Raw genomic sequence first — 57,671 nt, forward strand, 5'->3', positions numbered from 1 at the left:
ATTCCACATTTAGCATATGGTCCATTGGTCGAACTTCGTGGTATTTGTAGCGGTCTTGCATGGGCATTTAAAACTTTAATGGACGAAGCAAACATTGAATGTATTTGTGTTAGTGGATTTTTAAAAGAAGACTTGAAAACGGGGCATATGTGGAATCTTGTAAAATTAGATGGACAATATTATCATGTTGATCCGACTTGGGGAATTAAGGACGATGGTGTTTATATTAGTGGCCTGTTGCAACCAGATAGTATGATGAAGATAACTCATATTTGGGAATTATCCGATTATCCTACAGCAAGAGGAATGAGATTTGACTATGATTTTATCGAAGATTTTCTTGTTGAAAATGGTAATGATTTTCTCGATGATGGTGCAAATGAGAAATATTTTTTCCCTGAAGAAATCATAGACTAATAACTAATAGAAGGGATGTGAGTGTCCATGTGTTTTATTAGCAACATAATATGGTTTCTTTCTGGAGGTGGGGTCATGGGATTATTCTGGTATTTTGCAGGAATATTTTGGACAATAACAATTATTGGTATTCCGCTTGGAAAACAATGTTTTAAGATTGGAACACTTTGTCTGTCACCATTTGGAAAATATGTTTTAAGTCCCGTGGGAGGAACAGGGAATTTTTTGTTAAATCTATTTTGGATTTGTATTACTGGTTTACCATTAGCGATTATTGAAATAACAATTGGTATGATTTTATGTTGTACAATAGTTGGCATTCCTTTTGGTAAGCAACATTTTAAAATTGCAAGACTGTCGTTAACTCCATTTGGTTCCACGATAGCATAATACAGTGAGTGGAGGTGATTTTTCATGGTAAAAAATAAAGTGACTGTTATTGTAATGGCAATAATCAGTTTTCTGATCATGCCATATGCATGTAATAAAGGGATATCCAATCTTTATGGAATGTGGGATACAGTTGAAAGCATAAAAGGAAGTGTTATGACAATTATGCCGTTCAATTGGTCCATCTATATTGCAAATATCAGTATTGAAACCGTCCTAAAAGGATTTAATTGGTTTTTAAATGGATTACGTGGTGTAGGTTTTGCTACGATGATATATTGCGTTTCAAGACATGCTCCTGGATATGGATTTATAATTGCTGCAATGGCAGATGGAATGAATATCTTTAATCACATTATTTACGGGTATGGATGGTCATTTGATAAATATCAATTAATATATTTGGCTATACCATTTGCTATGTGGCTGATATGCATCATTGCAGGATCTGTTATCAAGGGAAAAGCTCAAATATTAGTTGTGTCAGTTATTTCAATGCTTACATATTGGGGTATTTGCTCATTATTGTATAGTGACTTATACTTTGATATCGATTTGATAATACTTGCTAGTTTAACTATCCTTAGTAGTTTAGCTATGAAACAGATGGACATGTAGAAAAATTGTGTGAATATATAATATAATTTTTTAGGTGTTCTGTCGATATGATTACAAGATAGATTGAAAAACACATTATGACTTTATAATGTGTGATTGTATCATAAATAAGTATGATAGAAGATGCAGTATCAGGAAAAGTTGATAAGATATCCATCAGTCTATAATAGAAAAAGAAGAAGTTATAAAAGCTGAATGGATTTTGAGAAAAAAACGCTTTCTTAAAAGTTTGGGGGTGTGCATAGTTGGAAGAAATAGAAAATTATTATTGTAAAATACCGGATACATTAAAAAGTTATTGTTCCTACTTTGATAATTTCGTAGTGGAGGATGTTCCAAGCTTTATATTTGAAGAAGAAAATTACAAATGTTTACATGAATATGCTGTCTTTAGAATGGGTTTTTCGGTTGTGACAAAAAGAAATTGCAGAATTCTTGCTCAGATTATTAATGGGAAAAAAGTTTTAGAAGTTATGTGTGGATTAGGAAGCTACGCATCTACGTTACGAAGCTGTGGAGTTGATGTTATTGCAACAGATGATATGTCGTGGATAAATTATGATACAAGCAAATACCAAGATTGGAAAACACATGCATGGATCCATGATATAATTAGTATGGATGCAATTGAAGCGGTAAAAAAATATGGTAAGGAAGTAGGGTTTATAATTATGAGTTGGCCTCCTCAAAATAGTGACTTAGCATATAAGGTTTTGCAAACAATGAGAAAAGTCAACCCTGAATGTATACTTATTTATATAGGCGAAAAGAAAGGTGGTTGCACCGCAGATGATCGTTTTTTTGACGATTATATTGATATAAGCAGTAATTTTGCTGAACTGCAAGATTTAAAAAAGAGTTATCATAATTGGAAAAACAATCAATATTTTGATACACAGCTTTTGTTAAAATAGAGGGAGGTGATGTGAATGAAGTATAAAAAATCGATGTATACGAGAATATTAAAAATTGACGATGATTCTTGGATGGTACATAATCTCTCTTCTGGTTCGGAATGTATACTTGACAGTCAAGAACTTAAAATTTTGAACAACTGTAGTATGCCTCAGGAAGATTCAAAAGAATTACTTTGCCAGTTATATGAAATGGGTATTATCGTAAATGACAAAGTTGATGAAATTGCATGCCTTGAATTAGAAAGAAAAATCAGCATGTATTCCTTTACATCCGATGAGGCAGGCTTTGTGATTGCACCAACGATGGATTGCAATGCGTATTGTTTTTACTGTTATGAAAATGAGACAAGAAAATCTTGCTATATGGATGAAAGAACAGAAAAAGCTCTTGTTGAATATATAAAAAATATAGCATTAGGAAAGAAACGTATGTATATTTCCTGGTTTGGAGGCGAACCGTTACTTTGTAGAGATTTAATAGTTCGAATTAGCAACGAGCTAACTCGTTTTGCTGATGAGAACAAAATTGATTATCATTGTGAAATTACGACAAATGGATATTATTTGGACAAAATAATAGATAATATACATGATTTAAGAATTTCGGATATACAGGTAACATTAGATGGATTTAAGGAAGAACATGAAAAGAGAAAGCATTTTCTTCAGAATGATTCTTGGGAAAGAATTGTGAATAATATATATGATTTTTCGAGACGGGGAATTCATATTACGTTAAGATTTAACTTTGATAAAGGCAACATACAAAGTATTAAAGAAATGGTGGAATTTCTGATAAAGCAAGAGAGATGGAATAAGAATATTACGATATATTTTTATCCATTGGAGCCTAATAGCATTCAAGAAAAACTCTATTTTAAAGAAAAAGAATACGAACAGGTTATGCATAATCTATATACATTCCTTTATAATACGGGATACTACAACGATCGTAAATATGCACTTGATTTTCGTAAATTATCTTTGCCATGCTACGGTGCAACATTAGGAACTGTTGCCATAGACTATAAAGGATTAATATACCAATGTCAGCATTTACTATGCCGCGAAGAGTATTCAATAGGCGATGTATTTGAAGGCGTAATTGTAACTGAAAAAGTAAATTCTTGGTATGATGGCACTGTGAGTGACAAATGTAAGAAGTGCGAAGTACTACCTTTATGCCAAGGTGGATGTGTAGCTAAGCCCCAATTAGGAAAAAATGAGTATGTATGCCATATGATGAAGTACAGAATAAAAACTCAAGAGCAACTTAAAGTTCAAGCCTACATGGATTCGCTATTGGAATAAACTTAAGCTTCAAATTGAAGACAGATGGAAGTCAAATAAGAAAATTAATTAAAAAAATTTTATTTATATAATTACCTGCGGTTCTTGAATTGGGAGTGATGTTTAATGTCTTTAATAGGCGTTGATCATAATTAATTATTGGAAGGAGGAAAATCATGAAGGTTGTAAAAGAAAAAAAGAATACTACAAAGTTAACGAATATCGTTAAAAATGTAGCAGAAATGTCTTGCCATGAGCATTGTCATGAACATTGCCATGAGCATTAATTTCTGGACTGTTTGAAAAGAGGCACCTATTGAGATGATAAATCTCAATAGGTGTTTCACAATAATGAAAGAGGAGTGTGTTGTGAAATTTCTATGGGTTATTCAATATTCGAATGGAAAACATTATAATTGGGTTGCGTTAGCACAAGCAATCGAAAAATTAGATTCAAGATATATAATAAAACGTAAAGAAGAACTGAGCACTATTGATATAAATGAGGCAGATTTTCCTATAGTAATAGGGGGAGATGATTTTTTGCTAGAGGCAAAAAAGAACATCAAATTAATTAATGGAATTTTTGAATCTACTTGTTTTTTTAGGGTAGATACTTATATGAGTATATGGAAGGATGATTATCTTAATTTTCATACAGCCGTGGTAACAAGAAAAAAATTAGATACGATTATTAGCGAAAAACAAGAGTTCTTTGTAAGACCTCTTTTGGATATAAAGTGCTTTGACGGTCAGGTGATGGATAAAATAAAGGTAGATGAGATTTTGTACATATGCCGGTCTTGTTCTAAGTATGGAAAGAAATGTTTATGCGTATCTCCGGTTCAAGAAATAGAAAAAGAATGGAGAAGTGTTATAGTTAACAATGAAGTGGTTTCGATATGCAGGTATTTGAAAAACGGTAAAAGAGATGTCTCTGAAACTGATGTACCGGAGAAATTGGTTGAATCTTGTACAAAAGCATGTAGTGGAATAAAGGCGCCAGTTGCCTGGGTAATGGATGTAGCTAAGGTCAAAAATCGATACTATGTATTAGAATGTAATATTTTTAATGCATCAAATTTTTATGACTGTAATAGGGAAAATATAGTTAAGTCCCTGGAAAATGTTATAAGAAAAGAAAACAAGAATTGCCTCTGAATTTTATCTAGCTTCAATTTGCAGTTAGCCACAATATGATGTTAAAGAAATAGTAGATATGTTCCCACAAACGACCAAATTGTAAAAACAGGGCAAAATCCTTATTGATATGTTTCCACATACGGTCAAATGGGCTAAAATGGCAGTTGATATGTTTCCGAACACGACAAAGTGAGATTTGACATTCTTGCTATCCACTCGAGCCATGTGGAGGTTGTGGGATTGATACAGAAAGAGTGATAGTGAAAAGATTTTTTTCAATTTTTTAAATGTTGACTTTTGTTCTTATAAATAATATAATTTAAGAACAAAAAGGTGGTGATGGAAATTAGAAAACGTGAACTTCTAATTAGAAAAATAAAAGAAAATAATGGAATTATAACTACTAAAGAAGTTATAAATCTTGGTATTCATAAAGATGTACTAAAAGAATTAACTATAAAAAAGGAACTTGAAAAAATAACAAATGGACTCTATGCACTTCCAAGTGAGAATATTGATGAGTATCTTTATTTCTCATACAGAATACCCAAAGGTATTTTTTCTCACGAAACAGTGGCGTATTTACAAGGATTATCAACACGAATGCCCCTTGTTTATGTGATGACTGTAAAGGTAGGAGATAATGTCAGCAGAGTTAAGTCGGCAAGAGATAATATTATTTTTAAGTATGTAAAAAAAGATTATTACGATATTGGGAAAATAACTATAACCAGTCCTTTTGGTAGAGAAATATCAGTATATGACAAAGAAAGAACCATACTTGATATTATCAAAGATAAGGACAGAATAGATGCACAAGTATTTAGTGAAGTGATAAAGTCTTACTTTGCGAGCAAGGAGAAAAATTTATTAAAACTATCGAAATACGCTATTATGATGAATATGGAATATGCTTTAAAACAATATTCGGAGGTGTTGCTGTGAAAACACCGGAACAAATAAAAGGAGCGATTAGGAACATATCTAAGAAAACAGGAGTTAATCCGAACTCTCTGCTTCAGATGTGCTTATTTGAAGGAATACTTGGAAAACTCTCCAAATCAAAATATAGTGAGAATTTTATATTAAAAGGTGGACTTCTTATATCCTCTCTTATCGGTGTTGATATGCGTAGTACGATGGATATGGATACCACGCTTAGAGGTATTCCAGTAAATGAAGAGTCTATATCAAATATTTTAAATGAATTATTCCTATTCAAAAATCTTAGAGGAAGGTACAATACCAATTATAACCTATACCATAGAAACTATACTCGCTGAAAAATTTGAAACCATTTCAAGCAGAAATATTACCACAACAAGAGCAAGGGATTTCTACGATTTGTATATGATATACAGCATTTATAAAGATAAAATTGATAAAGACATATTAAGAAAAGCAATAGAAAGAACGAGTAAATACAGAGGTTCTTTTGAAACAGTTTTACAGCATAAGGAAATAGTAGAGTTATTCTGGAAAAGTGAAACATCAAAAGAACTATGGAAAAAATATACACAGAATAACCCATATGTTAAAGATATTGATTTTTTAGATACTATATCAGTCTATGAAGAAATAGGTACTGTATTAAATGTGAATGATGATACTAAATAGTCTTATGGTTGGTGTGGTCTTTAGGGCAGCAGCGGATCTTTTTTATTTACATAATCAAGGAGAAAATCTCTAATCAATTATCCATTGTCATCAAAAAAAGAGGAGATAAAGATTATCTCTCCATCTTCTTACTCATATAAATTCCATAGTTCTTTCATATTCGGTAAAGCTCGTCCATAGTAGATTTTGAGGAAGAATACTCTTGCATAATAAGGGTATTCTTTTTTTCTTGTAATTTGTCAAGTTTATCTAAAATATGCCTTGAATTTGGCATCTTGAAATAGGATTTTTTAAGCTCTGAGAGAGCATTTTCGTAGAGGGTAATCTAAGCTTTGTGCTCCTCAAAAAATGCCTTATCAGATGGATTAGCCTTATATTCCTTGTAGTATTGCCTATATTTTTTTATGGCATGAACTCGTTCCATGGTGGCAGAAAGCTCCTGCATTTCCTTATCAATAGCCTTGATTTTATCTTGTAAATTTTGCCTTTCATCGGCTGCTTTTTGGATATACGCATCAAGTTGCTTAACGGATTTAATACCTTGTTCTTTAAGGAAGATAACAGACTCAGCCATTGTATTAAGGTTATGTTTGGTTGCCCAATATTCGTAGCCTTTGCTTTTCCTTACCTTTGTATTGGTGTTCATGTCAATAACATTGCCGATGCGTTTTTTGACGGCAGGTGTCTTGATATACTCTCTTTCTGTAATGCGTTCTTTTAATCTTTCTTCGGTATAATCTTCTCCGATTATTTTATACTAAACCCCGTTAAACTAACTGAATATAATGTGGTATAATGTAATAGGGTGATAAAAATGGCAAAAGCATATAAAATAACAGAAGAAATTTCAAATGAGATAAGAATGATTAGAAAAAAAATAAAAAACAAAAGTGAAGACATAAGGCTACATGCAGTAGAATTAAGAGGCTTAGGAAAAAAGAATAAGGAAATAGCTGAAATTTTAGAGGTCCACGAAAAAGTTGTCAGTAAATGGATATGCATATTTTCAAATCAGGGAACACAAGGACTAATGAACAAGCCAAAAGGTGGAAATCATAGAAATATGACATTTGAGCAGGAAGAAGAATTTTTGAAGCAGTTTGAGGAACGGGCAAAGAAAGGTGAACTGTTAAGCACAAATGAAATAAAGGAGGCGTATATTGAATCAGTTGGACATAGCATTGGGCATGAGCAGATATACAGAGTTTTAAAACGCCATGGTTACAGAAAAATAATGCCTAGGAGCAGACATCCAAAGAAAGCAAGTGATGAAGAAATTGAGCAGTCTAAAAAAAAATTGCTAATCTGGTGCAGAAAACAAAAATAGGAAATCCAGATAAGACAGTAAGATTATTGTTTGAAGACAAAGCAAGTTTTGGAAGAATTAACAAGCCTAAGTATTAGCTGGTGCAGCAATAAGTTTAGACCCTGTGTTCCCTGTCATCATATGAGGGAGTACAGGTATGTTTTTGGTGCGGTGGAGCCTTTAACGGGGGAAAGATTTTTTTTAGTTATGCCAAACTGCAATACCAATAATATGAGTATTTTTTTAAAGGAATTATCTAAAACTTATAGCGAGGATATTATGATTCTAGTCTGTGATGGGGCAGCATGGCACAAATCAAAGAATCTAGAAATTTCAGGAAACATCATAATAACACATATACCGCCATATACACCAGAAATGAACCCCATTGAACAAATCTGGAAACAAATAAGACAGATGGGGTTCGGCAATAAGATATTCAGGATATTAAAAGCTGTAGTTGACAGGCTATGCGACACTATAAATTTACTTACAGATGAACTAGTAAAAAGTATAACTCTTCGTGAATGGATTTATTCTGTTGTTTAAACGGGGTTTAGTATGAAATAAAGTTTAAAAGAGAATAATAGAAAATAGTTTTTAAGATATGCTTTTAAAGCATAACTGGTTATAAAAAATAAGTATTTGATATAATAGGATAAATATTGTAAAATAAATCATAAGAAAATAAAAAATTTAGATTTTATCTAATTTTAAGAGGTGATTTTTCATGAATAAAGTATTAGTGGCTTACTTTTCAGCGACAGGGACAACAAAAAAAGTTGCAGAAAAATTGGCGAAAGCAACTGGGGGAAATTTGTTTGAGATAAAACCGCAAGTTGAGTATACTTCTGAGGATTTGAATTGGAACGACAAAAAAAGTAGAAGTTCAGTGGAAATGAATGATGAATTTAGCCGTCCAGAAATTGAAAATGTTGTAGAGAATATTGATGATTATGATACTGTGTTTGTTGGATTTCCAGTTTGGTGGTATATTCCGCCTCGTATTATTCAGACTTTTATTGAAAAACATAATTTGAGCGGAAAAAAGATAATCACTTTTGCGACATCAGGTGGAAGCGGGATAAAAGGCTCAACAGATTTTTTGAAAAAAAATTATTCGGATTTGAATATTATTGAAGGCAAAAGATTTGGTTGGAATGAAAGCTTGGAAAGCATTGGAGCTTGGGTAGAAAAAATAAAAAAATTTTAATGAGAAAGAGAAATATTTTTTGATTAAACAGAGGTGAAAGAAAATGAGTAAAAAAATTACAGCTGATCCTGTAAGCAGCTTGTTTGGCAAAGGCGATTATAACGAGGCTTATGCAAAATATTTTAATGGGAAAACTTATCTAAAAACATTAGTTGAGCCGAATGACACTTCAAAAGTTGGTATTCATAATGTTGTTTTCGAGCCGGGAGTTATAAATAACTGGCATTCTCATTCAAATGGACAAATATTGTTGGTTACAGATGGGCATGGATGGTATCAAGAAGACGGGAAAGAAGCGATAGAATTACATCCAGGAGATGTTGTGAATATTCCTAAAAATGTTAAGCACTGACATGGAGCGGCAAAAGATAGTTGGTTTACGCATATTGCCTTGTCAGATGGCGGTTCGACTGAATGGTTTGGGATATTGTCAGAAGATGAATATGAAAAGTTGCCAAAAGCAGTGAATGCTAGATAATTAAATAATTAAAAAAAGTAAAATAAATAGTAAAAAGAAATAAAAATATAAAATTTCTTTCTAATATTAATTTGATTCGGTATAACTTAATGTTGAGAGGATTTCATTATAAATAAAATAAAAAATGAATGAGGATTTATGGAATTAAGAATTTTAAAATATTTTTTAATGGTTGCAAAAGAGGAAAATATAACAAAAGCGGCAAAATCACTTTATATCACACAACCGACATTATCACGACAATTGGCACAGCTCGAGGAAGAGCTGGGAGTTAAACTTTTTACGAGAAGTAATCATAAAATTTTATTGACTGAAGATGGGAAGTTTTTGCAGCGAAGGGCGAGGGAAATACTTTATTTAACGGAAAAAACGAAAAAAGAGCTGTCTTATGACAATGAAATTGTTGCTGGAGAAATATCTATTGGATGTGGCGAATTTTTGGGAATGAATGAAGTTGCAAAATTACTCTCGGAATTTCAGGAAAAGTATCCAAATGTTAAATTTGACATTTATAGTGGGACAGCCGAAGATATTATTTATAGAATTGAACACGGTTTTTTAGATATGGGGCTTGTGTTTGACTATATAAATAAGGAAAAGTATAAATTTATAAGATTGAAACAGATTGAAGAATGGGGACTTTTGCTTAGAAAAGACCATAAATTGGCTTCAAATAAATTTATTTATCCAGAAGAAATCAAAAAAGAATCGGTAATTATTTCTAAAAATAAATTAATTCAAAATGAATTTTCAAATTGGATGGGAATTCCTATGGAGAAATTAAATGTTGGTGCTACTTTCACACTGGTTTATAATGCTGCGATGATGGTGAAAAATGGAATGGGAATGGCAGTTTGCTTAAAATTAGAGAATAATTTTGAAGATTTGAAATTTATTCCATTTTATAAAGCAGCAATTTCTAAGACAATTTTGGCTTGGAAGCCGTGTTTGAAATATTCGGTGGCGACGGGAAAATTTATTAAATTTATTGAGGAGAAAAGAAATGCTACTAATTTTTAATATTTTTGAACTTGGTATCAAAGAAGGCGAAAAAAATGCATATGTGGCAGTTGGTAAAAATAATATTACAAAATCAGTTTTTAATGATAAAGGGACACTTGGGATGTATTTGGTTCAGGAAAAAGAAAATCCCAATATGACTTATATGTTTGAAGTTTATGAAGATGAGAAAAGTTACCAGGAACATATCAAGTCAGAACAATATAAAGAATTTTTAAGACAATCACCAATAATCTTGACTAATCATAAAAAGAAAATTCAAGTAATGCCAGAGTATATGGGAGATAAAAAGTTTGTGCAAACAAGAAATACTCGTGTAAATTATGTTACAGTTGATGTAAAAGAAGGATTTAATGATGCTTTCAGGGAAATTGTACTTGATGAAATGAAGCAGTCGATAAAAAAAGAAGAAGGTGTTTATGTGATTTATGCTGCAACAGCAATAGGAAATCCGAATAAATGGTACTTTTTTGAAATTTATGAAAATGAAAAAGCGTATCAAAAACATAGGAAAACAGCTCATTTTAAAAAATATATTGAGCAAACGGAAAATATAATTGAAAACAAAGAATTTATAAATATTGAAGGTATAAAATTATTAAATAAAGGTAATTTAAATTATGTAAAATAAAAATATTAATTTTGAACTTTGGAAAAATATATGAAAAATGGAGATGATTTTAAATGAAAAAAACAAAAATACAAGAAATAGAAATACCTAAAGTAGCATTAGGAACTTGGTCTTGGGGATTTGGAGGAATCGCTGGAGGAGATTCGATTTTTGGAAATAAATTAGGAAAAGATGAATTGAAACCTGTTTTTGATAGAGCAATGGATTTGGGACTAAAATTGTGGGATACTGCTACTGTTTATGCGAGTGGTCAATCTGAAACTATTTTGGGAGAATTTGTAAAAGATAGAAGTGATGCGATAATTTCTACAAAATTTACACCTGAACTTGCAGAAGGAAGAGGAGATAATGCAATTTTTGAATTTCTTGATGAAAGTTTAGAAAGATTAAATAAGAAAGTTATTGATATTTATTGGATACACAATACAAAAGATATGGAGAAATGGGCACCTAAATTGGTTGAGGTGTTAAGATCAGGAAAAGTGAAAAAAGTAGGAGTTTCTAACCACAATTTGGAACAAATAAAATATGTGAATAATCTTTTAAAAGAAGCTGGATTTCAGTTGCATGCTATTCAAAATCATTTTAGCTTACTTTACAAAACAATTGAAACAACTGGAATTTTAGATTATTGCAAGGAAAACAATATCGCAGTGTTTTCATACATGGTACTTGAACAAGGCGCTTTATCTGGAAAATATACAAAAGAAAATCCATTGCCAGCTGGAACAAGAAGGGGTGAAGCATTCCCGCCTGAAACTTTGGCAAAATTAGAGTCGTTATTTTATGAAATGAAAATTTTAGGTGGAAAATATTCTGCAACAATTCCTGAAATTGCAATTGCCTGGGCAATAGCAAAAGGAACTATTCCAATAATCGGAGTTACAAAACCTAATCAAGTTGACGATGCCAAAAGGGCTGCAAGTGTTGAATTAAGTGATGAAGATGTTGAGCTTATGGATAGAGTAGCTATTAGTACAGGTGTTACTGTGAAAGGTGAATGGGAAAGTTCGATGTAGTTTATTCATAGAGTAAGCTTTATATCTGGTGTTTATAGAAACGGATAGTTTGAAGGAATAAGAATAAAAGCGTTGAAATATGCTAAAAAATTGTGAAATTAGTTAAACAAATTTAAAATATATTGTTAAAAAATAATGTTATTAAACAGCACCAAAAATTTTGGATACAAACAAGATTAGAGGTGCATTTTTTTGTTAAAAAAGTAAGTTTATTTTCAAAAACTTGATTTTATTACAATATATACTCGAATCTATTTAAAATAAAACTATTAAAAATTATATAAATTTAGGGTTTGAGTAAAATAGTCATAGCTTTTGAGTTCGCTTTTGAGGCAGTTTTACTATACAATAAAAATCATTAGAAATATAGAAATTTAATAGGGTAAATTTCAAAAAAATGATATAATAAAACCAGAAATTGAAAAGAAAAAAAGATAATATGTATAACAAAAAATTACTGTATTTTAAACGAGGTTTTAGTATAAGAATTAGATATTTAAAAAGGAGTCGATATGAAAATTAGGAAAAATTTGTTAAAAATTTTAACATTGCTTATTTTATCAGGAAACATTATAAATGCGGGCTATATTAAAGAAAAAATAAAATTTATTTTACTGATGAAGCTACAGAACCTGAAAGAAAGGAAATTGTAAAAAATGTAGATTTCAGGACTTTTAAAATTTTTGAGGAAAATGATGATTTTGCAAGTGATAAAAATAATATTTATTACAAAAATAAAAAGTTAGAAAATGTAGATGCGGACTCTTTTCAAATAGAAAATTCTTTTATTGCAAAAGATAAAGATAATGTTTTTTATATTGCAAATAATGAGATTATAAAAATTAAAGGCTTTAGTCCAGAAAAAAGTAAGGTTATTGTTCAGTTTTACGTACCAGCTGTATTAATTAATAAAAATGGTATTTATACTTTTGATAAATATGAAAATGGAGAAATTACGATAAAGTCAATAAAACCTGCGGGAATAGATATGAATACTCTAGAAGTCGTGGACGGAGAAAACATGACGATGCTTTTGTACTTAAAAGATAAAAATAACGTTTATTTTATTAATTATAAAGAAAGTGAACAGAAAATTTCAGATATTGATGTCGGAAATGCAGAAGATGCGGGAAATGATAACTATAATATCGATATTGAAATAAAAAAATTAGAGAGTGCAAATAGCGGCAGTTTTAAAATAGATTCTATATACGGGAAAGATAAAAATAACTTATACTTTTTAAATAAAAAAATAACAGGTGTAAATCCTAAAACTTTTAAAGTTGTTGGCTCAAATAAACTTATTATCAAAGATGATAAAGGGGTTTATTATCTTGGAAGAGAAGAAGTGAAAAAAATCCAAAATGCTGATTTAAATACTTTTGAAGAAGTATCGAAAGAGTATTATCGAGATAAAAATAATGTTTATTATTATGATAATTATGATGGCGATGTAAAAAAAGTTAAAGGGGCAGATGCAAAAACTTTTGAAGTAATAGATGGTGGTTATGCGATAGGAAGAGATAAAAATGCTGTTTATGACAGAGGAAAACAGATAAAAGGCTTGGATCCCGTGACATTTGAAGATTTGAGCGGAAATTTTTACAAAGATAAGAATGGAGTTTACTATGAGGGAATGCTGATGAAGGGAATTGATCCAAAATCTTTTGAGCCATTTGTCAATTATACACATGTGAAAGATAAAAATGGAATACACCACTTTTATCAAAAGAGCAATAACGTTGTTGTTGAAAAAGTTGAAATTTCTCCAGAAATTGATTTGAAAACTTTACAACCTATTGAAAATTATTCTGAATATTCAAAAGATAAAAATAATGTCTATTATAATTTTAAAAAAATAGAAGATGCAGATGTAAAAACTTTTGAGCCTGAAGGATATTCCATTGGGAAAGATAAAACAGGAGTTTATTATGGAACACATAAAGTAAGTGGTGTAGATGTAAATAGTCTTGAAGTTTTGAAAAATGATTTTTTCAAGGATAAAGACAATGTTTATTATAAAAATAAAAAAATAGAAAATTTTAAGCCAAAAAACTTTGAAGTAATAGACTATTCTTTAGTAAAACAAAATGAAGATTTGTACTATTTTACTGAAGATGAAAATGATAATACAAAATTTGTCCTATTAGAAAGTAAAAATGTCGATATTGATACTTTTCAAATTCTTGATGAAGATTATACAAAAGATAAGAATAATACCTATTACAAAGGTAAAATTTTTAAGGAATCAGATGCAAAAACTCTTGATATACATTATAATGAAAATGATAAGGGGTATAAAATAAGGGATAAGAAAAAAGTGTATAAAACAAAGAAATGATATTTATTTTGCGATTGACTTTTTTTAAAATATGATATAATTAAATTGTTAAAAACCCTAAGGGGAATTTATGATATGTAATAAAATTAGGATTAAAAGCTAGATTTTTCTAGCTTATCCCAATACTTAAATTACATATCAAGAAGGTTTAGAACCGTGGATAGCAATGAACTTATTAGACTTCTAAGTTATTATGTATATTATTTACAGATTGACTAGACAGTCGAAAAATATCGAACTTCACCTCTGACTCTACCCTTAGGTGAGCAAGTTAAAATCAGCAGTTTTCTACAAGCCATACAAATCCTTTTCCCATTCGTATATCAGAATTTCTAAAATGATTTCCTTCATTCCATTCCAAAACATATTTTTCCAAATCTTCATAATTTCTCAAAATCTCAAAATATTCTCCTATATTATCACCAATCTTCGATAAAACCTGATGTTTAGTCTTTTCTTCTAAATCTCCAAGACTTAAATAAACATTTTTTACCAAAATCTTGTTATTTTTCACAAAATCTAGCCAATCCTTATACCAAACCGATGGTGAAACTCCAGCTATTCCATCAAAAATATCTGTCTGATAACCGCTCCAAAGTGAAAAAATAACCCAGCAAGAGAATATCCGCCTAAAATATACTTCACATTATTTTCTTGAATATTCACAAGTTTTACCAAATTTGGAATCAATTTTTCCTTTATAAACTCTAATGTTTTACCAGCTCCATCTCCAAAATTTCCTTTTCCACGAAGAAGTGGCATTTCCCAAGGTGTCAGCTCGCTATTCCAGTCTTCTATTTTGAAAGCTGCCAAACTAAAATTTTTATCCGTATTTTCAGAAATATATTTCACTTCATTGTCTAAAAGTTGCATATCATGCTCATCGACAGGCTGTATTAGGATATATTCTATCTTTTTATTTTCATTTGTATATAAAATACATTCTTTTTCTTCTATTTTGAAATTTAATTTTTTCATATTTGCTCCTTTTTTAATATTTTTTGAATATTGAATTTATTTTAAATAGATTTTGATTAATATAATTAATTATAGCATATGTTTTTAAAAATTTTATTCAATTTATTTATACTATTTTTATAATTTTTTTCTTTGCTTAAATATATTTAATTTTTTTTTAAATTATGGTAAAATAAACTAAAATACTTGATAAAATCTGGAATTTTTGTAAACTCTATCAACAAAAGAATATTTATAGAGAGGATAATGAAATGTTTAGAAGGAAAAAAGAAATTTTTTATGTTGGAAAAGTTAAAATTATTATTAATGAATCAACCCTTGATGTATTTAGAAATACAATCTATTATGTAGATGTGCAGAATGCCCTGTGTATTAAAGATGTTCCGTTTATTACCTGTGATATTTACGAAGATGAATTTTCTGACCATTTAATTGCTCAGGTAGGACTGGAAGATGATGAGGAAAATGATACATTACCAAGTATAGAGGAACTGAAAAATAAAAAAATTGTTTGCTTTATTCAGTTAGATGAGCATATAATAAGATAAAATTGTTGAAGTGTCCAAAATTATATACAAAATATTCAAATGGAGGTTATTTTTATGAATATAGAAATTGTACAAATTTGTGATATTACATTAGCCGTAAAATTTGCCTTAAAAACAAAAACTAAAATCGAATATTTTCCTTTTGAATATGAAAAAAATATTGAATTTCTATTCTCTAAAAACAAAGTGGATTTTTTAGAAAATAGCTACAAAGCTGAAAATATTGAAGAATGGTTTGACTATTGTTTAAATTTAGGATTAGAAGACATAAAAATTTTATTACCTGTCTTATCTAAAAATTTAAATATTCCCGACGATTTAAATTCAAATAAGATTAAACTTATTTGCTATTTTAAAAATAATTTGATTCTTTATTTTACACCAAAATGGAAGAAAATAAGTGGTGGCTGGAATATTATTTATACTGCTCGCAAATATGAGAGTTCTATCAATGGAAAACTTAAATTTTATGATAATACAGAAGGTTTTAAAAATGTATTAAATAAAATAGCAATTTTGGCTGATAAAATTAATTTTTCAAATTTTGGAAATATCTTTAGAAAAGCTTTTAGCATTTTAAATGGGGAAAGTTTTGAAAATATAAGAAATACTTTTTATGGACAAACTCTTTTTAAAATACCTAAAATAAATGCAAGACTTTTTTATTCCGCCAAAATTTCTAATGTTTTTGGTGGAATGGGTTCCTGGAATGACAGTCCTCCTTATTATGCACACGAAAAGGGGCTTGAAAGTAAATATGACAGTCTTACGGAAGAACTTTTGACACAAATTAGGCTTGCTCTTTTATATTCTGTAAATGAATGGTAAAATATAGTAAAATTATAATGAATGATTTATGGAATTACGGAATTTTTTCAAAATATACTTATTATTGTAGTTGTAGTAACAATTCTTTTTCTAATTTCTCAAAAAAAAAGAAAAAAATAGTAGAAAAGGGGAATAAAAAATTGGAAAACAAAAATTTATCCATATATGAATTAATAAAATCTTCTATTCGAGAGTGTGGAAAATTACCTGAAGATTTTGCTTTGCCTCAAGAAGAGGATAATGGAATTCTTTGGGCAGATGGTGCAATGGATGGCGTTTTTTTGTATCATACTGCTATAAATGAAGAAAATATAGAAACTTTGAAGAATATTGTATTTCAAATTTCAGAGGGAAAATTTAAAGAAGCTCAAAATAATTTAGACCATTTAGATTTTTTAATGGTTTCATCAAGAACTTCCTTGCTAAATTGGATTATTCAAGAAAGTGAAAAAATAAATTCCAATAATTTGTATAAATTTACTATCTCTCAATTGAAAACTTCTAAAAATAAAGAAAGTATAAAATTTTCTTTAGCTGTATTATTATTAATGGGAGTTGAGAATGATGTTAAAGCAATGGAAATAATAAAAATTTTAGCTCTTTCTAACGAGTTTACCTTATTTTGTTTAGATATAATAGCTAGGCTAGAAAATTCAAATGAAGAGATTTTTGAAATTGTCAAAAAGGTTAAAGGATGGGGAAGAGTACATTCCATCGCATATTTAGAAGTTACTAATGATGAAATAAAAGATTGGTTATTAGAAGAAGGTTGTCATAATGAAATAGACCCAGCTGCTCTAACTTGTGCAAAAAAAATAAATTTACTAGAATTACTAGATGAAGAAAATATTTCTAATAAAAAATTTAATGATATTTCATATTTAATTACTGCTTTATTAAATGAAGGACCTGTTTCTGGAATTTCATCCTTAGAAAATAAAGAAATGCTGATTGAAAGATATTTAAAAAAAGCAAAATATTTATCTTTAACAGAAAACGATTATCGTGCTGTTATGATGATTCAAGAATATATAAAAGATGATGAAAAAATCAATAATAATTTTATAAAAATTTGCAATGAGATTTTAAATTCTGAAAGAACTGTAAATAATATAAAAGAATTAATGAAAAAAGGATATTCTTATGATATAGCAAAATATATAAAAATAGACATTGAACCGTATGCTTTAGAATATTTACAAAGTAATCTTTTAAAAAATCCCTATATAATATACGATATATCAAAAAAAGAAAATATAGAAAAACTTGTCTTACTCGTAGAAAAAAGATTACCATTAGAAAAAATGAAAGGATCTCCTACTGATAAAATCAATTTTAGAAATGAAGAATTTACAGTTTTAGATGTTGCAGTTAGAACTCTAGAAAATTTTGAAGGGATAGGAAAAAGCCTAATTATATATGCTTTAAATTCTCCGTATGTAAATGTGCGATATGGAGCAGCTAATACATTGGAAAAATGGAAAAATATGGGATATATTTTTCCTGATGAAATAATGGAAAATATAGAAAACTTAGAAAAAATTGAAGTTGATGATGAGTTGAAAGAAAAATTAAATAAATTAGTAAAATGACATTCTATATTACTAAAGAAGAATTTAAAAGAAAAAAAGGATGATAAAAATACCATCCTGAACCATATATTATATTTTGAGTTTACACAAAATTCTGGACACTCTCACACAAAATTTCAAACACTCTTAAATTTATTTATCTTCTAATTTTCTTTCCAATTTTTTTACTTTCTTTACCAGTTCTGGAACTCTTCCCATAGACATTTTTATTCGCAAATCATCTATATGCTCTCTTAGTGGGAATCCTGACATTTGTTTTCCATCTGGTACATTATTCGTAACACCTGATTTTGCAGCAATTACAACATTGTTTCCTATTTTTAAGTGACCTGCCACTCCCACTTGACCTGCAAGAATTGTATTATTTCCAACTTCTACGCTTCCAGAAATTCCCACTTGTGCTATTATAAAACAATTTGACCCTATTATGTCATTGTGAGCGATATGAACTAAATTGTCGATTTTAGTTCCTTTCTTTATTATCGTATCGCCAATTGCTCCTCTGTCAACACAAGTATTTGCTCCTATTTCTACTTCATCTTCTAAAATTACATTTCCAATTTGCTCTATTTTTACATTGTTCCCTTTTACTTTTATATAACCAAATCCATCTGAACCAATTACTGCTCCTGGCTGAAAAATACATCTTTTTCCAATTTTACAAAATTCTCTGATTGTAACATTTGGATATACAATTGTCCCATCACCAATTTCTGTACCTTCAAAGATTGAAACATTTGGATAAATAACAACATTTTTTCCTATTTTTACATTATGACCTATGTACGTATTAATTTTTGAAATATTTGCTGTTTTATCTATCACTGCTGAATCTTCTATTGCTTTTTCAAAAGGCTTTATTTTAGGCTTAAAGTAATTTAACAAGATTGGCATTATTTCTCTTGGATTTTCATCTACCACGATAAACGTCTTATTTTCTGGCAAATTTGGAATTTCGGGAATTATTAACGCTCCAGCATTACATTTTTCGATATTTTTTAACATTTTTTCATCTGCGGCAAAAGCCAGTTCTTCTTCATTTGCATTAAAAAAAGGAGCTAGCCTTGTAAATTTTATTTCATTATTTCCGATAATTTTTCCATTTATTAAGTTTGCTATCTCTTTTATATTATACATCTTTTCCATTTTTCATACCTCTTTTTATTTTTTAAAAAATTAACAGGGAACTTTTAAATCCCCTGTTTTATAAAATAACTTTGTCCTTATAATTTTTAGCTGTAAATTATATTTTAGAATGATTGTCCAAAGCTGAAATAAAATTTACCTTTGTCTTTTTTCTTACCAGGTTTTTCAGGGTCCATTGGCCAACCGTAATCAAATCTTAATGGTCCAACTGGCGTATTTAATCTAAGTCCTACTCCATAACCTTTTTTAAGATCTTTGAATTTGTGTGAATTTTTTCTGTCAGGTGAATAAGTTCTTCTTCCAGTCGCTGGGTTTATTCCCTCCTTTTGCCAAGCGTTTCCTATATCAAAGAATGCAACCAATTGCACTGTGTCATTGATTTTTGTTCTATTTTCAATACTTGCATAAAATTGATCATATCCATCAAATGCTCCATATTCATATCCACGAAGTGTTTCAGCTCCTCCAACACTAAATCTCATTGCATCAGGAGTTCCGCTTCCTGTAGAACCCCAAACTGCTCTATATGCCATTACATTTCTCTTACCAAATAATGGATGAAATGCTCTTAAATCAGCTTCAAATCTATCATATTTTCTAGGGTCTTTCAAAAGATCCCCTCTTTCATAAGTAAAATCTGCATAAAGCCCTTTTGTCGGGTCATTTACATTATCTCTTGTATCATAAATTAACTCTGGAGTTGCTGCTATTAAATTATATTTATCTTTAACATCTCCTCCTGAATAAATTTCTTTTTTGTGATCATATCTCGCTGAAAGTCTTACATAAATATCTTTATTTAATCCTTTACCTATTGTCCATCTTGTTCCTATTGTTTTAACTTTTTCAAGTTCGTCCCAGTCAGCGTCATCGTCAACAGATTGTGTCCAATAAACAGAACTACCCATTTGAACTCTTTCAGTTCCTTTTACCCAAGGATCAAACCAGTCTATTGAAAATGTTTTATCCCCTTTATTTGATGCTTCCAAATTAATTGAAGCCTGTTGATCTCTTCCTAAAAAGTTATCATCCGCTAATTTAAGTCCTCCAACTAATCCAACTGAAGTACCGTAAGAAATACTTCCATTAATTGTTGTTGTAGGTCTTTCTTCCACTATAAATTTTATATTTCTTTCATTTGGGTCAGTTTCACTTCCATAAAGCTCTGGTGTTACTCTTGTAAAAATACCTGTTCTGTACAATTCTCTTATTGAACTTTCTAAATCACTATTATTTAATACTTGTCCTGGTTTTACTTCCAAATATCTTTCCAAAACGTAATCTTTTGTTCTTAATTTGGTTCTTTTACTACTCTGTCTGTCATTATCATTTTTAGGTGTAGATTTTTCAAAAGATATATCTTTAACTATACCTTCACTAAGACCAATATTTACATCTCCAGTTTCTCCAACAGTTATTGACTCAATTCTTGCAGTTGAATACCCATTTTTAGAATATAATCCGATTATTCCATTTGAATCAGGATTTAATAAATTACCATTTAAAATTTCTCCTTTTTTTATTCCCAATGCTTCTTCCAATTGAGCATTAGTAAATAAAGTATTTCCTTGGATATTTATACTTTGAACAGCTGGATTTTCTTGTACTTCATACATTATTGAAACTGTATTGTCAGCTTTTCTATCTATTTTTGGCTCTACGGTTGAGAAATAACCTGACTTAAATAATTCTTGAGCTCCATCAATTGCTTTTTGTGGAATAAGTTTATCTCCCACTTTTACTGGAAGATTATTTAAATAATCTTCTTTGTTTAAAGTTTTAATTCCTTGAATATCTACACTTGTTATTGTAAAATTTGTTTCTTTTTGATTTTCTTCATACTGTAATTGTGACTGAAGAACTTCTTGTGCATTTGGATTTTCATCAACTGCAATATCAATATCTACCGCATCTCCATTAATATTTGGAACTGTGTTTACATTTGAGATATATCGCTCTCTTTTTAACGCTAAGTAAATATCGCTCAAATCTTTATTCGAGTAGTTTTCTCCAGTTTGAACTGGAATTTTTGACCTAATCAAATCTTCTGGCAACTGTTTTAAATTAGAAATGTTTATTTTTCCGACTTTTAAATCACTTCTGTTTACTACTGCTTGATTTCTTTCTTTTTTTTCTTTAGATTTTTTTACTTTTTTCTTTTTATCTTTTTTTCCCTGTTCCTGAACTTCTTCATCAGAATCTGTCGAAGAATAAGTTTCTTCGTCAGTAGACTTTAGTTCTTCACTCTGTTCTTGAGATGTTACCGCTCCCGATGTTTCGTCTTCTTCATTTTCAGTTGCTGTTGTTGCCGATGATGTTGATGAAGAACTTGTTGTGGTGTTTGCTGCTAATGTTGTTGATTCTGGCTTTTTTTGTCTTATTTCATTTTTACTTTCAACCGTTTTTTCTCCTTCTTCAGCTGCTTGCGACATATTATTCATAGAAACGAATAATGTAACCACCACAATTAAAGCATAAATTTTATTTCTCATTTTTCCTCCTATTTTCTTAATGTATCCAATTTTCTTTTTTTAAATATTTTCTTGAATAAATCACCAATGCTATCAGCTTTTGTTGAAAAATCAATTCCAAAATAATAATTTATTTTATTTTGTTTTTTATTTGATGCTCTTAAATTTATTTTGCTACTTTTTGGCGCTGTTTCCCCTCCAGCTCTAAGATCAAATCCAGTTGCTATATTATAGCTTAACCAGGCGTTGTATCCTATTGGATTTTCCTCTTTTTCTCCCGAAGATTGGAAAGGGAATTTTATAGCCAAATTCCAATAAATTTTATCTTTGTATAATTTATCTTTCAAGCTTAATGTTGTAGAAGCATTGTATTTACCAGTTTTATTTGATTTATCTATATTTGTTGATACAGACACTTTAGACAGTCCAAAAACCCCTTCAATTTTATCAGTTATTGAAGAAAAAATCAACTCATTTAATGCAGTGCTTAAAAGTGAACCTGCTACGACCACTCCATCTTCTGAATTATCTTTTGGACCTTTTTTATCTTTGCTTCCATTTCCAACAACTTTGTCAAAAGCTAAAAGTGAAATTATTTCCTCCTCTGTCTTTCCAGAACTTGAACTAAACCTGATATCAGGATTATTCACATTTCCTGTAACACTTACTTCTATTCTCTCAGAGCCAACTTTCGTACTCGCTTCAAAATTAACAAATGTATTCGACATAAAATCTGTTTCTGAAGTCGATTTTGAAAGACTAACTATTGAATTATCAATTTTAAATTCATTTCCATTTAAGTAGAATGACCCTTTTGAAATATCGAAATCTCCCATTAAGCCAATTGCCCCATTTTCAAAGGAAATTTCAGTTGCTCCTTTTATTGTACCTTTTATATTTTTAACAAGGCTGACACTAGGAATATTTAATTTTACTTTTTCTCCGACTTGAACATTCAAATTAACTGTATATTGTTTCAAAATTTTGTCCAAAACTTCTTCAACTACACCTTCCACAATGCTTTTATCTTTTTCCTGTTTTTGAAGTTCAGAATTTTTTGAATTATCTTTATTTACAAAATCAGGTATTTTTCTAATTTCAGCATCACTTACAACCAAATTTCCAAACAATCTGTCTTCAGTCAACATCAAATCTCCTGTAACTGCATAGTCAATATCATTTCCATAATGAAGTCCCAATTTATTCAAATTCGCATTCAACTCAAATTTACCCAGTTGCAAACGCTTAGTTTTCATAAAGTCTGGCGGTATTGTTGGCACATCCAAATTTCCTGTTACATTAAATGTCCCATTATTAAAGCCACCATCTAATCTGTTTACTATAAGTTTTGTCCCCTTTAAATCAATATTGGCATTGATATTGTCAACTAAAGTCCGTTCATCTTTTGTCTTATAATTAAAGTTATTTAACAAAATATGCCCTGAAGTTCCATGACTACTTGAAAGAATAGCGTCAATATTAGCAATTCCACTTGCACTAGCCACATCTTTATTAGCTTCTAAAAAGTTCAAGTTAAAGTTTTGTGCCAATACCGAAATATCGTATTTTATTGGCGAATAATCGAAATATCCGCTGACTATAAGTGGGTTGTTTTCATAATTCAGATTAAATAGACCAATATTTACTGTCTTTTCATTTCCTTGAAGATCTATGTCAAGATTTGTTACTGGAAATCCAGCCAAAGTTACTTTGTCAGATTTTATTTTTAAACCAGTCAAAAATTTCTCAAAACTTCCTTTATAAAAGAAATCAAAGTCAATATTTCCGCTATATCCTTTATTTTTCAAATCTTGTACAGAATCTAACGAAAAATTGTGATCTCCAACTTTGTAGTCAATGTCAACATTTTCCAAGTCAAATTTTGTATTTGTCTCAAATAATGTTTCATTATTTTCTCCAATAAATTTTAAACTTTTTATATCAAAAATTCCATATTTAAATAATTTATTAATATTTCCATTACTGTAGTCGATATTCGCCACAATATGTGGAATTTTATAACTTCTGTAACTCATATTTCCCAAAATTAAATGTCCATACATATTAAATTTATTTAAATGACCTTTTAAATTAATTTTAGATTTTGTTCCAAATGTCAAATCTTTCATTTTTAATAATTTTGGAATATCATCTTCGTCTAGATTAAGTTCCAAATCAGCCACTTTATTTTTCAGATTGTATGTTCCAGAAATATTATTTCCTCTCAAAGTCACATCTTTAAAGTTTACTATACTATTTTTTATATCTAAATCCGCTCTTGTCTGTCCGATTGAATTAAAATTAATTTTTGTCGTCGATGGAGTCAACAAAATTTTTCCATTTAAATTATCTGGCGTTCCAGAAACATTTGCTTTTAGACTGTCAACATACATGCTCACTTGCGGATCGAATATACCGTATAAAACGTAATTTTTAAGCTCTCCGTCAAGTTTTACATTTCTTGTTTTTAAATTATAACTTCCTTGCGCAAATAATTTGTCATTTCCTAAACTTTCAATTTTTAAAATATCATTTTTTAAATTTAATTTTGCAGTCAAATTTTTAAGTCTATGATATTGATACCAGACTTCGTCCGCAAAAATATTCATATCCAAGTTTATTTTTGCCAAATCATTAATTTTCCCTTTTGCATGTAAATTTTCAAACTCTGCGATATATTCTCCGTAAGGACTGGAAATTTCAAAATTTCCAGAAAGTCTGTCATTGACTTTTCCACTAATTTTAGCCTTCGCATTCAAAAGAAATTTTGCGTCATTTAACTTTTTGGATTTAAAGACATAATTATTTAATTTGGCATCAATTTCTGCTCTTCCAGTTTTTAAATGATAACTTCCTTGTGCAAACAATTTATCATTTCCCAAACTTTGAATTTTTAAAATATCATTTTTCATATTCAATTTTGCAGTCAAATTTTTAAGCCTTTGATCTTCCCAAGAAACTTCATTTGCTAAAATATTCATATCCAAGTCCATTTTCGTCAAATCACGAATTTTACCACTCACATGTAAATTTTTATATTTTACAAAATATTCTCCAGAAGGACTGTAAATTTCATAACTTCCCATGATTCTGTTATTTGTCCCGTCAATTTTAGCTTTCACATCCATTGGGAGTCTTGCTTTATCCATTCCTTTAAAATTATATCCATAATTTTTTAGCAGTTTTGACAAATCCATTTTACTTACATTTTTAATATTGTAGGAATGTTTCATATCTGCTGTTGTCGTACCTTTTACACTTACCACTACTCCACCAGTCTTTACACTGGCTTTTATATTATAGTTTCCTCTATTTATATTTATGTTTGCAACTATACTCTCAATCATTTTTATTGGCAAATTTTTAAGTTTTGCCTTTATATTCCCTGAACGTAGCATATGCTTCTCATCAAACTTAACAAATAATTTTTTTACATCTGGATTTAGTACATATTTTTTTCCACCATATCTAACCGTAATATAATCCTTTCCTTGTGCGTTGACAAAAAGCGTTTTAGCAGTTGGATTTACCACATAGTCTGCATTTAATTTTTTTGAAATAAGCGTCCCAGAAATAATATTTTTATTTGAAATTTGCACATTTCCAACAAATCTCGGAATATTGTAATCTGAGCCTTTGTTTACTAAGATATAGTTACCTTTTCCAGTCTTTTTATTTAAGTCATATATAAATTTTGGAATTTTTACATCATCTTTTATGCGAAATTCGCTTAGCACTTCGTCAAAACGAAAAGCCGTGTCATCTAGTTCAAAAAAACCTTTTTGAGTGGAAAGCTTCATATTTGTGCTAATGTTTCTAAAATTATAATTTGCTATTTTTATGTTTTCCGATGAAAATTTTCCATCCAATTCAACTTTTGCAGATTTTTCTTTAGTTTTTTTCTGTACTTGATTTTTGTTTTTGTCTTTTTCTTTAGATTTTTCAATGTCAACTTTTAGATTTAATTCTCCAGTGACATTTCCTTTTGCTTTTACATTAAAACCTTTCAAGATTTTGTATCTTGCAATTTGTGAATAAGGAACTTCTCTTACTTTTATTTTCATAGTGAGCTTTAAATTTTGATTTCCGTAATTTAATAGCAACGAAACTGGCTTTTGCGCCAACAATGAATTTGCATTGACTATAATGTTTTCCTTTGTCATATTGATATTTGCATTAATTTTATCAATGTCACCATCAAAATCAACATAGTTCAATATTCCATCTTTTACAACTAAATTCCCAGTTGGTTCCATAGTTTCAGTCGCTTTATTTTTTGTCAAATTAAGTTTTCCATTTAACATTCCACCTTTTATTGTTATCATTTCAAGCGGAAGATATTGTCCAAGCTCCTTTGTAACTTTCACATTTCCAAAATCAAAATTTAAGTAAAATTCTTTTCTCTTTTCAGAACTATTTTTAATTTTATCAAATCTTGATTTTAACGACTGCACTGAATTTAACTTTTGATTTAATTCAATTCCCAAAGTTTCAACCGTATTGTCCGCATTCAAATTTCCTATTCCCTTTGCCACTAATAAGAATCCACGAGATTTTGCAGATTCTAAATTTCCATTTACGCTTGTCATAGATTTCTGTATTTTTTCTTTAAAATTTGTATCAGCGTAATTAAGTACTGCATTGTGAATAAAAAGTTTTCCAATCCGACTGGTTCTGTCAAATGTTTTTTCTTTTTTGTCCTTTATTATGTGAAAAAGATTAAAATCATTATTTTTTCTTCGCTCCAAATTTACAGTTGCACCAAAAATATCTATTTTACTAAGCCTAGTTGGCGTAAGTAAATTTATTTTTGCTACCACTTTTTTCGCATCAATCACCATATTTCCCGACAAATCTCTAACTTTCAAATTATCAATCTGAATTCTGTCAAATCCATAAAGTCTAATTTTGTCAAACTCAACATTTAATGCATTCGTTTTCAAAATTCTCGTCAGCGTCGACTTAAAATGTGGTGTTGAAATATAGTACTTTAATGTGCCCAAAGCCAAAAGAAGCGGCATAAAAACCATTAAAGATTTTTTTAAATATTTCATTTCACAACTTTTACCTCCTTTTCTTTAACTTGTGCATTTTTATCTGCACTGTAAGTCATGGCAAAACGGCTATTCTGAAAAGGATAATTTTATGTCTTTTAACTTTTTATTTTGTAATAATATTATTTTATTGTAAATAATTTTTTTATTTACAAAAAATCCAATTACCCTATTTTTATGATATTCTTTTACTTTTCCAACTAAAATATCCCCTGTATTTTAACATAATTTTGGATAAAAATCTATTTTTATTTAAAACCAAATTTACAAACTAAAATATTTTAAAATAATCGTTCAAAAATATAATACGCTATTGCAAATATTATCGCAAAAAATATTAATTTTTTCGCTACTTTAAAAATTAGTTTTAAAACAAAAAAAACTATAATTATTGTTATCAGCATTTTCATTTTTATTCCCCCAAAACCTTTATTTTACTATGTCGATCACATCTTTCATTGATTTCAAGTTGTTTGCCAGTCTTTCAAAATCTTCTCTTCCCCGTATCATTATTCCTAGATGTATAAGGCAAAGCTGATTTCCATTTTCTTTTAAAATATTTGTGTTGACATTTACTATTTCCATTTTATATTCGTTTAAAATTCTTATGATGTCCAAAAGAAGACCGTTTCTATCGTATGCCTTTATCAAAAAATTAAACTGGTATCTCGTCGTATTTTTACGAATTTCTTCTTCGTCCCAATACACTTCAACTTCCCTATTTGGCTCAATTTCCATCAATTTCTCAAAATTTTTACAATCTTTTCTGTGAATCGCAATTCCCCTGCCACGCGTCACATATCCGCAAATTTCATCTCCAGGAAGTGGACTGCAGCATTTTGCAAAACGGTACATTGTATTTTCTGTTCCTGAAATTTTTATTCCGCCTTGACTTCTTTCTTTTCTCTTATTTCCTTTTTCCTGTTCCGCCTCCAAAACTTCTTCCAGTTTTTTCTCCTGTTTTCTCTCAAATTTTTTCAAAAATCCGTCAAGCGACAAATCTCCAGTTGCAAATTTATAAAAAAGTATTTCTTTTGAAGAAATATTAAATTTTTTCATGTATAAAAATACTTTTTCTTCTTCCACAATATCCGCAAATTTCAGTCCCAATTTTTCAAACTCTTTTTCTAAAAGCTGTTCCCCTTCTTTTGATTTTTCCAAAAACTCTTTATCCTTAAACCACTTTCTAATTTTTGCTTTTGAACTGTGATTATTTACCATCGCTATCCAGTCTTTTCCTGGACCTTTTGTATTTTTGGAAGTTAAAACTTCGACTTTATCTCCATTCTCTAAAGTTTGATTAAGTTGAACTATTCTGTCGTTAATTTTGGCTCCAATCGTTCTGTAACCAATTTGCGTGTGAATTTGAAACGCAAAATCAAGTGCAGTTGAATTTTTTGGAAGTTCGACAACATCGCCTTTCGGAGTAAAGACGAAAATCGTCTGATTTAGCACATCTCCCGTAACTTCTTTGGCAAAACTTTTCGTCTTTTCTTTTTCATTTGCTTCATTTGTACTTTTTTCAATAATTTTTTTCACAGCTGCATAATATTCTTCATTTTTAGATTTTTTCTCTTTGTATTTTTTGTCTTTATATTTCCAGTGTGCCGCAACCCCGTCTTCAGCAATTTGGTGCATCAGTTTTGTTCTAATCTGAATTTCCACTTTTTGATTATCAGGTCCATTAACAGTTGTGTGAATTGATTGATACCCATTTATCTTAGGTGCAGCGATATAATCTTTAAACCTTCCAGGAACTGGAATAAACAAATTATGAATTATTCCAAGCGCATTGTAGCATTCGTCTTCCCGCTCGACAACTATCCTAACCGCAATTAAATCATTCAAGTCAGCAAATTTCTTTTCTTTTTCAATCATTTTTCGATAAATACTGTAAAGATGTTTAGGTCGCCCCGTAACTTCTCCTTTTAAATTATGCTTTTCAAGTTCTTTTTCTATTTTGTCAATAACTTTTTTAGTATAATTTTCTCTCTCCTGTTTTTTTGTATTTACAAGCTCTTTAATTTCTTGATATTCTTCTGGATGTAAATATCTAAAACTTATATCTTCCAACTCTGTTTTAATCTTTGACATCCCAATTCTATGTGCAATTGTCGCAAAAATTTCAAGCGTTTCTTTAGATTTTTCAAGCTGTTTTGCTGGGGTCATGTATTTAAGCGTTCTCATATTATGAAGTCTATCAGCTAATTTTATAATTACAACTCGAATATCCTCAGACATTGCAACTACCATTTTCCGAATATTTTCAATCTTTTTACTATCCGTTCTTGGCAAATTTCTAAGTTTCGTCACTCCGTCAACAAGTTTTCTGACATCTGCACCAAAAATATACTCAATGTCAGGCAAGGTAATAAGCGTATCTTCCACGACATCATGAAGTATTCCAGCGACAATCGTATCCGTATCCATCTTCAAATCCACAAGAATTTCTGCCACTTCCACAGGATGCAAAATATAATTTTCTCCACTTTTTCTCTTTTGTCCAATATGCGACTCATTCGCCAAAGTAAATGCTTGAGAAATCTCTTCGGTATCGACATCCAAGTTATTTTTTTTAATTCTGTCAAAGAGCTGCTGTAGTAACTCTTTTGACGTTTTATTTATCACTTTTTCCTGTTCCATATTTTTCTCCTTTTCAGGTCAAAATTAAACCTACTTTTATTTTCTTCAATTTTACTATATATTTCAAAAAAAATCCATCTTTTTAAAAAATAAGACAAAGTAAAAATATAATCTTGAGGTTATTTAAAAATTGTGGTAAAATACATAAAGAACAAATAGATATTTTTGAAAGGAGAATTAAAAATTACGGATGGAATTGTTGACAAATAAAATTAAAAAATTATTTTCTGAAAATATAAATAAAATTTTTGAAAATGATTTTTCAGACAAAATTGATATACAAAATTCCACAAAAAAAGAATTTGGAGATTTTCAAACTAATTTTGCTTTAGTCAGTTCTAAATTAATTGGCAAAAATCCTAGAGAAATAGCGACAGAAATTGTCACGGAATTTGAGAAAAACGAAATTATCGAAAAATTGGAAATTGCTGGACCAGGATTTATCAATATTTTTTTGAAAAACGAATTTTTGAATAAAGAAATTAAAAAATTAGAAAATGAAAAATATGACTTTTCTTTTTTAGATACAAATAAAACAGTAATTATTGACTACTCTTCTCCAAATATTGCAAAAAGAATGCATATTGGACATTTAAGAAGTACGATAATTGGACATTCAATTAAAAAAATATTGGAATTTCTGGGAATAAAAGTTATTTCTGACAATCACATAGGAGATTGGGGAACTCAGTTTGGAAAACTTATAGTCGGATATAAAAACTGGCTGGAAAAAAGCACTTATGAAAAAGATCCGATTGGGGAACTGGAGCGAATCTATGTTTTATTTTCAGACAAAGCAAAAGAAGACCCGACTCTTGAAGAAAGCGCAAGATCAGAATTAAAAAAATTGCAGCAAGGTGATAGTGAAAATATTAAACTTTGGAAAGAGTTTATTGAAATTTCCTTAAAAGAATATAACAAGGTGTACGGCAGGCTTGGAATAAAATTTGATTATTATTACGGCGAATCTTTTTACAACGATATGATGCCAGAAATTTTAAAAGAACTAAAAGAAAGAAATATTGCAAAGGAAGATCAAGGAGCACTAGTTGTATTTTTTGACGAGGATAAATTGCCGCCAGCAATTGTTCAAAAAAAAGACGGAAGTTTTTTGTATGCGACATCAGATCTTGCGACTATGAAATTTAGAAAAGAAAAACTAAAAGTAGACGAAGCTATTTATGTGACGGATGACAGACAGCAGAATCACTTTAAACAGGTGTTTGAAATTGGAAAAATGTTAGGTGAACCTTACAACTATAAAAAATTACATGTGATTTTTGGAATTATGAGATTTGGAGATGTAATTTTTTCTTCAAGAAGTGGAAATATTATAAGACTTGTCGATTTACTAGATGAAGCTAAAAAGCAAGTTAAACAAGTTATTAACGAAAAAAATCCTGATATTCCAGAAGATGAGAAAGATGAAATTGCTGAAACTATTGGAAGCGGAGCGATAAAATATTTTGATTTGAGTCAAAATAGAACGAGCGATGTAACATTTACTTGGGACAAAGTTTTAAATTTTGAAGGAAATACTGGACCATATTTACAATACACATATGTTAGAATTATGTCTATCTTTAGAAAATTAAAAGAAGAAAACATCACTTTAGAAAATAAAGAAATTGTTTTGGAAAATATGGATGGAATTGAAAGAGAACTTGCAGTTTCGCTTTTGAGATTTCCGCAATTTGTCGTGAAAGCGTATGAAACACTAAAACCCAATATTATTGCTGAATATCTGTTTGATACAGCAAAATTATTTAATAACTTTTATAATTCAAAACAGATATTGAAAGAAGAAAATCCAAAAGTTCGAGATGCTAGAATTTTACTAGCGCAAAAAACTGCATTTATTTTAAAGCAAGGATTGGATTTATTAGGAATAAATACTGTAAATAGAATGTAAAATAAAATAAAGTAAAAGAGTAATTATAACAGCAGGGAAAAATTAATTTAAAATTGTATTAATATTAATTGAGAATTAATGATTATAGTGTATACTATACTCAGATCGATAAAAAGATCTAAAACCTCAATTAACCCCCCCTTTTATGAGACCTCTTTTTCGAAAGAGGTCTTTTACTTTAATTAAGGGAACTAAATTTATTAACTAAAAAAATTTTTTAAATAAAAAAAGAAAAGAGGAAAAAAATGGCTAAAAAAAATGAATTTTCTTACAACAGAGATGACAATGATTCGACAAGAGCAAACAAACTGTTAAAAAGAGCGGTATTATTGTTTATAATTTCTGCAATTTTGGTTGCAATATCACATTTTTTCTTAATTAAGAAAAAAGAGGATTTGGTGTCAAAAACTCCTATTTTGAAAGAAAATAAGGAAAAATTGACAAAAGAGCTTGGTGAAATTAATGATCAAATTAAGTATACTGAAGATGGAAATAAGAAAACACAAGAAATTATAAAAAAATATAACAAATAAAATAAATTAAATTGAGAGGTAAAAAAATGAAAAAAGGAATAGCAATAATTGGAATAATTGCTGCCTGTGCTGGATTTGCATACTCAGGTTGGCATATTTTAGGAACAACATCTAAATTAGTAAAAAATCATAGTTTGAACAGCAACATTAAAAAATTAGAAAAAGAAAAAAGTAAAAAAGAAAAAGTTTTGGATGAATTGACTAAAAAGAATGAAGAACTTACAGCAAAATACGAACAAATGAAAAAAGATGGAAAAATAAAAATAGTTCATTTGACTTTCGACGACGGTCCTTCAAATAATACTGAGAAAATTTTGGAAATATTAAAAAGAAATAACATAAAAGCAACTTTTTTTGTGATAGGACATAACCAAAATAAATATAAGGAAATAATAGACGCAGGGCATGCAATAGGACTTCACAGTTATACACATGATTACAAATATATTTATGCAAATGAACACAATTTCTTTGAAGATTTGTATAGATTACGGGATGCTGTAAAAGCTAAAACTGGAAAAGATGTTAGAATTACAAGATTCCCTGGAGGTTCTAGCAATGCAATTGCATCAAAAGCCTTGAAACAACAAATTATCACTAGAATGGCAAGAGAAGGGTATATTTATCACGATTGGAACTGTGATTCAACAGATGCTAGTGGAAATGGAGTACCTGTACAAAAATTAATTAAATATGGAATTTGTACTAATCACCCAGAAATTGATGTTTTGATGCACGACACAAATGTTAAAGGAACAACTGTTCAAGCATTGCAAACTATTATTGATGGATATAGAAAAGCAGGATACAGTTTTGAAGTAATTACACCTAGCAGCATGAAAATTCAGCATGTAAAACAACCTGAATTAAAAGATTTGAAAAAATAATAATTAAAATTTTAAATAAAGATTATAGTTTTTTAATAGCTGTTCTTATTAAAAAATAGTTTTTATGATTTAATTAAGAGAAAACTAAGCTGTAAAACTGATAGCATATGATATAATATTAAAATAATAAAAATATAAAGGAGAGTTTTTAATGAAAAAAATAATTACAATGCTATCAGTTTTGTCATTATCTATCTCATTAACAGCAAAAGAAAATACAATACAAAAGCAAGAAAATAATAGTCAAAATATAATTTTTATAAGAAAAGAAATGATGAAAAAAGCCGACAGTTTAGATTTTAATGTTTCAAAAAGTGATAACAAATCAGTTATGACAATAAAAAAAGAAGATTTAAATAACTTTACTAGCTATCAAAATGGAATGGCTTCTTTTTACAGCAAAAGCTTAAATGGAAGTAAAACTTCGAGTGGAGAACGACATAGATCGAGTGAAATGATGGCCGCTCATAAAAGTTTGCCATTTGGAACAAAAGTAAAAGTAACAAATTTGAACAACGGTAAATCTGTCATTGTGAGAATTAATGATAGAGGACCGTTTGTAAGAGGAAGAGTTATTGATTTAAGCTATGCTGCTTTCTCACAAATAGAAAGTCCTGGAAAAGGTGTAACAAAAGTGGAATTACAAGTATTAAAATAGAAAAATATGCAAAATTTGAATAAAATAAAAAAACTGAAAAATTAGAAAGGTGGAAAAATAGTGTTACAAGGAAAAATAGCATTAATTACAGGTGGTTCAAGAGGAATCGGGAAAGAAATCGCACTAAAATATGCCCAAAATGGTGCGACAGTTATCTCAGGAGATTTAATTGATCCAGATTATAGTCACGAAAATATCTCTCATATAAAATTAAATGTAACAGATAGAGAAAATATCAAAGAAGTTGCAAAAGAATTAAAAGAAAAATACGGGAGATTGGATATTTTGGTAAATAACGCTGGAATTACAAGAGATTCGTTACTTCAAAGAATGAAAGAGGCAGATTGGGATTTAGTTGTTGACATCAATTTAAAAGGTGTTTACAACGTGATGCAAGGATTTGTTTCACTACTTTTAAAAAGTAAAGCGTCAAGTGTTATAAATATGGCTTCTGTAGTTGGAATTGATGGAAATACGGGGCAAACTAATTATGCTGCAACAAAAGGTGGAGTTATAGCGATGGCTAAAACTTGGGCTAAAGAATTTGGAAGAAAAAATTTGAGAGCAAATGCAATTGCGCCTGGATTTATTAAAACAGATATGACACATGTTTTACCTGAAAAAATTGTAGAAACTGTTTTAGCTAACACTCCGTTAAGAAAAATGGGAGATGCTCAAGATGTGGCAAATGCAGCGTTGTTCTTAGCAAGTGATGCTTCTAAGTTCATAACAGGACAAGTTTTAAGAATTGACGGAGGTTTAAATTTATAATTTTATAAATTTCAAATTATGTCAAAAGTATATGCTTATTATTTAGTAAATAGTGATACAAGCGGAATTTTAGAAAATTGGGAGAAATGTCAAAAGGTCATTTCAAAGCAAAATGCGAGATACAAGTCTTTTAATAATATTAAAGAAGCACAGGAATGGCTAAATGCTGGAGCAAAATATGAAAAAAAAGAAAAAAAGAAAATTTCCCAAAACGACATAGATTGCTCGGCAATTTATTTTGATGCCGGGACAGGAAGAGGAAAGGGCGTCGAAGTGAGACTTACTGATTATAAGGGAAGTCCACTATTGTATAAAATTTTGCCTAAAGAAAAGATTAACGAACATGGGAATTATTATGTTGCAAAACATAGAACAAATAATTATGGAGAATTAGTTGGTCTCTATGCAGCATTAGTCTATGCAAAAAAATATGAAATAAAGAAAATTTTTGGAGATAGCTTGCTTGTACTTAATTATTGGTCCAAAGGACATTATAACGCAAGCAATCTTGAATTTGAAACAATAAAATTAATAAAAAAAGTTACTCTGATGAGGGAAAAATTTGAAAATCAAAATGGAATTATTGAGAAAATCTCAGGAGATATAAATCCTGCAGATTTGGGATTTCATAAATGATAATATTGATACAAAACAAAAAAGGAGAGTATTTTTTATGAAAAAAATATTTATTATAGTTATGTTATTCGCTATTTGTGTCATTGGAATTTCTGCAACAAAAGATAAAAAATTAAAGATTCCTAAGGCAAAAGCAGCGAAAACAAAAACACAAAAATTAAAAACGGCTGATAAAAATTATGAAGGTGAATATTTTAGAGCTACAAATACATTTATTTACACAAAGGATAATTTAATTTTTCCAAATAAAGTTACATCGTATACTGTAAAAGATGAAAGTGGATTACTTGATGGAATTTATAATTTTGCAGCCGAAAAATATGGAGTAACTGATTCCGATTTGATTGGATTAAAAGTTTCTGGAACAATATCTAAAAAGGATAAAGTTATAACAATTAAAAAAATTACAAATTACCAAATTCCTAGAAGCAGAATATTAGGCGAAGAAACAGTTGAAACTGATAGTGATGCTGAAACAGTTAACACAAATGATGATGCTACTGCTACTGATACAAATTCCAATGAAACAGAAGGAACTAATAGTAGCATATTTCAAGCAAACCCTGGCAATGATAGTCTTTTACAAAATGAAGGAAACTAGATATTTATTAAAAATTAATTCTTGTAATTCAAGACAAGAATTAATTTTTTTATAAAAAACTGCACTAAAAATCTTTAGCGCAGCATAAATTTTTTTATTTTTTCAATACCAAATTTTCAAGCAATTCATCGTTATTTTTGTATAATTTTGTCAATTCGATTAATTTTTTCATTCCTTCAACTTCAGACATCCCACTAAGCTCTCTTCTAAGAGCCCAAATTTTTTCCAAATTTTTTTTAGGGATTAATAGTTCTTCTCTTCTTGTTCCACTTTTTAGCACATCTATTGCTGGAAAAATTCTAAGTTGCTCAAGAGTTCGACTCAAAATAATTTCCATATTTCCAGTACCTTTAAATTCTTCAAAAATAACTTCGTCCATTCTGCTTCCAGTTTCAATAAGTGCAGTTGCGATAATTGTAAGACTTCCACCATTTTTAATATTTCTTGCAGCTCCTAAAAATCTTTTTGGATAATAAAGTGCATTTGGGTCAATTCCACCTGAAATCAATTTTCCACTTGATGGAATTGTGATGTTGTAAGATCTTGCAAGCCGTGTCAAGCTATCCATTAAAATTAAGATGTCTTTTCCCCGCTCAACTTCCCTTTTTGCCATTTCTAGCACATTTTCAGTAACTTGCGTGTGGATTCTCGGATCTTCGTCAAATGTCGCTGAATAAACTTCGGCTTCTTTCACATTTTCTTTTATATCTGTAACTTCTTCTGGCCGCTCGTCAATTAATAAAATCCAAACGTCAATTTCAGGATTATATTTTATAATATCATTTGCAAGTGTTGATAAAAGTACAGTTTTTCCAGCTTTTGGCGGAGCTACGATAAGTCCTCTCTGTCCTTTTCCAATTGGAGAAATTAAATCGATTATTCTTGAAGAAACTTCACCTGAGCCAAGATTTAATTTTTCATCAGGATAAGATGGGATCAAATCGTCAAAAAATGGTCTTTCTAGTGATTTTTCAGGCAAATCTCCGTTTACCAGAAGCACTTTTAAAATTCCGTAATTTTTTTCTGTTCCAATCGGTATTCTAAGCTCTCCAAACACAATATCTTCATTTCTCAAATAAAATCTTTTAATTTGGGAAATTGAAACATAGACATCAGGTCCAACAGAAGTATTTCGTAAAAATCCATAAGTTGAACCATTCATAATATCAAGTTTTCCAAAACCGTAAGTTTTTCCTTTTTCTTCGCCTTTTTTTATAAGAATAGCATTTATCAAGTCAGATTTTGCCATCCCAGAAAATCCTTCAATTTTATATTCTTTTGCCATTTTTTTCAAAGTGGTAACATTTTTTGAAAGAATATCTTTTATCATCTCTTCTTCCTGATGTTTTTCTTGAAAATTCTTCTCCTGTGAAAATTTTTCTAAATTTTTAGATTCTTTTTGATTTTCTTCAGTATTGCCAACTTTTTCTATTTTTTCAGCTTCACTTTTTTTAATTAAATTTTCTTCTTTTAAAGTCATTTCTGTTTCACCAATTTCCTGTTCAACTATTTTTTTTGGTCTTCCTCTTTTCTTTTTTTCTTCCATTATTCTTCCACCAACTCTCCGTATAATGTCCAAGTTTTTGCATCATTAATTTTAATATTTACAAATTTACCTTTTAAATTTTTTCCATTATTTTTAAATAAAACAACTTTATGAGTTGAAGTTCTTCCAGTTAGCATTTCAGGATTTTTTCGACTAGGTCCTTCAACCAAAACTTTTATCGTTTGTCCCAAATATTTTTGACTTTCTTCTCTAGCTTTCATATTTTGAAGTCTAATAAGTTTTTGCAATCTTTCATTTTTAACTTTTTCATCAACTTGATTTTCCATTGTAGCCGCCGGAGTTCCAGTTCTTTTAGAATACATAAACATATATGCATTTTCAAATCCAACTTCATTTACAACATCCATTGTATCTTGAAAATCTTCATCAGTTTCTCCAGGAAATCCAACGATAATATCTGTTGTCAAACCAATATCAGGTATTTTCTCTTTAATTTTTTTTGCAAGTTTTATATATTCTTCTTTTGTGTAACCACGATTCATCGCATCTAAAATCTTTGTTGAACCAGATTGAAGTGGCAGATGTAACATTCTAGCTATTTTAGAATTTTTTGCTATTGCATCAATCACATCATCACTAAAGTCTTTTGGATGTGGCGACACATATTTTATCCAGAAATCTCCTTCAACTGCGGCACTTTTCTTTAGCAATTCAGCAAAATTATCACTTTTATCAGCCAAATCACTTCCATAAGAATTTACATTCTGCCCCAAAAACAATATTTCTTTATAACCTTTTTTCGTATATTGCTCAACATCTCTTACAACTTCATTAATTGGCACAGAACGCTCCATTCCACGCACATACGGAACTATACAAAAAGTACAGTAATTATTACATCCATAGGTTATTGAAATTGATGCAACTATGTCATCTCCAAAATCAGCGTCAACTCTGGTAGGAAGTTCGTCTTCATCGTCAACCATAACTATATGAGTTTCTTCACCTTTTTCAATTCTTTCAATAATATCAGGAATTCTTCCAATATTCTGATTTCCCAAAACCAAATCGACATAAGGTGTTCTTTTTATAAATTCATCTCTCACTTCTTGTGCAAGACACCCTGTAACACCGATTATCATATTTCCAGATTTTTCTTCTTTAATTCTTTTCAAATCCCCTAATTTCCCATAAACTTTTGTTGCAGCACCTTCTCTTACCGTACAAGTATTAAGAAATACCAAATCTGAATCTTCAATATCCTCAGTCATTTCATAACCCATTTTTTTTAACATCTGCGTCATTTTCGCACTTTCATTTACATTCATTTGACATCCGTATGTTATTACAGTTGCTCTTTTTTCCACTTTTTCCTCCTTCAAAATTCCTTTTAGCACTAAAAAATAAATGCCAAATTTTTTATTCAATTTTTCTAATTTATTTTTTTTTTGTGATTTACATATTTTGATATGCTCTTCAATTTGAAAATTGCTTTTAAAATAATATTGACCTAAATAGTTATAACATAATTAATTAATTTTTTCAAGTTAGTAATTAATTTCAGATGAAATAAAATATCCATCTTTCTCTTCAAGAGTTATTAATCCTTTTCTTATCTAAACTTGAATTATACTATTTTTATATTCTAGTGTATTCTATAAACCATTTATTTCAATTTCAAGATAACTATTTATATCTCTCGGCATTTCTAAAAACTTCTTTTTTCCTAATAAAGCTTTTGTAAATTCTTCTATTGTACAACTCCAATCATCATAGTCTCCAAACCAATCTATAAAATCTACTTTATTTTTATACATATAGTAATCCATTGTTTCCGTTCCTGCTTCATAACAAGTTAAAATACCTTTTTCTAATTTGTCTATAATTTTGAGTGATTCATTTATACCTTTATCTGAAATTATAAACAATAATCTTCCTAAATATATCGAATATCCTATATTATATTTTTTCGCATCTACTATAGCACCTGAATTCATATACATTTTCCCAACAGGGTCTAATTCATAACAAAATTTCATTTTCATTTTATACCTCCTTCATAAATAGGCTATCCTAATGTATGATTATGATTGGTATATCCTTGTATTTGTATTCTTAACTCTAATTTTTTAAATATATATCATAATTTTTTCTTTATATTCCTTTAATTCTTCTTCTGTCATTTTATTTAGTATTTTTAACTTAGAAAATTCATTAACAAAATATTTAAATAAAAATCTATCTTTCATATTTAATATTTCTATCAAACGATTTTTGTCTTGTTCTTCGCAATATTTTTCTATAAATTTTCTTAATATTGCATATTCTTCTATCCAACCTTTCATAATGTTACCTCTTTTCTCTTAATATTAAATCTATTCTTGGATTTGGTAAAATATCCAATTTATCATATTTTATATCCATTTTATCAACAGGAAGCAATTGAAAAGCACCACCTTGACCATGTTCGGGATACGACATAGTAAACGGTTCCAACTCTTTTCCGGTATCTCCCTTAGTATACTGAATTAATTCCTGATTAGATTTTTCGTTTATGAAGGCTGTACTGTGATATATCTTGTTAGAAACTTTCTTGTGTTAAGCTACCTGTCGTAAAAATATATTTTTGTCTAAAAATTTTCTTTAAAGTTTTCAAACATTTCTTGAACTTCATTATTATTATAAATATTTTTATAGGCATCAACTATAATTTCAAGTTCTTTTAAAAAATCTTCTTTTGAAATTCTTTCTACATTCATTTCATCCCTATTATCTCTATATCGTTCAAAATTTAATTTCTCACCTTTTAAACTTTTATTTTCAATATCAAAATTTTTCTCTTTGTATAAAAAGCCAACATTTCCAAAACTTTCATATTCTAAATCTTTTGAATAATATTCTATTTTAATATCATTTTCTATTTCTATTCTATATATTTCAGAATATTTTTCTTTTTCTTCAATTTGAAAATAATCAACTCCATTTATTCTAAAAATTCTCTTTTTGTTAAGCATAAATTCTTTTAATCTATCTTTTCCAAGAAGACAAGAAAAAAATTTCTTTTTTATATTAATATCCCAATAATTTATATATTTTGTATAACAATTAATAAACTCCAAATTATATTTATTTTCTTTCTCGTTATATTTTAATAAGAAATTTCTTAATTTATCTCTTTTAAATAAATTTTCTAAATCAACATTTATTCTAAAATTTTTAAATTTTTCCATATATTCTATATAATTATGCAATTCTTGTTCAACAAAACTTATTAAGTTAGCATAACTAGCGATATTTTCAAAATAGTAAATTAAAAAATAAGAAAAAAGTTCTTCATAACCATAATAAACTCTAATTTCACTATCAGAATTACACTCAGAAATATATAATGCTGTTTCATCGGTTTCATTCCAGCCATTATTAATATACATACCTTGACCTTCAACTATTGTAGTTTTTGTTGAATTATCTTCGTATATATTTGAAACTACATATGGAAAATTTCCTATTTCCTTAATCAATTTTACTAAAAAATCATATTTACTTATTTTTAATATTGAATAACTATCGGTTCTTATTTTTTTGATTTTCATGTCTTTTCCCCTTTTTTTACTATTTAATTTCCGTGAAAATAGTACCCATCTATTTCTATTCCCCCTGTTGAAGCATCAAATTTTATATTAACTCTTATTTTTTGATTATTAATTTTTATATCCAAAGGGACATTGCGATTTGGATTACTATATGCTCGTTGAACATCATTTGGTGTTATAACATTTTTAACTTCATTAATAACTTATTTAGTTAAATCTTCCGTTTTGTATATCCTAGTATCGTATACTGTTTTAGGATTTTTTACAAATTCTCTATATTCCACAACACCATTATTTAATTCAACATTATAAATATTATTTTGATTTTCAAATATTCGTTTTACAGAAGTTACGGTATTATTTACACTCCATTTTAACACCTTTACTTAAATCTCTATTTAAAAATAACTTTTACTTTATTTTCATCGAAATTCCCGAAACTACAAAATACGCTTCATCAGCTTTTTCTGCAACAAACTGATTCATTTTTCCAGCAATTTCACGAAAATATCTTCCAAGCGGATAAACGGGAACAAGGCCCATTCCCACTTCATTTGACACAATTACAACATTTTTAAAATTTTTAAAAATTTCAAACAAATTTTGAACTTCCTTTTCCACATTTTTATCACATTTTTCCAATTGATTTTTTTCAGGTTTTTCCCAATCTATTTCTTCATTTTCAAAAATAATATTGCTTATCATATTCGTCAAACAATCTACAAGCATATTATTTTTTTTATTTTCATTCATTACTTCTTCCAAACTTTGCGAAAAATTTTTATAACATTCAACTGTAATCCAATTATCTTTTCTTCTCGCTTTATGCAATTCAACTTTTTTTTGCATTTCTTCATCAAAGACAACCGAAGTTGCAAGATACACATTTTTTTGCTTTCCATCATTCAAAGATAAAAGTAAATCTTCCGCAAATTTACTTTTCCCACTTTTTGCTCCACCTGTCACGTAAATTATTGCCATTTTTCCCCTTCCTAAAAATTTTTAGCTTTTTATTTAATATTCATACTTTTTGCTATATCCTCTTGGAGTTATAATCTTCCCATTTTTCACATAAGTATTTGAATTTCCAATTATCACAATTGTGAGCATATCTATTTCATGTTTTGTCATCTCTTCTAAAGTCGTCACAACATATTCTTCATTTTCTCTTCTCGCATTTCTAACTATCGCAACTGGAGTCATTTTTGGCTTATACTTTAGCATAATCTTTTGCGCTTCCTCAATTTGTGTAACTCTCCCTCGACTTTTCGGATTATAGATACTTACAACAAAATCCCCTTGTGCCGCAAGTTCCAATCTTTTTTTGATAAGTTCCCAGTCTGTAAGTAAATTACTTAGGCTAATTGTCACATAATCGTGCATAACAGGAGCTCCCGTTATTGCAGCAGCCGCATTTGTAGCTGTAACTCCTGGTATTACTTCGACTTCTATTTTGTCATCCGCAATTTCTAACATAATTCCAGCCATTCCATAAACTCCAGCATCTCCACTACTGATAAGAGCCACATTTTTCCCATCTTTTGCCATCTTCAAAACATCTGTACATCTGTCAACTTCTTTCATCATCGAAGAACTCACTATTTCTTTATCAGGATAATATTCTTTTACCAAATCCGTATAAGTTTTATATCCAACAATAACATCACTTTTTTCCATCGCTTCATATGCTCTAAATGTCATATCTCCTTTTTTCCCAGGTCCAATTCCTACTACATAAATTTTCCCATTTTTATTCATTTTTTTCTCCTAAATTACTATATTTTAATAAATTTTTATTTTATTATTTTTAATCTCTTCCACCATATTTCGCTTCAATATTTTTATAATTTTCTCCCAATATTTCATTTACAAATTTAAAAAAATCTAAATTTTCATTTTGACCTGCAAAAACTGTTAATATTTTATCTTCATTTTTATCATCGTAAACATAAAATTTATTGTCTTTGCTGTCAGTTCCTTTTCTTAAAAATACTCCTTCTGAAATTTCTTCATCTTCTTCTCTTTTTCCAAAAATAAGAATTCTAACAATTTTTTCTTTTTCTTTCAAATCTTTTAATTTTATTTTTTTCTCAAAATCTTTATTTTTTCCTAAAAAAACAAGTTTACAAGTTAATCCACTACATCCAAATGTCCAATCGAAAATCTTTTTCTCCTTGTCTATTCTCGTTTCGATATAGTCAAATTTTTTTTGATTAACAATTTGCTTTATTTGTTCATCATCTGAGAGTGATTCAAAATTTTTTCTCTTTTCTTCTAAATAACTATCGTTTTCAATAGTTTCACCCTTTTCCGAATTTTCCATAATCCTTTTAAACATTTCAGTGCCTTGAAGTTTTTTTGTCAATTTTTCAAGTTTTGTAATTTCTTTTTCTGACATTTCTCCAAAAAATCCTTTCAAAGCCATTGTCATCTGAATTGTCATAACAGTCATCATTTCCTTATTTTTATTATATTCCGCCACTTCCTTAGAAATCTGTTTATTCGCAATTTTATTTATAAAATCATTGACCATTCCTTCAGTATCACCTGTAACCGCTTTTAGAATACCACCAATCATAAAAAAAGTTAATTGATCAGAATAGGCTTCTTCATCAGAAATTCTGTATTTTTCTAACAAATTTTTATTATCAAGTATTTTATCAATTTCATCTATTTTTTGCGTTATTTCATCTATTTTCTGTTTCATTAACTTAGAATTTCCATCTTCTTTTATATTTTCCGTTTCTTTTGATATATATTCAAAAAGAGCTATTCCCTTCAAATAATACTGATTATCGCTAATCTTTTTAACTTTTTCAAAATACTCATTTTTTATATTTTTGTTTTCAGAACAATTCCAGAAATCCCTTCCCAAAACGAAATTTTTTCTATCTTCAGGAATATTCATTTTCAAATATTCTGAAACATATTTTTTCTTCTGAGGATCATTTGGTATTCCAGTCACAAAATACGATTCTATCAATCTTTCCAAGGCGATATAATTTCTTTTATCTTTCAGATAAAGTTTTTCCCATTCATCCTTACTTTCAGTTGCCCTTTTCCCGTCTCCATCTTCTTCTACAAATCCTTCTCCAAATTTCTTATCCAATTTTACAGTTTCATCAATTATTTCTTGTTTTACACCTGCTTTTGACAAATCTTGCTGGATTTTTTCCTTCATTGTTAAGGCGGCTAAATTTAGATTTATTAAAAAAAGGACTATGATTAGAAATATTTTTTTCATGTTATTTTCCTTGTATAATATAGTTACATTATACAAGCTCCTTTCTTTAAATTTCTTATATTGATTATATATTTTTTAAATCTATTTTTTATTTTAAATATTTTTATAATTTTTTTTATTTCCACAAATACCTATCAATTTTTTTACTAATTTTATATAAAAATAGCAAATTTAAAATCATCAGAAATCCAATTATTATAACACATAAAATTAAAATAACTAAATTAATTTCTTTATTTAAAATAACATTCCAGATTATTAAAATTCCTAAAGGGAAAATTATAAAAGAAGTCCGACTTCCTGGGGAAAACTTTCTATATCTAAGCGCATCATACATATGAGGTACTAAATGTGCAATATATACAATAAATAATGACAGTACTATTTCATACATACTAATCTCACTTGCTATAAAAAGTAATGTTGATAAAATTATAAATTCTTCGGCAATCATTAATGAAATTGTTTCTGTAGATGGATAATTCCCTTTTTTCTTCATAAATAATTCATTTTTCATATCTTTTACAACTTTATTTTTTTCTATAAATTTTTTTATAAAAATTATTTCTTCAAATTCGTGTATCATAAACAACACTATTGCTATAAATGACAATTTGTATATTTCCATTCTCACATTTCCTCCTCAAAAATTGAAATCGTAACTTCTCCCAGCTTCACTTTTTTCACCAAAAAATTTCCTTTTCTGCTCGAAGCTAGATAGGCACAAGGCTCAGAAACTCCGTACACTCCGATTTGATTTTTTACAAATTCTGAACGCTCTTCAATTAAATTTTCTACTTCCAAAATTTTTTCTTTTTCAAAAAATTCTATTGGAATATTTAATTCAGTCATTGCTTCTAAAAGTCCAATTTCATCAGATTTTACCCAAGCGGATGCGGCTTTTTTTATCGAGTCCATTTCTAAATTTTGAGTTTCCATTACATAATTTATTTTTTCGATAATTTTTTCTTTTGGTGTATTTCTTTTGCAGCCGATTCCGAGAATAATATTTTTGGGAATAATTTTAGAAATTTCAATATTTTTTCTGTTTGAAACAATTATTGCTCCAGCACAATTTTTATTATTTTCTACGATATTTTTTGGCAAATGAATGCTCACATTTTCTCCGTTTACGATAAGCGAAGTAACTCTTTTGGCATCGTCCAAACTTTCCAATTTTGCTTTAATTTTTTGCGACAATGTGTCAACCGCAATTTTTCCACCAACATCAGAAGCAGTTGTAATTACTGGGATTGCTCCAATTCCATCCGCAATCTTTCTACATTCTTCATTTGCCCCTCCAAGATGTCCTGAAAGCAATGAAATCACAAAATTAGCGTGGTCATCAACTGTAATAACAGCTGGGTCTGTGTCCTTGCTTTTAAATTTTCCTTCAATAATTCTCACAACTGCTCCAGTCGCCGCAACGAAAATATGTAAATCATATTTATCAAATGTTTTTTCTAATAAAATCGGCACTCGCTCATTTATCACAAATAAATTTTCCACATTTTCACTTTCAAGATTGAGCATATTTGCCACTCTTTGTGACACATAAATATGCAAATTTTTATAAACATTGTCTCGTATTTTTAGACAGGTTTCATATCCGTTTTTGCTTACGCAATATACTGCTGTTCTCATTTTTTCTCCTTTTTTGTTAAATTTATTCGAAAATTTTAAAATAATATTTCAAAATAACTCTTATATTTTTAATAATTAGATTATTTTTCTAGTTCTTTTATTATTTTATAAAGTTTAGTTTTTTCTAGTTCATTTACAAATTGTTTTCCTTCTTCTTCATCAATTGAAGTTACCACTGTTATTAGCAACAAATATGTACTTTCTGGTACAATATTATATCTTATCGCATCTTCTGTCATTTTTTTATTATTTGCAATATTTTTTAAATAATAATTTTTTATTTCTTCTCTAGTTTTCAAATCAAGTCCTTTTGATCCTTTCGAATTTTCTTCCATTAATTCATAAATTTTTGAAGCATGAATCAAAAAATTAAAATTATAAACAAGTTCATCTACAACGCCAAATTCTCTTTTATTTTGTTCAGATTGAAAAAAATCTTCTACAATTTTGAGATTTTCAACTTGGTTCTTAGAATTTTTTTCAATTTCTTCCAAATCCTTTTCATTTGTTGCCAAATCCTCAACAGTATCACTAAATTTTTTACTTCTACTTAATAAATCAATATCTGTGAGAACGATCTCTATCAATTTATAAACAGCCGGTCTGTCCTTATATTTTTCCTTAATTTTATCAAAATATTCTTGTGCTTTTTTCTTTTCTCCAATTTGATAATAATAAAATCCACTCATGCTCCAAGATTCAAAATCGGTAATATCTTTTTCTTTCAAATTTTCTTCAAGCAATTTTTTAGCTTTTAAAATACTTTGCGTATCACCTTTTATTGAATATATTGAAATCAAATATTGTTTAATTTGAATATTATTTTTATCCTTTTTTAATAACTTTTCTGCTTTATTAATCAAACTATTGATTTCATTTTTTTGTGGAATAATCGACATTCCACCTTTTGAATACAACAAGAATTCTGATGTTTCATCAATTATGCTTTGTTTTACTCCCCTTTTTGAAAGCGTTTCCTGAACACATTCCCTAAGCGTGTATGCATTTGCTCCTAAACTTGTTGCTAAAAAAATTGTAATTGCATAAATTAATTTTTTCATAAAATTTTCTCCTTTTTTCTATTTTTTAAATCTATAATTTTAATCTTTTATACAATAATTTCTTTTCTTTTTTTGGTATTTTACTTTTTTCTATAATTCCTTTAGATTTTAAAATTTCCAAAATTTTCTTTTTATCATCCGATTCAAAATGAATAAAATCTTCGATTAATCCTTCATATTCTGGTACTTTTCTAAATACATATTTTTTTAATACTAATTTAGAAAGTTTACTTTTTAAAAGTTTTATCCAATTTTCTATCAAATCTGATTTTTTAATTTCTTGTATTTCATTTTCAACTATTAGTTCTTTCGTATAAGTTTTTCCCAAAATGCTATCTATAAAATATTTAGATACTTTTTTTACACGAAGATAAACTATTCTCTGCTTTATAATAAAATATATAATAAATATTAAATTTAATCCTAAAAGTTGATAAAAACTCTCATAACTAAAATTCTGATATTTTAAATGATAAATTAAATAAATGATTGGTTCAAAAAATAAATAACAATTTGTCATTCCTGATGAAAAACCTCCTTCTATCTCTTTATAATTTATAAGTGCATCCCAATCTAAAATAAGGAAGATTATTCCTATAACTAATGAAATTATCCAATAATTAATTTGTAAACTTCCCATTAACATAAGCATAATTCCTGTAAATTGTAGACATAAAGGAATTAAAGTTATATAAAAAACATAGCCTGAAATTGCTTCATTACTTATTTTTTTCATTTTATATTTAAACATCATATTTTCTATATTTAAGAAAAATTGTTTTGAAAAAATCCAATTTTTTAAAATATTTTCATTACTATTTATACATAAACCCAAAATTTTATTATATTTTAGAAAAAAATATTTTTTAATAAATTTTTTTATCCCTTTTTCTGAATTGGCTTTATATTCTTTTAATATTTCCTCCAATTCACTTTTACCATTATTCATAAGGTTATATTTAAAAAAATCTTTTTCAAATTTATTTTGATTTAAAATTTTATCTATTTTATTCGCAAATCTCGAATTATCAGTTTCAACACACTTATCACCTTCAAAAATCAAACTGTAAATTTTATTTATATCTTGTGTCATGCATTCTTTTTTCAATTTATCAAAAAAATTTTTTCTTTCCAAAAAGGAAAATGAAATATTTGATGATTCATAATATTCTTTTAATAATTTTTCTACCTCACCATTTTTAAAATATTGAAATTTTTCTATTTCTAAGTTTGTTTCCTCAACTACTTCATCAACATCATCTTCTTCATAATCATTTATTGATAAATAATATTCAGGATAAAATTTTTTCAACGCTTTGTAATATTTATTATATTTTTCTCGATTCCAAAAAATTATATCTTTAAAATATTTAAAAATTTTAAATAATTTTATTTTCATAAATCCCTCTAGTCCATAAAATTCTACACTTCCATCTCAAACACATTAATCACAGGCGTTTCATAAGGATGAACCTCCTTAATCAAATAATACGCTAACTCACAAAATTCTTTTTTCACTCTAAATTTCATAATTTTTTCATTGGCAACACTTGATTTTCCAATTTCTCCATCAAAAGGATTCCCACCTTCCAAAGTTTTCCAATGTCCAATTCCATCAATTGTAGAATAAACATCTGCATAAAATCCTTCTGTCAAAAGGTTGTACTTTTGTAAGTTTTCCACAATTTTTTCCACATAATTTTCTGGAACAAAAACTTCAAAACAGCTATATTTTTCTTTAAATTCTAATTTTGAACTCAATAAATCGTCGTTTTCATAGTTTAAAGTCAAATAAAAAAATGGTGTATTTTTAAACAATAATTCTAAAAATATTTTGTCGCCCTCCCACAATTTTAAATCAAAAATTTCTTTTTTACGAATCCATTTTAAGTTGCCTTCATCACATTCATGCTGATTTCCTGAAAAATCTGAACTTGTGTAAAGATACATAAATAGCGGCTCATCATCGTTGTAATTAAAAATCACAAGTCCACGAAATTCATAACTATTCAATTCGTAGCCAGTTTCCTCTTGAACTTCTCTTTTTAAGCACTCTTCAGGTGTTTCCCCAGCTTCCAATTTCCCGCCAATTCCTAGCCAGTTTCCTTTATTTATATCATTTTCCTTTTTAGTCCTGTGTAGCATCAGATATTTTTCATCTTTTTCTAAATAACATAATGTCGTGATCATTTTTATCTTCCTTTTTTTATTTTATTTATAAAATATTATACCATATAGTTACGTTGATTTAGAATAGTGTTAGAAAATTTTAATACAAAAAATATGACATAGCAAAAAAAGAGAACTTACTTTATTAGTTAGTCCTCTTTTTTATATTATTCTACGGAAGTGTTCGATTAAGTTTTTTGAAATTTTTATTTAGTTTTCTAATTATGTTGTTTTTTTTTACAAGTTAAATTTCCTGAAAGTTGAAATTTAATCCCAATCTATCACCTGTTGAAGTATATTCTCTAAATTTATAAATCAATGGTTTCCATTTTTGTGTATCAATATGTGTATCATCTTTCAATATTTTCTCATCAACGAAAATTCCTTGTATTTCACAAGTTACAATGGCAAACCAGTCTTTTTTTACTATATTTTCTACTTTGGTTTCTATATGAATCGGACATTCTTTTATTCTCACAGAATCCACCGTTTTTCCTCTTAATTCAGTAAATTTAGCAACCTTAAATTTATCTTCACAATATTCATATCCCATTTTCTGCTTTATTTCAGGTACTTCTATATCACCTGTAAATTTTTCGATTTTTTTTACATTTTCATATAAATTTTTATCAGGAATATTAAAAGTTACATCTGAGCCCATTTCAATATTTTTAAAACCTTTATTTCTCAATCCTATTCCTATGACTATTGTTTTTCCAAGTACAAAAGAAGAGGATAGCGGTGTTATATTACTTTTACCACTTTCCTTATCTTCTGTAGTCATCAATAATACTGGAAATCCATAATATAACCCATCTTTATCTAATTTTTTAAACATAAATATCACTCCTAATATCTGTAAACTTTTTTATAGATTTTAATTATACTGTAAAAATCTTTTTTTCATTTTTGAATATTCTAAATCTACACTTTTCTTTTTTTCAATTATTATTCATTATTTCAATTTATTCAACATTTTTTCCACTTCTTCTTCATCCTTAAATTTCCATTCATTCCCAACTTTATTTAATTGAACGGTTACTTTTTCTGTCGTATAATTTTTAGGATTTTTCATTCCTTCTTTTAACATTTCTTTCGATATTTCCATAACAACTTTTAAAGCTTCACTATCACTTAATTCTTTTCCATATTTTTTTAAACATTTATTTTCTATCTCTTTTTTATTCAAAATTTTATCCACATCTGGAGCAGTTACTTCATAAGTAACAAAAGCCTTTGTATTCGATATATATTTTATATTTTTTATATCAAATTTTAAACCATCAGACAATTCAGAAAAAAAACTAAAAAATCCATTCATTATTGATTCCTCTGCTTTTTTCTCCTCTTCATCTTTAATTTCCCTCATTTCATTCTGACCGATTGATGGCATGATTTCTTTTATAAATCTTTTTACATCCTCGTTTACTGTTCTTTCAATCTTCTTGTTCTCCACTTCAATCTGTTCCGCAGACAATGTAACATTTTTACCTTTTGTCACTTGATAACCTTGTCCAAAAATTTGCAACGAAAGTGCAAATAACATAATCACTAATAATTTTTTCATCTAAAATTCTCCTTCTTTTCTTACTTTATCAAAATTTTTATATTTTTATTCTTCAACCCCTCTTCTAAACTCATGTGAAAATGTCTTATCATAAAGTTTAGATTTAGAATATTTACCCCCCATAAAGTTTCCAACCAAAATTTGTGCAGTTTTCGTAATTTTCTCATCTTTCACTTTTTGAGCAATGTTTTCCAATGTTCCCATAACGATTTTCTGATCTTCCCAAGTTGCTCTTTGAACAATTGCAATTGGCGTTGTTTTATCATAATGTTTTAATAATCTTTTTACAACTTCATCAATCATTTGTACAGATAAGAATATTGCCATTGAGCATTTGTGTGAAGCTAGGCTTTCTAGACTTTCTGTTTCTGGTACTGGAGTTCTTCCTTCCAATCTTGTACAAATTATTGTCTGACTCACATCAGGCAATGTGAATTCTTTTTTTATTGCAGCAGCGGCAGCCACAAATGAACTCACTCCTGGAATTACTTCATACTCAATCCCATATTCATCCAGAATATCCATTTGTTCCCTTATTGCACCATAAATACTTGGATCCCCAGTGTGAACCCTTGCTACCAATTTTCCCTTCTTCTGTGCCTTTATCATAACTTCCATCACTTCATCCAGAGTCATTGAAGCAGAATTATAAATTTCAGCTCCATCCTTGTGACACTCGACAATTTCCCTATTTACAAGCGAACCTGCATAAATAATAACATCCACCTTTTCCACAATCTTTTTCCCTTTCACTGTGATTAAGTCAGGATCTCCTGGTCCCGCTCCTATGAAGTATACTTTTTTCATAAAATTACCTCTTTCTTTTTTTATTAATTTTCTAGTTTTATAGTGTTTCATTTATTTCAAAAATTACTGACATCTCTGTATTCAAATATATTTTTTCATTTTTTTAAAAAATGCTGCCTAGACTTTCCCATTTTCAAGATAAACTATTTTTTTTAAGTTACCATCTTGTTACCTTGTAATAAAAATGTGCCTTCTTCACAATTTTTCTATTTTAAGCTATAATTAACATAGTTAGCTAACTCGAAATAAATTATATTTGGAGGAAATTAAAATGATTGATTATAATAAAATAGTGAACTACTCCCGCTTTTAGAAGCGGGAGCTTCTTGGGAAGTATCTGCTTTTGCTAGCCAAATATATTTACCAAGCTCTTCGGGTAGTTCCTACCCTGTCTTCTTTTATTTTCTTAATATTTCAACATCGCTTTTCCAATGTTTCTTATATTCAATGCCGCATTGTAATCTCTATCAATTTCAATCCCACAGCATTCACATTTATAACTTCTTTCTGATAATTTCAGCTCCTCTTTAACGTTTCCACATCTACTACAAGTTTTCGACGATGGAAACCACTTATCTATCTTCAAAAATTGCTTTCCTAAAAACATCAGTTTATACTCAACCATCCTCAAAAACATTCCCCACCCATTATCTCCTATACTTTTACCAAAATTTAATGCCTGGCTCATCCCTTTTATATTCAAATCCTCAACAACCACAGCATTATATGTTTCAGACAATTTTTTCGATAATTTATGTAGAAAATCTCTTCGACAATTTTTGATATACTCATGTAATTTTGATATTTTCTCTTTTTGCTTATACCAATTTTTAGAAAATTTCACTTTTCTTGATAATGATTTCTGTAATTTTTTCAATTTTTTCTCCAGCATCCTAAAATATCTTGGATAATCAGCCCTTTGGTTTTCAGAACTGACAAATAATTCAGACATTGAAAAATCAAGTCCAATCACTTTATCATTACTTGGCATTTTTTGAATTTCTTTTTCAAATTCCGTCAAAACAGAAACATAGTAATTTCCATTACTGTTTGTCAATGTTACTGACTTTATCTTGTAATCCTTCGGTATTTCTCTATGATATTTTAATTTTACTCTTTTCAATTTTGGCAAAACCAAATATTTATTTTCCTCAATTCGTATCGAATTATTCACACAATTTGTCGTATAACTTTTAACACTATTCTTTTTAGATTTGAACCTTGGAAACTTTGCTCTCTTCTGAAAAAAGTTCGTAAACGATCGTCTTACATTTAATTGAGCATTTGAAAGTGCCAGACTATCTACTTCTTTCAAAAATTGGTTTTCACTTTTTAAACTGGCAGGTGTAATTATTTTATTTTTTCCAGTCTCTTCATAAATTTTATTCGCAGTGTACAAAATTGTATTGTAAACAAAACGGACACATCCAAAAGTCTTATTTATCAATAATTCCTGCTCCTTATTTGGGTAAATTCTGTATTTGAATGCTAAATTATATTTCATAAAATTACACCTCCTTTTGATTTTGAGTATTATTTTTAATTATTTCTTTAGAAATTTATCATTAAGATTTCTCTTCGATATTTTATACAAAAATTGTATCATAGACGTATCCTTTTTTCAATTTTTTTACAAAAAAAGCAATTCATCTCCTACTTATAGAAGTCATAGAAGTCGGAGACTTCTTGCTATCTTTCTGTTAAAGAAAGTGTTATTTCAACAGAACACTTCGGTAATTCTTTTTTATTCATAATTATCATTCTCTATTCTTTTTAATTTTATTTTCTTATCATACTCCCTCAAAATCTTTTCCACCTCATTTTCAAGTGCTTCCTTATTAGGAATATACAATGTGTATTTTGAAGCAAAAATCTGATTAGAAAGCCCACCTAGTGCGTATCTCTTTCATAAAATGCTCTTTCTTTATCATCAGATATACTCAAAATCTCACAATAATGGGACCAGCTTAATTTGCCAGACAGTGTCTGGCAAATTGGATACTTCAAATAAAATTGCCTCATATTTTGTAAATTAGATCTCGAAAAGCCTTTTCCATACTCTTTTGTCAATTTTTTTGACAATTCTTTTAAAAGTCTTTTCCCATATTCTGCTCTCTCACTATTTTCCTGTTCATCTTCTATAATAATTTTCCCAATTTCCCAATAAGTCTGCACAAGAATATTATTAATCTTTACAGACACCTGTTTCCTTGCATTTTCCATCAATTCTTTGATTTGCAAATAAACCATGTTACTTTCAATTCCTTTTTCAATTTTATTCATTTTTCTCCCCCTATTTATATTAAATTCTAAAAATAATTTATAATTTATCAAACATATTTAACTAATAACTAATTTTTTGTTCAACATTCGGATTTTGAACGGCTTTCTCATACAATCCCTTTAATTCTTCAAAATGATTTCCATTTTTTTCTCTATACTCTTTTTCCTTTTCTGTCAATTCCCTATTATACGGATTATCTCCCAAACTGCTGTGAAGAGCAATTCCAAATTGTGTTATAATATCAAATTTCATAATTTCCTGTGACAAACTTTTATCTGTATAAAATTTATAACCATCATAATTTGAACCTCTTCCCGCATCATAGTAAATATCGTTATTGTATTTTACTTTTACAATATTTTTTATTTCTTTTTTTGTTTTTCTTTCACAAATAACTGCTTTGTTGTTTTCCACCAATTCAGCAATATAATTACGAACATAATCCAATTTTTTATCCTTATCCGAAATATTATTTTTTATATTCTTTTCTTTTTTATCTCTATTCTTATTATACAATTCCAACAAATCACTTTTTCTTACTACAATATCAAAATTTTCAGTTTTATAAGTTACCAAATCTTTTTTATCACTTGGCAGTACATCATCTAATTTAATTTCTTTCACAAAATCTTGACTCAATTCTACATATCTATTCTTTTTTGTATCGTAAGTTCCTTTTACAATCGTTTCTGCCATTCCTTGAATTGCCACGATAAATGACAAAATAAATAATATTTTTTTCATAATAACTCCTTCTTTCTTTTAGTTCTTAAATTTTAACTACTTCTTATTAAATATCCCCATCAATCTGGTTTTCAACACAATTTCTCCTTTTATTTTTATTATTTATTTTCAAAGTTCCCAAATAAAATCCCATATTAACAACCATCGCATAAACAAAATACCTCGACTCTAACGTCTTTATAATCCCAATTTTTTCAATACTAATCTGAGTTTCTTTAAAATACATCAAAACTTTATAAGGAAAAGTATAAATTATTGCATAATAATCTTCTTTATACCAGTTGAAACCAATAAAAATAAATATAAATGCAATTATCAAACAACCTAATATTGTCAATTTTCTTATAATTTTCATTTCTTCTTTATCAAAATATTTTTTTATAAAAAATCCAAAACAAATATTGATAATAACAAATGGGATTAAAATACTAAATTGCATTCTATCTTCATAACTTTCCATTGGAATTGTAAATATTTGAACTCCAAAACAAATTACAAAACTAGGAATCAAAAAATACATTGTAACAAACCATAATATAATTTTAGAAACTTTAGACAAATAACTTCTACTCTTTATTTTACTTCTAAATATTCCTAAAATGAATAATCCGTTGAAAAAACATAATTTTATAACTCCAATAATATCTATTCTAAATAATAATACTACTGATAAAATTATAAAAAATATTGGCAATTTCAAAATTTTATCATTTTCATATCTCGATTTTTTTCCCATGAAATAAAACATTACGCCAAAAATTATTCCCGTTATTATTGAAAACATTCCTCCAAAAAATAATCGAAATGGCAAATCAAAACCATAATCCCAGTCATATTTTCCTACCAAAAAATAAAATGCAAAAAATAAAATTTGAGGAATTATAAACTTTGACAGTTCTATTTTTCTTAAAGTATTTCTAGAAATCTCTTCCACTCCTTAACTCCTTTCTTCTTCAATATCATCGTCGAAAAATAAGGAACTTCCTCCACACTCTCAATATCCCAATAAACAACTTCATTATCTTTCCCGCAATCTGAAACAATTACAACATTTTCTTTATTCCCAGTTTCAATTATCGCTTTTTTTATTTTCTCAAAATCTCGGCTGATTTTCATTAACACTAAATTTTGATTATTTTCAATTTCTTTATAAACATCAGTCTTTCTATTGACAGAAACTACTTTTAAATCTTCATCTCCAATCATTAGCGGTATATTAAGCCTTGCCGCAATGCTGTTAAATGAAGTTATTCCCGCAATAGTTTCAACTTCCACATCATCTGAAATATGTTCCAAGACGTAAGTGTAAGTGCTATAAGTCATCGGATCTCCTATCGTTAAAAATGCTACCTTTTTCCCTTTTTTCAATTCAGCACTTATTACATCCGCATTATTTTTTCTAAAAACTTTTCTCGCTTCCACATCTTTTATCATTGGAAACTCCAAAAATAGCTGCTCCACATCAGGCTTTACATACTCTTTTACAATATTAAAAGCTGTACTTCCTTCTCCACTTTTTGCCTCAGGCAGTACAATTACATCTACTTCATGCAGTCTTTTTGCTGCTTTAACTGTTATATTTTCAGGATCTCCTACTCCGACACCAATACCATAAAATCTACCTTTTTTCATATTTCACTCCTTTCTCTTCTCACTTCCCCTAAAAAATTCACTCATTTTTTTCAATTCTAAGTTTTTTACTTTTAGATAATTTTTATTGATTGTACAAGAATCTTTTTAATTTCAACTATTTTCGCAACTTTTCTTTAATAAATTCCTTCAACACAGGAATATGACTCAATTCTGGAGTTTTACTTGCATAAACCATTGTCACATTTCCCTTTTTTAACTCTTCCAATATTATATCCTCAAATTCCTTAAAATCTGAATTTCCTTCCAATTCTTTTCTGTAATTTTCAGAAAAATTTTCAAAGTCAATAATCCCTTTATGATAATTTTGTCTCAATTCTTTCGATGGCGTAATAATTTTTGCCCAATAATCAATTTTTGCATTTTCCTTTTTTAGCCCTCGAGGCCACAATTTATCGACTAATATTCTAAAACCATCTGTTTTTTCAATTTTTTCATACACTCTTTTCCATTTAATTTCAAATTTCATAACTGTTCTCCTTTTTTATATTTTTTTAATTATTTATAAAATCTTCGAATATATTATATCATATTTATTATACAAATTCTTAATATAATCCGACATTTAAAAAAATTAATTATTTAAGAAAAAGTCTATTTTAATGAAGAATTTGTTTTTTATTTTTGTAATTATAATTGAAAATTTTTATCAAATAATATAAAATACTTATAGTTATAAAAAAAGGAAGGAAAAAAATAAAACTTTCTTGATTCTATTTTATATACTTGGTTACATAGGTTTTTACTTAACATTATTTGTAAACGAAATTTATTTAGAAAAGAAAAATCGATTAAACAAAAAAGAATATTTAAAAATTTCAGCAACACTAATGATTTCATTTACACTAATGATTATTTTTAAAGAAAATTTCTTTATTGTTGAATTATTATTGTTGTTGTTTTCTTTATCAATTTTGTGGATTGTTTATAAAAAATATAGTGAAATTAGGATTTAAAAAGTTAAATATAATTGAAAATATATATTTAATATGATAAACTTTATAAAACATTTTAAATAAAAAAATAAGAAAGAAGGGATAAAAATGAAAAAATTATTGATTATTATTTCATTATTTATGACAAGTATTTTGGGATTTGCAAATGTAAAACCTCTTGATGTTGATGTAACAGAAGGTGCAAAATTACCTAATTTCGAATTAAGAGATTTTCAGGGAAAATATACAAAAAGTAAAAAACTATTTGGAGATGGAAAACCTACACTTTTTATTTTTGCTGCTGAATGGTGTCCTTATTGTCAGCGTGAACTATCTGCTGTGCAAAAATTTTACGAAGAAAATAAAGATAATATAAATGTTGTGGTTGTATTCACAAGAAGAAAAACCAATTTATCATCAACTAAAAAATATGTGGAAGAAAACAAATTTACTTTCCCAGTATATTATGACTCCACAGACTCACTTATGAAAGCCTTCAAAGTGAAAACTGTCCCATACAATTTAATTATTAAGGATTCTAAAATTCAAAAAGATTTGGGTGGATCAAAAACTTATGAAGAGTTGAAAGAAGCATTTTATTTGAATTATTAATTTAGAAATATTTTATATTTTAGACATCAACTATTGAAGGCTCTTTTGCAGGAGGAGTAGGATATGCTTTTGATAGAGGAGCTTTCAAATTAGGATGGTAATCGAAATTTTTAAGGAGGTAAAATTTATGAATAAGAAATATCAAAATATGATAGTTATAATGGCTTCAATATCGTCAGCCATAATTGGTGGTAGA

General features: G+C 28.4%; 60 protein-coding genes and 1 pseudogene (2 of these 61 only partly in view). 30 read left to right on the plus strand and 31 right to left on the minus strand.

Translation table 11 applies throughout. The features are described from left to right. The 9 genes from BCB68_RS01245 to BCB68_RS10690 all read left to right on the plus strand — a co-directional run. Nucleotides 1-417, plus strand: the end of a protein-coding gene (locus BCB68_RS01245) for a transglutaminase domain-containing protein (RefSeq protein ID WP_094079179.1). 684 nt of this gene lie to the left of the window's left edge; the window shows 417 of its 1,101 coding nt (coding positions 685-1,101); its start codon lies beyond the left edge, outside the window; its stop codon occupies nt 415-417. A gap of 75 nt (nt 418-492) precedes the next feature. Next, complete coding sequence (locus BCB68_RS01250) at nt 493-807, plus strand: YccF domain-containing protein (protein WP_237048665.1); 315 nt, start codon at nt 493-495, stop codon at nt 805-807. Between the two features lie 24 nt (nt 808-831). Next, nucleotides 832-1,425, plus strand: coding sequence for a hypothetical protein (locus BCB68_RS01255; protein WP_094079181.1), 594 nt, complete (start codon nt 832-834; stop codon nt 1,423-1,425). Nucleotides 1,426-1,670: 245 nt separating this feature from the next. Beyond that, nucleotides 1,671-2,339: a hypothetical protein gene (locus tag BCB68_RS01260; RefSeq protein WP_094079182.1), complete on the plus strand. Its 669-nt coding sequence runs from the start codon at nt 1,671-1,673 to the stop codon at nt 2,337-2,339. Between the two features lie 15 nt (nt 2,340-2,354). Next, on the plus strand, nt 2,355-3,653 hold the full coding sequence (locus BCB68_RS01265) for a radical SAM/SPASM domain-containing protein (protein ID WP_094079183.1): 1,299 nt from the start codon (nt 2,355-2,357) through the stop codon (nt 3,651-3,653). A 330-nt stretch (nt 3,654-3,983) separates the two neighbouring features. Continuing rightward, nucleotides 3,984-4,793 carry an ATP-grasp domain-containing protein gene (locus BCB68_RS01270; protein WP_172826454.1) on the plus strand — a complete coding sequence of 270 codons (810 nt, stop codon included), beginning with the start codon at nt 3,984-3,986 and terminating at the stop codon, nt 4,791-4,793. Nucleotides 4,794-5,114: 321 nt separating this feature from the next. Then, on the plus strand, nt 5,115-5,720 hold the full coding sequence (locus tag BCB68_RS01275) for a type IV toxin-antitoxin system AbiEi family antitoxin domain-containing protein (RefSeq protein WP_216639354.1): 606 nt from the start codon (nt 5,115-5,117) through the stop codon (nt 5,718-5,720). Continuing rightward, on the plus strand, nt 5,717-6,058 hold the full coding sequence (locus BCB68_RS10685) for a nucleotidyl transferase AbiEii/AbiGii toxin family protein (protein WP_216639355.1): 342 nt from the start codon (nt 5,717-5,719) through the stop codon (nt 6,056-6,058). Before BCB68_RS01275 ends, BCB68_RS10685 begins: the two co-directional genes overlap by 4 nt. Further along, complete coding sequence (locus tag BCB68_RS10690; protein ID WP_216639356.1) at nt 5,979-6,392, plus strand: nucleotidyl transferase AbiEii/AbiGii toxin family protein; 414 nt, start codon at nt 5,979-5,981, stop codon at nt 6,390-6,392. Before BCB68_RS10685 ends, BCB68_RS10690 begins: the two co-directional genes overlap by 80 nt. Before the next feature lie 325 nt (nt 6,393-6,717). Here the strand turns inward: BCB68_RS10690 and BCB68_RS11025 are convergent, their stop codons facing one another. Then, nucleotides 6,718-7,038 (minus strand): hypothetical protein, encoded by a 321-nt coding sequence (locus BCB68_RS11025; protein WP_442915275.1) that lies wholly within the window; start codon nt 7,036-7,038, stop codon nt 6,718-6,720. Nucleotides 7,039-7,206: 168 nt separating this feature from the next. Between BCB68_RS11025 and BCB68_RS01290 the strand changes: the two genes are divergently transcribed. The 9 genes and pseudogenes from BCB68_RS01290 to BCB68_RS01330 all read left to right on the plus strand — a co-directional run bounded on the left by BCB68_RS01290 (nt 7,207) and on the right by BCB68_RS01330 (nt 14,400). Further along, nucleotides 7,207-7,719, plus strand: coding sequence for a helix-turn-helix domain-containing protein (locus BCB68_RS01290; RefSeq protein WP_157697338.1), 513 nt, complete (start codon nt 7,207-7,209; stop codon nt 7,717-7,719). 48 nt (nt 7,720-7,767) lie between these two features. Continuing rightward, nucleotides 7,768-8,247 (plus strand): IS630 family transposase, encoded by a 480-nt coding sequence (locus BCB68_RS01295; protein ID WP_157697339.1) that lies wholly within the window; start codon nt 7,768-7,770, stop codon nt 8,245-8,247. A 181-nt stretch (nt 8,248-8,428) separates the two neighbouring features. Beyond that, entirely contained in the window at nt 8,429-8,911 is a 483-nt protein-coding gene (locus BCB68_RS01300; RefSeq protein ID WP_094079186.1) for a flavodoxin, read from the plus strand. A 43-nt stretch (nt 8,912-8,954) separates the two neighbouring features. After that, the gene (locus BCB68_RS01305) at nt 8,955-9,263 is read left to right on the plus strand and encodes a cupin domain-containing protein (RefSeq protein WP_237048666.1); all 309 of its coding nucleotides are present in this window, start codon (nt 8,955-8,957) and stop codon (nt 9,261-9,263) included. A 264-nt stretch (nt 9,264-9,527) separates the two neighbouring features. Further along, nucleotides 9,528-10,409 (plus strand): LysR family transcriptional regulator, encoded by an 882-nt coding sequence (locus BCB68_RS01310; RefSeq protein ID WP_094079187.1) that lies wholly within the window; start codon nt 9,528-9,530, stop codon nt 10,407-10,409. Continuing rightward, nucleotides 10,393-11,040 (plus strand): putative quinol monooxygenase, encoded by a 648-nt coding sequence (locus BCB68_RS01315; protein ID WP_094079188.1) that lies wholly within the window; start codon nt 10,393-10,395, stop codon nt 11,038-11,040. Before BCB68_RS01310 ends, BCB68_RS01315 begins: the two co-directional genes overlap by 17 nt. 53 nt (nt 11,041-11,093) lie before the next feature. Further along, entirely contained in the window at nt 11,094-12,059 is a 966-nt protein-coding gene (locus BCB68_RS01320; protein ID WP_094079189.1) for an aldo/keto reductase, read from the plus strand. Between the two features lie 646 nt (nt 12,060-12,705). Then, a pseudogene (locus BCB68_RS11030) lies at nt 12,706-12,750 on the plus strand (hypothetical protein); the annotation flags it as partial. 297 nt (nt 12,751-13,047) lie between these two features. Beyond that, nucleotides 13,048-14,400, plus strand: a complete 1,353-nt coding sequence (locus tag BCB68_RS01330; RefSeq protein WP_094079190.1) for a DKNYY domain-containing protein — start codon at nt 13,048-13,050, stop codon at nt 14,398-14,400. Nucleotides 14,401-14,677: 277 nt separating this feature from the next. Here BCB68_RS01330 and BCB68_RS10790 read toward each other — a convergent pair whose 3' ends face one another. After that, a complete protein-coding gene (locus tag BCB68_RS10790) occupies nt 14,678-14,914 on the minus strand; it encodes a hypothetical protein (RefSeq protein ID WP_237048667.1) in 237 nt (78 codons plus the stop codon). Nucleotides 14,915-14,958: 44 nt separating this feature from the next. Continuing rightward, the gene (locus BCB68_RS10795; protein WP_237048668.1) at nt 14,959-15,378 is read right to left on the minus strand and encodes a hypothetical protein; all 420 of its coding nucleotides are present in this window, start codon (nt 15,376-15,378) and stop codon (nt 14,959-14,961) included. A 251-nt stretch (nt 15,379-15,629) separates the two neighbouring features. Here BCB68_RS10795 and BCB68_RS01340 point away from each other — a divergent pair, with 251 nt between their 5' ends. From BCB68_RS01340 to BCB68_RS01350, 3 genes are all read left to right on the plus strand, one after another. Beyond that, nucleotides 15,630-15,926, plus strand: a complete 297-nt coding sequence (locus BCB68_RS01340) for a hypothetical protein (RefSeq protein WP_094079191.1) — start codon at nt 15,630-15,632, stop codon at nt 15,924-15,926. Nucleotides 15,927-15,980: 54 nt separating this feature from the next. Beyond that, nucleotides 15,981-16,754: an RNA polymerase subunit sigma gene (locus tag BCB68_RS01345; RefSeq protein WP_094079192.1), complete on the plus strand. Its 774-nt coding sequence runs from the start codon at nt 15,981-15,983 to the stop codon at nt 16,752-16,754. A gap of 140 nt (nt 16,755-16,894) precedes the next feature. Continuing rightward, nucleotides 16,895-18,346 (plus strand): hypothetical protein, encoded by a 1,452-nt coding sequence (locus BCB68_RS01350; RefSeq protein WP_237048669.1) that lies wholly within the window; start codon nt 16,895-16,897, stop codon nt 18,344-18,346. A gap of 132 nt (nt 18,347-18,478) precedes the next feature. On the opposite strand, the gene lpxD is transcribed toward BCB68_RS01350, so the two are convergent. The 4 genes from lpxD to BCB68_RS01370 all read right to left on the minus strand — a co-directional run bounded on the left by lpxD (nt 18,479) and on the right by BCB68_RS01370 (nt 29,660). Beyond that, the gene (lpxD, locus tag BCB68_RS01355) at nt 18,479-19,483 is read right to left on the minus strand and encodes a UDP-3-O-(3-hydroxymyristoyl)glucosamine N-acyltransferase (protein WP_094080737.1); all 1,005 of its coding nucleotides are present in this window, start codon (nt 19,481-19,483) and stop codon (nt 18,479-18,481) included. A 113-nt stretch (nt 19,484-19,596) separates the two neighbouring features. Further along, nucleotides 19,597-21,984: a BamA/OMP85 family outer membrane protein gene (locus BCB68_RS01360; RefSeq protein ID WP_094079193.1), complete on the minus strand. Its 2,388-nt coding sequence runs from the start codon at nt 21,982-21,984 to the stop codon at nt 19,597-19,599. An 8-nt stretch (nt 21,985-21,992) separates the two neighbouring features. After that, the gene (locus tag BCB68_RS01365) at nt 21,993-27,017 is read right to left on the minus strand and encodes a translocation/assembly module TamB domain-containing protein (RefSeq protein WP_094079194.1); all 5,025 of its coding nucleotides are present in this window, start codon (nt 27,015-27,017) and stop codon (nt 21,993-21,995) included. 429 nt (nt 27,018-27,446) lie between these two features. After that, nucleotides 27,447-29,660: a RelA/SpoT family protein gene (locus BCB68_RS01370; RefSeq protein WP_094079195.1), complete on the minus strand. Its 2,214-nt coding sequence runs from the start codon at nt 29,658-29,660 to the stop codon at nt 27,447-27,449. Between the two features lie 190 nt (nt 29,661-29,850). On the opposite strand from BCB68_RS01370, the gene argS reads away from it, so the two are divergent. The 7 genes from argS to BCB68_RS01405 all read left to right on the plus strand — a co-directional run bounded on the left by argS (nt 29,851) and on the right by BCB68_RS01405 (nt 35,658). Beyond that, nucleotides 29,851-31,572, plus strand: a complete 1,722-nt coding sequence (gene argS, locus BCB68_RS01375) for an arginine--tRNA ligase (RefSeq protein WP_094079196.1) — start codon at nt 29,851-29,853, stop codon at nt 31,570-31,572. A 245-nt stretch (nt 31,573-31,817) separates the two neighbouring features. Next, entirely contained in the window at nt 31,818-32,105 is a 288-nt protein-coding gene (locus tag BCB68_RS01380; protein WP_094079197.1) for a hypothetical protein, read from the plus strand. Between the two features lie 26 nt (nt 32,106-32,131). Beyond that, nucleotides 32,132-32,992, plus strand: a complete 861-nt coding sequence (locus BCB68_RS01385) for a polysaccharide deacetylase family protein (protein ID WP_094079198.1) — start codon at nt 32,132-32,134, stop codon at nt 32,990-32,992. Nucleotides 32,993-33,143: 151 nt separating this feature from the next. After that, nucleotides 33,144-33,650, plus strand: a complete 507-nt coding sequence (locus tag BCB68_RS01390; RefSeq protein WP_237048670.1) for a septal ring lytic transglycosylase RlpA family protein — start codon at nt 33,144-33,146, stop codon at nt 33,648-33,650. Between the two features lie 60 nt (nt 33,651-33,710). After that, nucleotides 33,711-34,421: a 3-oxoacyl-ACP reductase FabG gene (gene fabG, locus BCB68_RS01395; protein ID WP_094079199.1), complete on the plus strand. Its 711-nt coding sequence runs from the start codon at nt 33,711-33,713 to the stop codon at nt 34,419-34,421. 18 nt (nt 34,422-34,439) lie between these two features. Continuing rightward, the gene (locus BCB68_RS01400; protein WP_094079200.1) at nt 34,440-35,057 is read left to right on the plus strand and encodes a ribonuclease H family protein; all 618 of its coding nucleotides are present in this window, start codon (nt 34,440-34,442) and stop codon (nt 35,055-35,057) included. A gap of 37 nt (nt 35,058-35,094) precedes the next feature. After that, entirely contained in the window at nt 35,095-35,658 is a 564-nt protein-coding gene (locus tag BCB68_RS01405; RefSeq protein WP_216639357.1) for a hypothetical protein, read from the plus strand. Nucleotides 35,659-35,752: 94 nt separating this feature from the next. On the opposite strand, the gene rho is transcribed toward BCB68_RS01405, so the two are convergent. The 24 genes from rho to BCB68_RS01515 all read right to left on the minus strand — a co-directional run bounded on the left by rho (nt 35,753) and on the right by BCB68_RS01515 (nt 56,397). After that, the gene (gene rho, locus BCB68_RS01410; protein ID WP_216639365.1) at nt 35,753-36,988 is read right to left on the minus strand and encodes a transcription termination factor Rho; all 1,236 of its coding nucleotides are present in this window, start codon (nt 36,986-36,988) and stop codon (nt 35,753-35,755) included. Nucleotides 36,989-37,203: 215 nt separating this feature from the next. Further along, nucleotides 37,204-38,493: a tRNA (N6-isopentenyl adenosine(37)-C2)-methylthiotransferase MiaB gene (gene miaB / locus BCB68_RS01415; protein WP_237048720.1), complete on the minus strand. Its 1,290-nt coding sequence runs from the start codon at nt 38,491-38,493 to the stop codon at nt 37,204-37,206. A 327-nt stretch (nt 38,494-38,820) separates the two neighbouring features. Continuing rightward, entirely contained in the window at nt 38,821-39,210 is a 390-nt protein-coding gene (locus BCB68_RS01420) for a hypothetical protein (protein ID WP_094079202.1), read from the minus strand. Between the two features lie 84 nt (nt 39,211-39,294). Then, nucleotides 39,295-39,510, minus strand: coding sequence for a hypothetical protein (locus BCB68_RS01425; protein ID WP_094079203.1), 216 nt, complete (start codon nt 39,508-39,510; stop codon nt 39,295-39,297). 4 nt (nt 39,511-39,514) lie between these two features. Beyond that, the gene (locus BCB68_RS10470; protein ID WP_155825980.1) at nt 39,515-39,661 is read right to left on the minus strand and encodes a hypothetical protein; all 147 of its coding nucleotides are present in this window, start codon (nt 39,659-39,661) and stop codon (nt 39,515-39,517) included. 134 nt (nt 39,662-39,795) lie between these two features. Then, on the minus strand, nt 39,796-40,758 hold the full coding sequence (locus BCB68_RS01430; RefSeq protein WP_094079204.1) for a hypothetical protein: 963 nt from the start codon (nt 40,756-40,758) through the stop codon (nt 39,796-39,798). A gap of 203 nt (nt 40,759-40,961) precedes the next feature. Continuing rightward, nucleotides 40,962-41,138, minus strand: a complete 177-nt coding sequence (locus BCB68_RS10475; protein WP_157697340.1) for a hypothetical protein — start codon at nt 41,136-41,138, stop codon at nt 40,962-40,964. Between the two features lie 31 nt (nt 41,139-41,169). Then, complete coding sequence (cobU, locus tag BCB68_RS01435) at nt 41,170-41,739, minus strand: bifunctional adenosylcobinamide kinase/adenosylcobinamide-phosphate guanylyltransferase (RefSeq protein ID WP_094079205.1); 570 nt, start codon at nt 41,737-41,739, stop codon at nt 41,170-41,172. Nucleotides 41,740-41,772: 33 nt separating this feature from the next. Continuing rightward, nucleotides 41,773-42,516, minus strand: a complete 744-nt coding sequence (cobJ, locus tag BCB68_RS01440; protein ID WP_094079206.1) for a precorrin-3B C(17)-methyltransferase — start codon at nt 42,514-42,516, stop codon at nt 41,773-41,775. 49 nt (nt 42,517-42,565) lie between these two features. Next, entirely contained in the window at nt 42,566-43,939 is a 1,374-nt protein-coding gene (locus BCB68_RS01445) for a hypothetical protein (RefSeq protein ID WP_237048671.1), read from the minus strand. 178 nt (nt 43,940-44,117) lie between these two features. Further along, nucleotides 44,118-44,630: an HXXEE domain-containing protein gene (locus tag BCB68_RS01450; protein WP_094079208.1), complete on the minus strand. Its 513-nt coding sequence runs from the start codon at nt 44,628-44,630 to the stop codon at nt 44,118-44,120. A gap of 2 nt (nt 44,631-44,632) precedes the next feature. After that, entirely contained in the window at nt 44,633-45,646 is a 1,014-nt protein-coding gene (gene cbiG / locus BCB68_RS01455; RefSeq protein ID WP_094079209.1) for a cobalt-precorrin 5A hydrolase, read from the minus strand. An 80-nt stretch (nt 45,647-45,726) separates the two neighbouring features. After that, a complete protein-coding gene (locus tag BCB68_RS01460; protein ID WP_094079210.1) occupies nt 45,727-46,707 on the minus strand; it encodes a tetratricopeptide repeat protein in 981 nt (326 codons plus the stop codon). Nucleotides 46,708-46,738: 31 nt separating this feature from the next. Continuing rightward, nucleotides 46,739-48,106 carry a hypothetical protein gene (locus tag BCB68_RS01465; protein WP_094079211.1) on the minus strand — a complete coding sequence of 456 codons (1,368 nt, stop codon included), beginning with the start codon at nt 48,104-48,106 and terminating at the stop codon, nt 46,739-46,741. A 23-nt stretch (nt 48,107-48,129) separates the two neighbouring features. Continuing rightward, nucleotides 48,130-48,897, minus strand: a complete 768-nt coding sequence (locus BCB68_RS01470) for an NUDIX domain-containing protein (RefSeq protein WP_094079212.1) — start codon at nt 48,895-48,897, stop codon at nt 48,130-48,132. 223 nt (nt 48,898-49,120) lie between these two features. Next, entirely contained in the window at nt 49,121-49,714 is a 594-nt protein-coding gene (locus BCB68_RS01475; RefSeq protein WP_094079213.1) for a flavin reductase, read from the minus strand. Nucleotides 49,715-49,831: 117 nt separating this feature from the next. Next, a complete protein-coding gene (locus BCB68_RS01480) occupies nt 49,832-50,443 on the minus strand; it encodes a hypothetical protein (RefSeq protein WP_094079214.1) in 612 nt (203 codons plus the stop codon). Between the two features lie 45 nt (nt 50,444-50,488). Then, complete coding sequence (gene cobM / locus BCB68_RS01485; RefSeq protein ID WP_094079215.1) at nt 50,489-51,250, minus strand: precorrin-4 C(11)-methyltransferase; 762 nt, start codon at nt 51,248-51,250, stop codon at nt 50,489-50,491. A gap of 406 nt (nt 51,251-51,656) precedes the next feature. Continuing rightward, nucleotides 51,657-52,754: an RNA-guided endonuclease TnpB family protein gene (locus tag BCB68_RS01490; protein ID WP_094079216.1), complete on the minus strand. Its 1,098-nt coding sequence runs from the start codon at nt 52,752-52,754 to the stop codon at nt 51,657-51,659. Nucleotides 52,755-53,140: 386 nt separating this feature from the next. Next, nucleotides 53,141-53,533: a DUF1016 N-terminal domain-containing protein gene (locus BCB68_RS01495; protein WP_094079217.1), complete on the minus strand. Its 393-nt coding sequence runs from the start codon at nt 53,531-53,533 to the stop codon at nt 53,141-53,143. A 61-nt stretch (nt 53,534-53,594) separates the two neighbouring features. After that, a complete protein-coding gene (locus BCB68_RS01500) occupies nt 53,595-54,278 on the minus strand; it encodes a hypothetical protein (RefSeq protein WP_094079218.1) in 684 nt (227 codons plus the stop codon). Nucleotides 54,279-54,324: 46 nt separating this feature from the next. After that, nucleotides 54,325-55,212, minus strand: coding sequence for a hypothetical protein (locus tag BCB68_RS01505; protein ID WP_094079219.1), 888 nt, complete (start codon nt 55,210-55,212; stop codon nt 54,325-54,327). Beyond that, nucleotides 55,185-55,910: a precorrin-2 C(20)-methyltransferase gene (gene cobI / locus BCB68_RS01510; protein ID WP_094079220.1), complete on the minus strand. Its 726-nt coding sequence runs from the start codon at nt 55,908-55,910 to the stop codon at nt 55,185-55,187. Before cobI ends, BCB68_RS01505 begins: the two co-directional genes overlap by 28 nt. Nucleotides 55,911-56,025: 115 nt before the next feature. Beyond that, complete coding sequence (locus BCB68_RS01515) at nt 56,026-56,397, minus strand: DUF488 domain-containing protein (protein ID WP_094079221.1); 372 nt, start codon at nt 56,395-56,397, stop codon at nt 56,026-56,028. 574 nt (nt 56,398-56,971) lie between these two features. Between BCB68_RS01515 and BCB68_RS01525 the strand changes: the two genes are divergently transcribed. Then, a complete protein-coding gene (locus BCB68_RS01525; RefSeq protein ID WP_018498353.1) occupies nt 56,972-57,475 on the plus strand; it encodes a TlpA family protein disulfide reductase in 504 nt (167 codons plus the stop codon). Between the two features lie 94 nt (nt 57,476-57,569). Beyond that, on the plus strand, nt 57,570-57,671 hold the start of the coding sequence (locus tag BCB68_RS01530) for a glycerol transporter (protein WP_231724357.1). The gene runs 111 nt beyond the window's last position; the window shows 102 of its 213 coding nt (coding positions 1-102); it begins with the start codon at nt 57,570-57,572; the stop codon falls past the right edge of the window.

This window comes from Leptotrichia sp. oral taxon 498 (genome assembly GCF_002240055.1).
Classification (GTDB): domain Bacteria; phylum Fusobacteriota; class Fusobacteriia; order Fusobacteriales; family Leptotrichiaceae; genus Leptotrichia; species Leptotrichia rugosa.

Excerpts from the sequence above, each read along its gene's own strand:
- BCB68_RS01250 (WP_237048665.1), top strand. The coding sequence starts at position 493 with ATGGGATTATTCTGGTATTTTGCAGGAATATTTTGGACAATAACAATT.
- BCB68_RS01255 (WP_094079181.1), top strand. The coding sequence starts at position 832 with ATGGTAAAAAATAAAGTGACTGTTATTGTAATGGCAATAATCAGTTTT.
- BCB68_RS01265 (WP_094079183.1), top strand. The coding sequence starts at position 2,355 with ATGAAGTATAAAAAATCGATGTATACGAGAATATTAAAAATTGACGAT.
- BCB68_RS01270 (WP_172826454.1), top strand. The coding sequence starts at position 3,984 with ATGAAAGAGGAGTGTGTTGTGAAATTTCTATGGGTTATTCAATATTCG.
- BCB68_RS01275 (WP_216639354.1), top strand. The coding sequence starts at position 5,115 with ATGGAAATTAGAAAACGTGAACTTCTAATTAGAAAAATAAAAGAAAAT.
- BCB68_RS10690 (WP_216639356.1), top strand. The coding sequence starts at position 5,979 with ATGAATTATTCCTATTCAAAAATCTTAGAGGAAGGTACAATACCAATT.
- BCB68_RS11025 (WP_442915275.1), bottom strand. The coding sequence starts at position 7,038 with ATGAACACCAATACAAAGGTAAGGAAAAGCAAAGGCTACGAATATTGG.
- BCB68_RS01290 (WP_157697338.1), top strand. The coding sequence starts at position 7,207 with ATGGCAAAAGCATATAAAATAACAGAAGAAATTTCAAATGAGATAAGA.
- BCB68_RS01300 (WP_094079186.1), top strand. The coding sequence starts at position 8,429 with ATGAATAAAGTATTAGTGGCTTACTTTTCAGCGACAGGGACAACAAAA.
- BCB68_RS01305 (WP_237048666.1), top strand. The coding sequence starts at position 8,955 with ATGAGTAAAAAAATTACAGCTGATCCTGTAAGCAGCTTGTTTGGCAAA.
- BCB68_RS01310 (WP_094079187.1), top strand. The coding sequence starts at position 9,528 with ATGGAATTAAGAATTTTAAAATATTTTTTAATGGTTGCAAAAGAGGAA.
- BCB68_RS01315 (WP_094079188.1), top strand. The coding sequence starts at position 10,393 with ATGCTACTAATTTTTAATATTTTTGAACTTGGTATCAAAGAAGGCGAA.
- BCB68_RS01320 (WP_094079189.1), top strand. The coding sequence starts at position 11,094 with ATGAAAAAAACAAAAATACAAGAAATAGAAATACCTAAAGTAGCATTA.
- BCB68_RS01330 (WP_094079190.1), top strand. The coding sequence starts at position 13,048 with ATGAATACTCTAGAAGTCGTGGACGGAGAAAACATGACGATGCTTTTG.
- BCB68_RS10795 (WP_237048668.1), bottom strand. The coding sequence starts at position 15,378 with ATGAAAAAATTAAATTTCAAAATAGAAGAAAAAGAATGTATTTTATAT.
- BCB68_RS01340 (WP_094079191.1), top strand. The coding sequence starts at position 15,630 with ATGTTTAGAAGGAAAAAAGAAATTTTTTATGTTGGAAAAGTTAAAATT.
- BCB68_RS01345 (WP_094079192.1), top strand. The coding sequence starts at position 15,981 with ATGAATATAGAAATTGTACAAATTTGTGATATTACATTAGCCGTAAAA.
- lpxD (WP_094080737.1), bottom strand. The coding sequence starts at position 19,483 with ATGTATAATATAAAAGAGATAGCAAACTTAATAAATGGAAAAATTATC.
- BCB68_RS01360 (WP_094079193.1), bottom strand. The coding sequence starts at position 21,984 with ATGAGAAATAAAATTTATGCTTTAATTGTGGTGGTTACATTATTCGTT.
- BCB68_RS01365 (WP_094079194.1), bottom strand. The coding sequence starts at position 27,017 with ATGAAATATTTAAAAAAATCTTTAATGGTTTTTATGCCGCTTCTTTTG.
- BCB68_RS01370 (WP_094079195.1), bottom strand. The coding sequence starts at position 29,660 with ATGGAACAGGAAAAAGTGATAAATAAAACGTCAAAAGAGTTACTACAG.
- argS (WP_094079196.1), top strand. The coding sequence starts at position 29,851 with ATGGAATTGTTGACAAATAAAATTAAAAAATTATTTTCTGAAAATATA.
- BCB68_RS01380 (WP_094079197.1), top strand. The coding sequence starts at position 31,818 with ATGGCTAAAAAAAATGAATTTTCTTACAACAGAGATGACAATGATTCG.
- BCB68_RS01385 (WP_094079198.1), top strand. The coding sequence starts at position 32,132 with ATGAAAAAAGGAATAGCAATAATTGGAATAATTGCTGCCTGTGCTGGA.
- BCB68_RS01390 (WP_237048670.1), top strand. The coding sequence starts at position 33,144 with ATGAAAAAAATAATTACAATGCTATCAGTTTTGTCATTATCTATCTCA.
- BCB68_RS01400 (WP_094079200.1), top strand. The coding sequence starts at position 34,440 with ATGTCAAAAGTATATGCTTATTATTTAGTAAATAGTGATACAAGCGGA.
- BCB68_RS01405 (WP_216639357.1), top strand. The coding sequence starts at position 35,095 with ATGAAAAAAATATTTATTATAGTTATGTTATTCGCTATTTGTGTCATT.
- rho (WP_216639365.1), bottom strand. The coding sequence starts at position 36,988 with ATGATAAAAGATATTCTTTCAAAAAATGTTACCACTTTGAAAAAAATG.
- miaB (WP_237048720.1), bottom strand. The coding sequence starts at position 38,493 with ATGAATGTAAATGAAAGTGCGAAAATGACGCAGATGTTAAAAAAAATG.
- BCB68_RS01420 (WP_094079202.1), bottom strand. The coding sequence starts at position 39,210 with ATGAAAATGAAATTTTGTTATGAATTAGACCCTGTTGGGAAAATGTAT.
- BCB68_RS01425 (WP_094079203.1), bottom strand. The coding sequence starts at position 39,510 with ATGAAAGGTTGGATAGAAGAATATGCAATATTAAGAAAATTTATAGAA.
- BCB68_RS01430 (WP_094079204.1), bottom strand. The coding sequence starts at position 40,758 with ATGAAAATCAAAAAAATAAGAACCGATAGTTATTCAATATTAAAAATA.
- cobU (WP_094079205.1), bottom strand. The coding sequence starts at position 41,739 with ATGGCAATAATTTACGTGACAGGTGGAGCAAAAAGTGGGAAAAGTAAA.
- cobJ (WP_094079206.1), bottom strand. The coding sequence starts at position 42,516 with ATGAATAAAAATGGGAAAATTTATGTAGTAGGAATTGGACCTGGGAAA.
- BCB68_RS01445 (WP_237048671.1), bottom strand. The coding sequence starts at position 43,939 with ATGAAGGAAAAAATCCAGCAAGATTTGTCAAAAGCAGGTGTAAAACAA.
- BCB68_RS01450 (WP_094079208.1), bottom strand. The coding sequence starts at position 44,630 with ATGGAAATATACAAATTGTCATTTATAGCAATAGTGTTGTTTATGATA.
- cbiG (WP_094079209.1), bottom strand. The coding sequence starts at position 45,646 with ATGAGAACAGCAGTATATTGCGTAAGCAAAAACGGATATGAAACCTGT.
- BCB68_RS01460 (WP_094079210.1), bottom strand. The coding sequence starts at position 46,707 with ATGAAAAAATTAATTTATGCAATTACAATTTTTTTAGCAACAAGTTTA.
- BCB68_RS01465 (WP_094079211.1), bottom strand. The coding sequence starts at position 48,106 with ATGAAAATAAAATTATTTAAAATTTTTAAATATTTTAAAGATATAATT.
- BCB68_RS01470 (WP_094079212.1), bottom strand. The coding sequence starts at position 48,897 with ATGATCACGACATTATGTTATTTAGAAAAAGATGAAAAATATCTGATG.
- BCB68_RS01475 (WP_094079213.1), bottom strand. The coding sequence starts at position 49,714 with ATGTTTAAAAAATTAGATAAAGATGGGTTATATTATGGATTTCCAGTA.
- BCB68_RS01480 (WP_094079214.1), bottom strand. The coding sequence starts at position 50,443 with ATGAAAAAATTATTAGTGATTATGTTATTTGCACTTTCGTTGCAAATT.
- cobM (WP_094079215.1), bottom strand. The coding sequence starts at position 51,250 with ATGAAAAAAGTATACTTCATAGGAGCGGGACCAGGAGATCCTGACTTA.
- BCB68_RS01490 (WP_094079216.1), bottom strand. The coding sequence starts at position 52,754 with ATGAAATATAATTTAGCATTCAAATACAGAATTTACCCAAATAAGGAG.
- BCB68_RS01495 (WP_094079217.1), bottom strand. The coding sequence starts at position 53,533 with ATGAATAAAATTGAAAAAGGAATTGAAAGTAACATGGTTTATTTGCAA.
- BCB68_RS01500 (WP_094079218.1), bottom strand. The coding sequence starts at position 54,278 with ATGAAAAAAATATTATTTATTTTGTCATTTATCGTGGCAATTCAAGGA.
- cobI (WP_094079220.1), bottom strand. The coding sequence starts at position 55,910 with ATGAAAAAAGGTAGATTTTATGGTATTGGTGTCGGAGTAGGAGATCCT.
- BCB68_RS01515 (WP_094079221.1), bottom strand. The coding sequence starts at position 56,397 with ATGAAATTTGAAATTAAATGGAAAAGAGTGTATGAAAAAATTGAAAAA.
- BCB68_RS01525 (WP_018498353.1), top strand. The coding sequence starts at position 56,972 with ATGAAAAAATTATTGATTATTATTTCATTATTTATGACAAGTATTTTG.